The organism is Mesorhizobium sp. CNPSo 4670 (genome assembly GCF_057784235.1).
Window position 1 is genome coordinate 385,284 of the sequence record NZ_JBWJFQ010000003.1, and the last position, 56,387, is coordinate 441,670.

Annotated in this window: 52 protein-coding genes and 1 pseudogene (1 of these 53 only partly in view); 23 read left to right on the forward strand and 30 right to left on the reverse strand. The window is 62.1% G+C overall.

The features are described from left to right. From nirB to AC0ZT5_RS08265, 6 genes are all read right to left on the reverse strand, one after another. Positions 1-2,390 carry the 5' portion of a nitrite reductase large subunit NirB gene (gene nirB, locus AC0ZT5_RS08240; RefSeq protein ID WP_488496017.1) on the reverse strand. 61 nt of this gene lie to the left of the window's left edge, so only the first 2,390 of its 2,451 coding nucleotides appear in the window; the start codon lies at positions 2,388-2,390; its stop codon lies beyond the left edge, outside the window. A gap of 4 nt (positions 2,391-2,394) precedes the next feature. After that, entirely contained in the window at positions 2,395-3,192 is a 798-nt protein-coding gene (locus AC0ZT5_RS08245; protein WP_184874447.1) for an ABC transporter ATP-binding protein, read from the reverse strand. A 10-nt stretch (positions 3,193-3,202) separates the two neighbouring features. Beyond that, a complete protein-coding gene (ntrB, locus tag AC0ZT5_RS08250; protein ID WP_488496018.1) occupies positions 3,203-4,093 on the reverse strand; it encodes a nitrate ABC transporter permease in 891 nt (296 codons plus the stop codon). An 86-nt stretch (positions 4,094-4,179) separates the two neighbouring features. Beyond that, positions 4,180-5,508, reverse strand: a complete 1,329-nt coding sequence (locus AC0ZT5_RS08255) for a CmpA/NrtA family ABC transporter substrate-binding protein (RefSeq protein WP_488496019.1) — start codon at positions 5,506-5,508, stop codon at positions 4,180-4,182. Between the two features lie 346 nt (positions 5,509-5,854). Continuing rightward, positions 5,855-7,093 (reverse strand): CmpA/NrtA family ABC transporter substrate-binding protein, encoded by a 1,239-nt coding sequence (locus AC0ZT5_RS08260; RefSeq protein WP_488496110.1) that lies wholly within the window; start codon positions 7,091-7,093, stop codon positions 5,855-5,857. A 2-nt stretch (positions 7,094-7,095) separates the two neighbouring features. Next, positions 7,096-7,698, reverse strand: coding sequence for an ANTAR domain-containing response regulator (locus AC0ZT5_RS08265; RefSeq protein WP_477282790.1), 603 nt, complete (start codon positions 7,696-7,698; stop codon positions 7,096-7,098). Positions 7,699-8,023: 325 nt separating this feature from the next. On the opposite strand from AC0ZT5_RS08265, the gene AC0ZT5_RS08270 reads away from it, so the two are divergent. From AC0ZT5_RS08270 to AC0ZT5_RS08315, 10 genes are all read left to right on the forward strand, one after another. Then, positions 8,024-9,187, forward strand: coding sequence for an alpha-D-ribose 1-methylphosphonate 5-triphosphate diphosphatase (locus AC0ZT5_RS08270; protein ID WP_488496020.1), 1,164 nt, complete (start codon positions 8,024-8,026; stop codon positions 9,185-9,187). A 231-nt stretch (positions 9,188-9,418) separates the two neighbouring features. Continuing rightward, on the forward strand, positions 9,419-10,468 hold the full coding sequence (locus tag AC0ZT5_RS08275) for a PilN domain-containing protein (RefSeq protein WP_488496021.1): 1,050 nt from the start codon (positions 9,419-9,421) through the stop codon (positions 10,466-10,468). Between the two features lie 2 nt (positions 10,469-10,470). Next, complete coding sequence (gene gspM / locus AC0ZT5_RS08280) at positions 10,471-11,070, forward strand: type II secretion system protein GspM (protein WP_488496022.1); 600 nt, start codon at positions 10,471-10,473, stop codon at positions 11,068-11,070. Continuing rightward, positions 11,067-11,660 carry a hypothetical protein gene (locus AC0ZT5_RS08285; protein WP_488496023.1) on the forward strand — a complete coding sequence of 198 codons (594 nt, stop codon included), beginning with the start codon at positions 11,067-11,069 and terminating at the stop codon, positions 11,658-11,660. The genes gspM and AC0ZT5_RS08285 overlap by 4 nt, the downstream gene beginning before the upstream one ends. After that, entirely contained in the window at positions 11,657-12,574 is a 918-nt protein-coding gene (locus tag AC0ZT5_RS08290; protein ID WP_488496024.1) for a hypothetical protein, read from the forward strand. The genes AC0ZT5_RS08285 and AC0ZT5_RS08290 overlap by 4 nt, the downstream gene beginning before the upstream one ends. Beyond that, entirely contained in the window at positions 12,571-14,238 is a 1,668-nt protein-coding gene (locus AC0ZT5_RS08295; protein ID WP_488496025.1) for a GspE/PulE family protein, read from the forward strand. The genes AC0ZT5_RS08290 and AC0ZT5_RS08295 overlap by 4 nt, the downstream gene beginning before the upstream one ends. Next, complete coding sequence (locus AC0ZT5_RS08300; protein ID WP_488496026.1) at positions 14,238-15,455, forward strand: type II secretion system F family protein; 1,218 nt, start codon at positions 14,238-14,240, stop codon at positions 15,453-15,455. The genes AC0ZT5_RS08295 and AC0ZT5_RS08300 overlap by 1 nt, the downstream gene beginning before the upstream one ends. Beyond that, the gene (locus AC0ZT5_RS08305) at positions 15,452-15,925 is read left to right on the forward strand and encodes a GspH/FimT family pseudopilin (RefSeq protein ID WP_488496027.1); all 474 of its coding nucleotides are present in this window, start codon (positions 15,452-15,454) and stop codon (positions 15,923-15,925) included. The genes AC0ZT5_RS08300 and AC0ZT5_RS08305 overlap by 4 nt, the downstream gene beginning before the upstream one ends. Beyond that, entirely contained in the window at positions 15,922-16,281 is a 360-nt protein-coding gene (locus tag AC0ZT5_RS08310) for a PulJ/GspJ family protein (RefSeq protein WP_488496028.1), read from the forward strand. The genes AC0ZT5_RS08305 and AC0ZT5_RS08310 overlap by 4 nt, the downstream gene beginning before the upstream one ends. Then, positions 16,278-17,003, forward strand: coding sequence for a PulJ/GspJ family protein (locus AC0ZT5_RS08315; protein ID WP_488496029.1), 726 nt, complete (start codon positions 16,278-16,280; stop codon positions 17,001-17,003). Before AC0ZT5_RS08310 ends, AC0ZT5_RS08315 begins: the two co-directional genes overlap by 4 nt. Before the next feature lie 13 nt (positions 17,004-17,016). Here the strand turns inward: AC0ZT5_RS08315 and gspG are convergent, their stop codons facing one another. From gspG to AC0ZT5_RS08345, 6 genes are all read right to left on the reverse strand, one after another. Beyond that, positions 17,017-17,529, reverse strand: coding sequence for a type II secretion system major pseudopilin GspG (gene gspG / locus AC0ZT5_RS08320; protein ID WP_488496030.1), 513 nt, complete (start codon positions 17,527-17,529; stop codon positions 17,017-17,019). Further along, a complete protein-coding gene (locus AC0ZT5_RS08325) occupies positions 17,529-18,023 on the reverse strand; it encodes a prepilin peptidase (protein ID WP_488496031.1) in 495 nt (164 codons plus the stop codon). The genes gspG and AC0ZT5_RS08325 overlap by 1 nt, the downstream gene beginning before the upstream one ends. Before the next feature lie 2 nt (positions 18,024-18,025). After that, on the reverse strand, positions 18,026-20,149 hold the full coding sequence (gspD, locus tag AC0ZT5_RS08330) for a type II secretion system secretin GspD (protein WP_488496032.1): 2,124 nt from the start codon (positions 20,147-20,149) through the stop codon (positions 18,026-18,028). A gap of 383 nt (positions 20,150-20,532) precedes the next feature. Beyond that, positions 20,533-20,964 (reverse strand): hypothetical protein, encoded by a 432-nt coding sequence (locus tag AC0ZT5_RS08335; RefSeq protein WP_095091068.1) that lies wholly within the window; start codon positions 20,962-20,964, stop codon positions 20,533-20,535. 235 nt (positions 20,965-21,199) lie between these two features. Beyond that, on the reverse strand, positions 21,200-21,427 hold the full coding sequence (locus tag AC0ZT5_RS08340; protein WP_488496033.1) for a hypothetical protein: 228 nt from the start codon (positions 21,425-21,427) through the stop codon (positions 21,200-21,202). 181 nt (positions 21,428-21,608) lie between these two features. Beyond that, entirely contained in the window at positions 21,609-23,645 is a 2,037-nt protein-coding gene (locus AC0ZT5_RS08345; RefSeq protein WP_488496034.1) for an oxidoreductase, read from the reverse strand. Between the two features lie 148 nt (positions 23,646-23,793). Between AC0ZT5_RS08345 and AC0ZT5_RS08350 the strand changes: the two genes are divergently transcribed. The 4 genes from AC0ZT5_RS08350 to AC0ZT5_RS08365 all read left to right on the forward strand — a co-directional run bounded on the left by AC0ZT5_RS08350 (position 23,794) and on the right by AC0ZT5_RS08365 (position 28,004). Next, entirely contained in the window at positions 23,794-24,423 is a 630-nt protein-coding gene (locus AC0ZT5_RS08350) for a TetR/AcrR family transcriptional regulator (protein WP_488496035.1), read from the forward strand. Positions 24,424-24,438: 15 nt separating this feature from the next. Then, positions 24,439-25,233, forward strand: coding sequence for a pyrroline-5-carboxylate reductase family protein (locus AC0ZT5_RS08355; protein ID WP_488496036.1), 795 nt, complete (start codon positions 24,439-24,441; stop codon positions 25,231-25,233). Positions 25,234-25,281: 48 nt separating this feature from the next. Next, complete coding sequence (locus tag AC0ZT5_RS08360; RefSeq protein ID WP_488496037.1) at positions 25,282-27,267, forward strand: oxidoreductase; 1,986 nt, start codon at positions 25,282-25,284, stop codon at positions 27,265-27,267. 254 nt (positions 27,268-27,521) lie between these two features. Continuing rightward, the gene (locus AC0ZT5_RS08365; RefSeq protein WP_488496038.1) at positions 27,522-28,004 is read left to right on the forward strand and encodes a pyridoxamine 5'-phosphate oxidase family protein; all 483 of its coding nucleotides are present in this window, start codon (positions 27,522-27,524) and stop codon (positions 28,002-28,004) included. 204 nt (positions 28,005-28,208) lie between these two features. On the opposite strand, the gene AC0ZT5_RS08370 is transcribed toward AC0ZT5_RS08365, so the two are convergent. Together AC0ZT5_RS08370 and AC0ZT5_RS08375 are read right to left on the reverse strand one after the other, a co-directional pair. Beyond that, complete coding sequence (locus tag AC0ZT5_RS08370) at positions 28,209-29,609, reverse strand: phospholipase D-like domain-containing protein (RefSeq protein ID WP_488496039.1); 1,401 nt, start codon at positions 29,607-29,609, stop codon at positions 28,209-28,211. Positions 29,610-29,711: 102 nt separating this feature from the next. After that, positions 29,712-29,933 (reverse strand): hypothetical protein, encoded by a 222-nt coding sequence (locus AC0ZT5_RS08375; protein ID WP_488496040.1) that lies wholly within the window; start codon positions 29,931-29,933, stop codon positions 29,712-29,714. 401 nt (positions 29,934-30,334) lie between these two features. Here AC0ZT5_RS08375 and AC0ZT5_RS08380 point away from each other — a divergent pair, with 401 nt between their 5' ends. Then, positions 30,335-30,598, forward strand: coding sequence for a YMGG-like glycine zipper-containing protein (locus tag AC0ZT5_RS08380; protein ID WP_488496041.1), 264 nt, complete (start codon positions 30,335-30,337; stop codon positions 30,596-30,598). A gap of 111 nt (positions 30,599-30,709) precedes the next feature. Here AC0ZT5_RS08380 and AC0ZT5_RS08385 read toward each other — a convergent pair whose 3' ends face one another. Then, positions 30,710-30,880 carry a hypothetical protein gene (locus AC0ZT5_RS08385; RefSeq protein ID WP_477282740.1) on the reverse strand — a complete coding sequence of 57 codons (171 nt, stop codon included), beginning with the start codon at positions 30,878-30,880 and terminating at the stop codon, positions 30,710-30,712. A 184-nt stretch (positions 30,881-31,064) separates the two neighbouring features. Here AC0ZT5_RS08385 and AC0ZT5_RS08390 point away from each other — a divergent pair, with 184 nt between their 5' ends. Both AC0ZT5_RS08390 and AC0ZT5_RS08395 read left to right on the forward strand, forming a co-directional pair. Next, on the forward strand, positions 31,065-31,268 hold the full coding sequence (locus AC0ZT5_RS08390) for a CsbD family protein (protein ID WP_488496042.1): 204 nt from the start codon (positions 31,065-31,067) through the stop codon (positions 31,266-31,268). A gap of 393 nt (positions 31,269-31,661) precedes the next feature. After that, positions 31,662-32,732, forward strand: coding sequence for a YihY/virulence factor BrkB family protein (locus AC0ZT5_RS08395; protein ID WP_488496043.1), 1,071 nt, complete (start codon positions 31,662-31,664; stop codon positions 32,730-32,732). Between the two features lie 72 nt (positions 32,733-32,804). On the opposite strand, the gene AC0ZT5_RS08400 is transcribed toward AC0ZT5_RS08395, so the two are convergent. From AC0ZT5_RS08400 to AC0ZT5_RS08410, 3 genes are all read right to left on the reverse strand, one after another. After that, complete coding sequence (locus AC0ZT5_RS08400) at positions 32,805-33,389, reverse strand: alpha-ketoglutarate-dependent dioxygenase AlkB (protein ID WP_488496044.1); 585 nt, start codon at positions 33,387-33,389, stop codon at positions 32,805-32,807. Next, positions 33,386-33,523, reverse strand: coding sequence for a hypothetical protein (locus AC0ZT5_RS08405; protein WP_488496045.1), 138 nt, complete (start codon positions 33,521-33,523; stop codon positions 33,386-33,388). The genes AC0ZT5_RS08400 and AC0ZT5_RS08405 overlap by 4 nt, the downstream gene beginning before the upstream one ends. Positions 33,524-33,752: 229 nt before the next feature. After that, positions 33,753-35,798 (reverse strand): sensor histidine kinase, encoded by a 2,046-nt coding sequence (locus AC0ZT5_RS08410; RefSeq protein WP_488496046.1) that lies wholly within the window; start codon positions 35,796-35,798, stop codon positions 33,753-33,755. 345 nt (positions 35,799-36,143) lie between these two features. Between AC0ZT5_RS08410 and tauA the strand changes: the two genes are divergently transcribed. The 5 genes and pseudogenes from tauA to AC0ZT5_RS08435 all read left to right on the forward strand — a co-directional run bounded on the left by tauA (position 36,144) and on the right by AC0ZT5_RS08435 (position 41,424). Then, a complete protein-coding gene (gene tauA, locus AC0ZT5_RS08415) occupies positions 36,144-37,151 on the forward strand; it encodes a taurine ABC transporter substrate-binding protein (protein WP_488496047.1) in 1,008 nt (335 codons plus the stop codon). A 67-nt stretch (positions 37,152-37,218) separates the two neighbouring features. Then, positions 37,219-38,013, forward strand: coding sequence for a taurine ABC transporter ATP-binding protein (locus AC0ZT5_RS08420; RefSeq protein ID WP_488496048.1), 795 nt, complete (start codon positions 37,219-37,221; stop codon positions 38,011-38,013). After that, positions 38,010-38,857: pseudogene (locus tag AC0ZT5_RS08425) on the forward strand (ABC transporter permease subunit). The gene AC0ZT5_RS08420 and the pseudogene AC0ZT5_RS08425 overlap by 4 nt, the downstream one beginning before the upstream one ends. Before the next feature lie 44 nt (positions 38,858-38,901). Then, the gene (gene ssuD / locus AC0ZT5_RS08430; protein ID WP_488496049.1) at positions 38,902-40,053 is read left to right on the forward strand and encodes an FMNH2-dependent alkanesulfonate monooxygenase; all 1,152 of its coding nucleotides are present in this window, start codon (positions 38,902-38,904) and stop codon (positions 40,051-40,053) included. A gap of 348 nt (positions 40,054-40,401) precedes the next feature. Beyond that, entirely contained in the window at positions 40,402-41,424 is a 1,023-nt protein-coding gene (locus AC0ZT5_RS08435) for an aminopeptidase (protein WP_488496111.1), read from the forward strand. Positions 41,425-41,639: 215 nt separating this feature from the next. Here AC0ZT5_RS08435 and AC0ZT5_RS08440 read toward each other — a convergent pair whose 3' ends face one another. The 10 genes from AC0ZT5_RS08440 to AC0ZT5_RS08485 all read right to left on the reverse strand — a co-directional run bounded on the left by AC0ZT5_RS08440 (position 41,640) and on the right by AC0ZT5_RS08485 (position 52,634). Then, on the reverse strand, positions 41,640-43,079 hold the full coding sequence (locus AC0ZT5_RS08440; RefSeq protein WP_488496050.1) for an NAD(P)-dependent oxidoreductase: 1,440 nt from the start codon (positions 43,077-43,079) through the stop codon (positions 41,640-41,642). A 58-nt stretch (positions 43,080-43,137) separates the two neighbouring features. Beyond that, on the reverse strand, positions 43,138-44,403 hold the full coding sequence (locus AC0ZT5_RS08445; protein WP_488496051.1) for an NAD(P)/FAD-dependent oxidoreductase: 1,266 nt from the start codon (positions 44,401-44,403) through the stop codon (positions 43,138-43,140). A gap of 22 nt (positions 44,404-44,425) precedes the next feature. Then, a complete protein-coding gene (locus AC0ZT5_RS08450; protein WP_475452239.1) occupies positions 44,426-45,208 on the reverse strand; it encodes an HpcH/HpaI aldolase family protein in 783 nt (260 codons plus the stop codon). A gap of 17 nt (positions 45,209-45,225) precedes the next feature. Continuing rightward, a complete protein-coding gene (locus AC0ZT5_RS08455) occupies positions 45,226-46,920 on the reverse strand; it encodes a GMC family oxidoreductase (protein WP_488496052.1) in 1,695 nt (564 codons plus the stop codon). Between the two features lie 14 nt (positions 46,921-46,934). Beyond that, on the reverse strand, positions 46,935-48,413 hold the full coding sequence (locus AC0ZT5_RS08460) for an aldehyde dehydrogenase family protein (protein WP_488496053.1): 1,479 nt from the start codon (positions 48,411-48,413) through the stop codon (positions 46,935-46,937). 85 nt (positions 48,414-48,498) lie between these two features. Then, positions 48,499-49,359 (reverse strand): amino acid ABC transporter ATP-binding protein, encoded by an 861-nt coding sequence (locus AC0ZT5_RS08465; protein ID WP_488496054.1) that lies wholly within the window; start codon positions 49,357-49,359, stop codon positions 48,499-48,501. Further along, entirely contained in the window at positions 49,356-50,012 is a 657-nt protein-coding gene (locus tag AC0ZT5_RS08470) for an amino acid ABC transporter permease (RefSeq protein WP_488496055.1), read from the reverse strand. Before AC0ZT5_RS08470 ends, AC0ZT5_RS08465 begins: the two co-directional genes overlap by 4 nt. Positions 50,013-50,086: 74 nt before the next feature. Further along, positions 50,087-50,929, reverse strand: coding sequence for a transporter substrate-binding domain-containing protein (locus AC0ZT5_RS08475; RefSeq protein WP_488496056.1), 843 nt, complete (start codon positions 50,927-50,929; stop codon positions 50,087-50,089). Positions 50,930-50,957: 28 nt separating this feature from the next. Continuing rightward, complete coding sequence (locus tag AC0ZT5_RS08480) at positions 50,958-51,950, reverse strand: proline racemase family protein (RefSeq protein ID WP_488496057.1); 993 nt, start codon at positions 51,948-51,950, stop codon at positions 50,958-50,960. Between the two features lie 3 nt (positions 51,951-51,953). Continuing rightward, the gene (locus AC0ZT5_RS08485; protein ID WP_488496058.1) at positions 51,954-52,634 is read right to left on the reverse strand and encodes a GntR family transcriptional regulator; all 681 of its coding nucleotides are present in this window, start codon (positions 52,632-52,634) and stop codon (positions 51,954-51,956) included. Between the two features lie 113 nt (positions 52,635-52,747). On the opposite strand from AC0ZT5_RS08485, the gene AC0ZT5_RS08490 reads away from it, so the two are divergent. Then, complete coding sequence (locus AC0ZT5_RS08490; RefSeq protein ID WP_488496059.1) at positions 52,748-54,178, forward strand: NAD-dependent succinate-semialdehyde dehydrogenase; 1,431 nt, start codon at positions 52,748-52,750, stop codon at positions 54,176-54,178. A 271-nt stretch (positions 54,179-54,449) separates the two neighbouring features. On the opposite strand, the gene AC0ZT5_RS08495 is transcribed toward AC0ZT5_RS08490, so the two are convergent. Continuing rightward, complete coding sequence (locus tag AC0ZT5_RS08495) at positions 54,450-56,009, reverse strand: response regulator (RefSeq protein WP_488496060.1); 1,560 nt, start codon at positions 56,007-56,009, stop codon at positions 54,450-54,452. Continuing rightward, positions 56,006-56,371 (reverse strand): Hpt domain-containing protein, encoded by a 366-nt coding sequence (locus tag AC0ZT5_RS08500; protein ID WP_488496061.1) that lies wholly within the window; start codon positions 56,369-56,371, stop codon positions 56,006-56,008. Before AC0ZT5_RS08500 ends, AC0ZT5_RS08495 begins: the two co-directional genes overlap by 4 nt. Between the last annotated feature and the right edge of the window lie 16 nt (positions 56,372-56,387).

A 56,387-nucleotide genomic window follows, 5' to 3' on the forward strand; every position in this document is an offset into this window, starting at 1 on the left:
CCGGACACGCGTTCCGACCACGGGTCGACCTGGGCGAATTTCTGGCTGAAGACGAAGCGGTCGAAATAGGCTTTGCGCTTGCTCGCATCGTCCATGATCTGGCGCTTGATTTCGGGGATTCCGATGCGCTTGGCCCATTTGTAGATGCGCTCGAGATAGCGGCCCTGTTCGCGGTACATCTGCGTCAGCGCCACGATATGCTCCAGCGCCTCGTCCTCGGTCCTGACCAGGCCGAGCACTTCGGTGCCCTTGATGTCGAGGCCGGCCGCACCGGCGAAATGGATCTCGTAGCCACTGTCGACGCAGATGACGCCGACATCCTTGCAGGTCGCCTCGGCGCAGTTCCTCGGGCAACCCGACACCGCCATCTTGACCTTGGCCGGGGTCCACGACCCCCACATGAATTTCTCGATGCGGATGCCCAAGCCCGTCGAATCCTGCGTGCCGAAGCGGCACCAGTCCGAGCCGACGCAGGTCTTCACGGTACGCAGGCCCTTGGCATAGGCGTGGCCGGAGACAAAGCCGGCCTGGCCGAGATCCGCCCACACCGCCGGCAGGTCTTCCTTGCGGATGCCGAGCATGTCGATGCGCTGCCCGCCGGTGACCTTGACCATCGGGATCTCGAACTTGTCGACGACATCGGCGATGGCGCGCAGTTCGGCGGCATTGGTGACGCCGCCCCACATGCGCGGCACCACCGAATAGGTGCCGTCCTTCTGGATGTTGGCGTGGACGCGCTCGTTGATGAAGCGCGACTGGTAGTCGTCGGCGTAGTCGTCCGGCCAGTCGCAGACGAGATAGTAGTTCAGCGCCGGCCGGCATTTGGCGCAGCCGCAGGAGGTCGTCCATTCCAGCTCCTGCATGACGGCCGGAATGGTCTTCAGGCGCTTGGCCATGATCAGCCGGCGCACTTCGTCATGGCCAAGTGTCGTGCAGCCGCACATCGGCTGTACCGCGGCCGGGTTGTATTTGTCGCCGATGGTCAGCACCATCAGCTTTTCGACCAGCCCGGTGCAGGACCCGCAAGAGGCCGACGCCTTGGTGTGAGCACGCACATCGTCGAGCGAGGTCAGGCCCTTGGTCGTGATCGCGCCCGTGATCTTGCCCTTACAAACGCCGTTGCAGCCGCAGATTTCCGCATCATCCGGCAAGGCTGCAACGGCCGCCATAGGGTCCAGCGGGGCACCCCCCTGGTAGGACTGGCCGAATATGAGCGTTTCGCGCATTGGCGAAATGTCGGTCTGCTTCTTCTTGAGGTCGTTGAACCAGGCGCCGTCCGCCGTCTCGCCGTAGAGCACCGTGCCGATGATGCGATCGTCCTTCAGCACCAGGCGCTTGTAGACCCCGGCGGCCGCGTCGCGCAGCACGATCTCCTGGCGGTCTTCGCCCTCGGCGAAGTCGCCCAGCGAGAACAGGTCGATGCCGGTGACCTTGAGCTTGGTCGGCGTGTCCATGTGGACGAAGGCCGCCGCCTCGTTGCCGGCCAGTTGTTGGGCGGCGACGCGTGCCATCTCGTAGAGCGGCGCGACCAGCCCGTAGACCTGGCCGTTGACCTCGGCGCATTCGCCAAGCGCGTAGATGTCGGGATCGTTGCTGCGCATGCCGGCGTCGACGACGATGCCGCGATTGACGGCAATGCCGGCTTCCTTGGCAAGCGCCGAATTCGGCCTGATGCCGACCGCCATGACCACCAGCGTCGCCGGAATGACGGTGCCGTCGGCGAGTTCCACCTGTCCGACCTTGCCATCGCCCGTGATCGCCTTTGTGTTGGCCTTGGTGATGACCTTGATGCCGCGTTGCTCGACGGCGCGCTGCAGGAGATAGCCGGCGGCCGGATCGAGCTGGCGCTCCATCAATGTCGGCATGACATGAAGCACGGTGACGTCCATGCCTTGCGCGTTCAGCCCGGCCGCTGCCTCCAGCCCGAGCAGGCCGCCGCCGATGACTACCGCCTTAGCCCGCGACTGCGCGGCGAGCATCATCGCCTGCACGTCGTCGAGGTCGCGATAGGTCAGCACGCCCGGCAGATCATGTCCGGGCACCGGGATGATGAACGGCACCGAGCCGGTGGCGATAACGAGCTTGTCATAGGGTTCGGTGACGCCGTGATCGGAGGTGACGGTCTTCGCCGCCCGGTCGATGGCGATGATCTTGTGGCCCTTGTAGAGGGTGATGTTGTTGGCGATGTACCAGCCGTCGCCGTGGATGATGATTTCCTCGTAGGCCTTCTCGCCCGACAGCACCGGCGACAGCATGATGCGGTCGTAATTGACCCGCGGCTCGGCGTTGAAGATGGTGACAGTGTAGCGGCCCGGCGCCTGTTCCAGCAGGTGCTCCAGCATGCGTCCGGGGGCCATGCCGTTGCCGATGATGACGAGTTTCTCGCTCATGATGCTACTCCGCGGCTTCGACGAAGCGGTGGCGTTCGTAGAGGAACTTCAGCACCGCCTCGCGGCAGCGCAGGAAGGTCCGGTCGGAGGCGAGCTCGATGCGCCGGCGTGGGCGCGCCAGCGGCACCGCAAGCACCTCGCCGATGGTCGCCGCCGGGCCGTTGGTCATCATGACGATGCGGTCGGAGAGCAGCACCGCCTCGTCGACATCGTGGGTGATCATGATCGTCGTCGAGCCGAGCCGCGAATGGATGTCCATCACTGCGTCCTGCAGATGGGCGCGCGTCAGCGCATCGAGCGCGCCGAAGGGTTCGTCGAGGAGCAGGATCTTCGGTTCCATGGCCAGCGCCCGGGCGATGCCGACGCGCTGCTTCATGCCGCCCGAGATTTCCGCCGGGCGCTTGTCCCTGGCATGCGCCATCTGCACGAGGTCGAGATTGCGCATGATCCAGTCATGCCGCTCGGCCTTGCTCTTGCTGCGGCCGAAGACTTTCGACACCGCGAGATTGATATTTTCGTAGACGGTCAGCCACGGCAGCAGGCTGTGGTTCTGGAACACCACGGCGCGTTCGGGTCCGGGGCTGTCGACCTCCTTGTCCTCGAGCAGCACGGCGCCTGCGGACACTGTGGTCAGCCCGGCGATCAAATTGAGCAAGGTCGACTTGCCGCAGCCGGAATGGCCGATGATCGAGACGAATTCGCCTTTGTCGATGGTCAGGCGGATGTCCTTCAACACCTCGCTGACCTGATTGCCGCGGGCAAAGGATTTGTCGATATGGTCGAGCTTCAGATAGGCCGTCATGGCGCTTCCCTCACTTTGACGTTGTGCCGCGGGTGACGAAGGCGCCGACCACCGCGACCAGGCGGTCGAGGCAGAAGCCGGTGACGCCGATATAGGCGAGCGCAACGATGATGTCGGGCAGCCGCGACGAGTTCCACGCATCCCAGATGAAGAAGCCGATCCCGACGCCGCCGGTCAGCATTTCGGCGGCGACGATGGCGAGCCAGGACAGGCCGATGCCGATCCTCAGGCCGGTGAAGATGTAGGGCGCGGCGGCCGGCACCATGATCTTCACGAAAAACTCGACCTGGTTGAGCCGCAGGATGCGCGCGACGTTGCGGTAGTCCTCGGGGATGTTGCGCACGCCGACGGCGGTGTTGATGATGATCGGCCAGATCGAGGTGATGAAGATGACGAACAGCGCCGACGGGCTGGAATCGCGGAACGCGGCCAGCGACAGCGGCAGCCAGGCCAGCGGCGGCACGGTGCGCAGGATCTGGAACACCGGATCAAGGCCGCGCATCGCCCAGATCGACTGACCGACCAGCGCGCCGAGTGCAACGCCGACGATCGCCGCCAGGCCAAAGCCGATGGCGACCCGCTGCAGCGAGATCAGCACCCGCCAGGCAAGCCCGATATCCTGCGGGCCATTGTTGAAGAACGGATGCGCGATCAGGTCGTAAGCTTCGTTCCACACCTGGCTCGGCGGCGGCAGGCTGGCGGTCGGCGACGAGCAGGCGATCTGCCAGACGACCAGCATGAGGGCGATGACGATGGCCGGCGGCACCAGCGCACTGGCCAGTTTGCCGGCGATCACCATCGGATCGAAACGGCGCCGCGCCTTGGCGGTGAAAGCGATGACCTCCGCTGGCCTGGCGGGGAACGCTTTCACCGTTGTGTCCTCGATTGTCTGGATCGACATGTCTGGGAAAAACTCCTTGGTCGGAATCTCCGCAACGGCGCAAGGCGCCGTTGCGACAAAGGGCGCAATGCGCCGTTTGCGCTGGCTCAAGCGGAGGCCTTGATCTTCAGGCTGTCGAGATAGGCGGACGGGTTGGCCGGGTCGAAGATCTTGCCGTCGAAGAAGGTCTCGACGCCGCGCGACGAAGACGCCGGAATGTCGGCTGCCGCCACGCCAAGGTCCTTGGCCGCCTCGCGCCACAGGTCCTCGCGGTTGACCTGATCGACCAGCGCCTTGATGTCGGTTGTCGGCGCGAACTTGCCCCAGCGGATGTTCTCGGCGAGGAACCACGAGTCATGGCTTTTGAACGGATAGGACACGCCGCCCTTCCAGAACTTCATGTAGAGATCGGTGCCGGTGGCGACGCGGCCATTGCCGTAGTTGATGTCACCCTTGAGGCGGCCGATGATGTCGGCGACAGGCACGTTCATCCATTGCCGCTTGCCGATGATGGCGGCCATCTCGTCCTTGTTCTCCTTGGCCTCGCACCATTGCTGGGCTTCCATGACGGCCATTAGGATCGCCTTGGTGGCGTTCGGGTATTTGTCGATGAATTCGGCGCGCAGGCCGAGCGCCTTTTCCGGATGTCCCTTCCACAATTCGCCCGTCGTGGCGGCGGTGAAGCCGACGCCCTGGTGGACGAGCTGCTCGTTCCACGGCTCGCCGACGCAGAACACGTCCATGTTGCCAACCTTCATGTTGGCCACCATCTGCGGCGGCGGCACGACGATGGTCGAGACGTCCTTGTCGGGATCGATGCCGCCGGCGGCTAGCCAGTAGCGCAGCCACAAATCATGGGTGCCGCCCGGGAAGGTCATGGCGGCCTTGATGTCCTTGCCGGCGGCCTTCTTGGCGGCGAAGGCCTCCTTCAGCTTCGAGGCGTCGAGGCCGACACCGGTGCCGGCGTATTCCTGGGCGACCGAAATGCCCTGGCAGTCGTAGTTGAGCCGCGCCACGATCGCCATCGGCATCGGCTGGTTGTTCTGCGTCACCTTGCCGGTGTGCATCAGGTAGGGCAGCGGCGTCAGAATATGGGCGCCGTCGATGCCGTTGGCCGCGCCGCCGAGCATCAGATTGTCGCGCGTCGCGCCCCAGGACGCCTGCTTGAGCACCTCGACATCGGGCATGCCGAACTTTTCGAACAGCCCCTTCTCCTTGGCGATCATCAGCGGTGCCGCATCGGTCAGCGCGATGAAGCCGAGCTTGGCGCCGGTGACTTCCGGGGCGGTCGTGGCCGCATAGGCGCCGGAGGGGAAGAGCTTGCGGGCGGCCATGAACAGCCCCGCCGTCATCGCACTGCTGACCAGAAAATCGCGCCGCGTCACATCCCTGGGAGATGTTCCCGTCCCGATCCATGTCTTCACTGTCTTCTTCATCGTCATCTCCGGTTGAACGCGGTCCGCGCCGTCGATTGTTGGCCTAAAACAAAAAAGCCGCCGGCCAGGTCTTCGCGTCCGGAAATCCGGATCGCGTCTTGACCTGAGCGGCAGCTTTGCCTGTGGGCGCCCGCCATTGGACGCCTGTTCCGTGACCCGCGAAGGGCCTGGCTATTTCAAAGCATGAACCATGCCAGTTTGGAGTGAAAGGAAAAACATCAATGAAATCAGTGAAACGCGCCCGCCCCCGACGCGCCAGGCGATACGGCAAGCAGGCCAAAGATTGTTCATTAGAGCAATCGCACGCACAAATTTTGTGCAACGCACAAGAATGGCGCGAAAATGATCAGGCTTCCCTACGGGTCGATTTCTGGGCGGCAATGTAGCCTTCGATCTCGTCGGGATCGAAGATCTGGCCGTCGAAGAAGCCATCGGGGCCGAGCACCAGGCCGGCCCCTGTCGCGCCGACCGCGGTGGCCACGCGCAGCGCCCCCTCGACCTTCGAATTGGCGCCGGGCAGTGCAACGCCAAGCGGTTTCAGCGCCGAACGGTAGAGGTCGGGACGGTAGCAGTCGCGGGCGATAGTGAGATTGTCGGGCGTATGTTCGACATGCCCCCAGCGCACCATCTGCGTGTAGAACCACAGCGCATGGCTCTTCCACGGAAAATTCGCCGCCTTGTCGAAGGGCAGGAAGAAGTCGTCGATATCCAGCGCCGCGCCGCCACCCAATTGGAGATGGCCGGTCAGGACCGGCATCTGGACCGACGGCGGCAGGCCGAGGAAGCCGGGCTGCGCCATAACCGCGGCCAATTCGCCATGGTTGGCCGGATCCTGGCACCAGTGCGCCGAGTGATGCAACGCGCGCAGCAGCGCCGCCAACGCGTCGGGGGACTGCTCGGCCCAGACCTTGCGCACGCCGATCACCTTCTCCGGGCTGTTGCGCCATATCTGCGCCTTGACGGTGACGATGTGGCCGGTGCCGGCGGCAACCGCGGCGCTGTTCCAGGGTTCGCCGACGCAGTAGCCGTCGATCCGCCCAGTGGCCAGCGCGTCGGCCATGAAAGGTGGCGGCACGATGACGATCTCGATCTCGCGCGTCGGATCGATGCCGCAGGCGGCGAGCCAATAGCGCAGTTCGTAATTGTGCCCGGAATGCGGATGCACGACGGCGAAGCGCAGCGGGTCGCGCGCCGCAGCGGCGCGCTCGCGGATGAGCGCGCCAAGTGCGGCACCGGCGCGCGCCGGGTCGAGATCGGGCGCAGCACCATGCGCTGCCATGCCGGCCCAGACGGCATTGGAAATGGTGACGCAATTGCCGCCGAGACCGAGCGAGAACGGCACGATGGTCTCTGAAGCGAGCGGCGTCAGCCCGAGATTGCAGGCGAGCGGCATCGGCCCAAGCATATGCGCGAGATGGAAGTGGCCGATGGCGATGCGGTCGCGGATGTTGGCCCAGGACGTCTCGCGGTGCAGCGTGAGGTCGATGCCTTCGCGCGCGGCAAAGCCAAGCTCGCCGGCCGCGACCAGCACGGCGCTGTCGAACAGCGGCATGAAGCCGGCAGTGATCTGATGCTCGGCGCCCATGCTCATTCGTCCTCCGCCGGTCCCAGCAGCCCGGCGGCGGTCACCAGGCTCTGGGCGATGTCGCTGATCTTGCGGTTCTGGTTCATCGCCGTCTTGCGCAGCAGCGTATAGGCGGCCTCCTCGCTCAGGCCGCGCGACTTCATCAGGATGCCCTTGGCGCGATCGATAACCTTGCGGCTCTCGAGTTCGCTGCGCGCTTCTTCCAGTTCGCGCGCCATGCGCGAAAAGGCGTTGAAGCGGCTGACCGCCATGTCGAGGATCGGCTTGACGCGCTCCTGCCGCAGACCGTCGACGACATAGGCCGAAACGCCGGCATCGACCGCCGCCTCGATCGAGGCCTGATCGGAGCGGTCGACGAACATGGCGATCGGCCGCTTCACCGCGCGCGACAGCTGGAACATGTTTTCCAGCATGTCGCGGTTCGGGTTTTCGAGGTCGATGACGATGACGTCGGGCTCGATCTCGGCGATCCGTCGTGCAATGCCGGTCACGTCATGGATGACGGTGACCCGCTCATGGCCGGCCTCGCGCAACCCCGCCTCGATTATCGCGGCGCGGATGCGGTTTTCGTCGATCACCAGGACGGCGAGTGCGGTTCGGACCATGCCCCGCATTGTGACCAAGCGAGGGAATTGTGCAATGCGGGATAACCGGCGATCGCGACATTCGCTGCGCATGGCACGCTGAAATGGCTGCACCGCCGCACCAGCATGGTCCTGGCCTCCTATGATCTCGGTGTCATCAGAACGATAGCCGACCGGGTTATGCCTGCGCAGGGGCCTGTGGTGGAACAGGGGCCGACCAGGTCTTCCAGGATCCGCAGCACCCCTGTGCCCAGCAACGCGCCGACCTGGAGCTTGATCCCGCAAAACGAATCCGTTTCGGGGAAGATCATGCTCAAACCCAGAGATAGAGCCAAAGAGAGACGAGATGTGGCTGAGTGAATTCGAAATTGTCCTGCGCGACCGCGTTATCCCCAATGGCGCCATCCGGATCGAAAACGGCCGCATCGAAGAGGTCCGCGACGGGCCTGTCGAGAACGCCGACATCGTGGGTGGAGGCCGCCTGCTGCTGCCCGGTTTCATCGACATGCATGGCGACATGGTGGAGAGGGAAGTGGAGCCACGCCTCGGCGTGCACGTACCAATGACGATCGGCATTGCCGAGCTCGACAAGAAGCTGGCCTCCTGCGGCGTGACCACGGCCTATGCTGCGCTCTCCTTCATCGGCGCCAGCGTCACCAGCGGCGTGCTGCGCTCGGAAGAGCATACGTCTGATATCATCGAGACCATTGCCGGACTGAGGGACCACCTGTTGGTCGATCATCGCATCCATGCCCGCTTCGAGGTGACTTTCGCCGCGGCCATCGGCGTGCTGCAAAGGCTGATGGACGCCGGCAAGCTGCACCTGATCTCGCTGATGGACCACACGCCCGGACAGGGGCAGTACCGCGACGTCGAACTCTACATCGCCCGCATCGCCAAGGAGCGCGGCATGTCCGTTGCCGAGGCATCCGAGATCGTCGGCCAGCGCATCGCCGGTCGAAACGGACATGGCGACGTCCTCAGCACGCTGCAGGACCTGTCGGCATTTGCCCGTGCCCGCGGCATCGTGCTCGCCTCGCATGACGACGACACGCTGGAGAAGGTGGAATTCGTCCATGGCCTGGGCGCCGCGCTCAGCGAATTCCCGGTGACCCTGGAGGCGGCACAAGAAGCCCGCAGGCTCGGAATGCACACCGTCATGGGCGCGCCCAATGCACTGCGCGGCAATTCCTATTCCGGCAATCTTTCCGCCCGGCAGGCCTATGAGGCCGGACTGCTCGACATGCTGGCCAGCGACTACCACCCAGCCTCGATCCTGCCCGCTGTGCTCAGCCTGGCGGCGCTGGATGACGGTGACCTTGTGGCGGCCGTGGCGCTGACCAGCACCAACCCGGCCAAGGCATTGGGGCTTGACGACCGTGGCGCCATCGAGACGGGACTTCTGGCCGATCTCGTCGTGGCCGATCGCCAGCCGGTCGCACGCGTCCGGGCCACCTTCCGCACCGGCCACATGATCTACAGCGACGGCACGCTGATGCCGCGCTGGTGACAGTGCACTTTTTGCTGTTTTCGCCTTGCTGCCGTTGTGTGCAGACTAATCGCCTACCCGCATTGTCGTCTCTGCCTGCCACAGCGTTGCGCCTAGGCACCGCTATCCAACAAAATCTGTGGCCAACCACCCTTCCGCGCCTTCGCGAATATCCGCATCACACCGGCATTTGTAGTAGTCTCAGCCTGAAAATCCTGGCTGAGAATCAGCCGGGGTGGCGGGCGGCTGGTCGTGGCGACACTCAACGCGCAGGTTCTGGATTTTTTCGACTGGTGGCTCGATGAGCTGCGAGAGGTCTGGTCGCGGGTCGCGCCCGGGCAAAAGCAATCTTCTACCAGCGACTGGATCATCAGCCTGGCGGATGACGGCATCCGCGCCCGCGAGGCCAATGCGCCGGAGTTCCAGTCGATCCCGTTGGCGCTCACGGCGTCCTCGGACGAGATTCTGGCACTGCTCCAGGGCGGGCTCCGGCGCAAGCGGCCGACCTTCGACATCCGGATCCGGCCCGGGCTGTTCCTGACCCGGCAACTGGCGGCGCGGCGGCTGCCGCTTCGGCAGGCACGCGACATGGCCGAACTCGACCTTCTGGCCTCGACGCCGATCGATCCGGCACAGGTGCATGTCGTCTTCGCCAGACAGGTCGAGCAGGACTGCTTCTACCATGTCGTCAAGGCGAAGACGCTTGCTGCGGTCCTTGGCACGGTCCGCCGGGCCGGCGGGTCGATCCGGTGCCTGTCGATGTTGCAGCCGGAGGGCACGCTGCGGGCCGATCCGCTCAGCCTCGCCGCCATCTGGCCGCCGACCGCGCGCGACCGTCGCGCCAGGACCGTCTGGGTGACGGCCTGTTCGATGCTGGCCGCGGCAGCGCTGTTCACATTCGCTCATGCGCATTGGCGCACCTGGCAGGCCGGCGCAGAACTGGATGCGCAGATCGCCGATGCACAGGTGCTGGCCAAGGCGGCACGCACCGCGCTGCAGAAGCGCCAGACCGGCATCGAGCAAATCGAAAAGATCCGCACGGAAAAGAAGACGACCGCGTCGCTGGTGCGCGTCTGGGCCGAACTAACACATCTGCTTCCTGACTCGGCCTGGCTGACCGATCTATCGGCCAAGGGCGACGACCTGACCATCACCGGGTTTTCCGCTTCCGCCGCCGAGCTGATCAAGCCGATCGACGATTCGCCGCTGTTTTCGGCGCCCGAATTCGCCTCGCCGGTGGTCAGGGTTCCCGGCCAGGACGGCGAACACTTCACCATTTCGGCCAAGATCGGAGCGCTCTGACCATGCTCTCCGCGATCCTCAACACCAGCCCGCTGGTCCGCCGCCTGATTGCGCTCGCCCTCGCTGCTGTGACGGCCTGTGTCCTGGTCTGGGCGGTGTTCGCGGGGCTCGACAGCGTCGCCTCGGCGCAAGCCGGGATCGAGGAAAAGCGCGAGCTTCTCGGCCAGTTGCAGAGCGTGGCGGCGCTGGCAAAGCGCCTCGACAGCGCAGCCAGCCCCGTGGCCGCGGCAAATCCCGAGTTTCTCACCGGCGAGAGCGAGGCGATCATTCGCGGCGGGCTGCAGACCCGGTTGAACGCGATTGCCACCGCCAACGGGGTCAACGTGCTGTCGGCCGGCAATGCGCCGGTGCTCAGCGAAGCGGGCGTCGATTTCATCGGGCTGCGGGCCAACCTTTCGGGACCGCTGGAGGGCATTCACAACGCCGTTCTCGCCATCGAAACGTCGCTTCCGGTGCTGTTCATTCGCGAGGCCACTTTGCGCACGACCGACGTCGGGCCGATCGCCGGGCGCACCGGCGACCCGGAGATCTTTGCCGAAATCCTGTTTTACGGCCCGCTGCAAACGCCGGTGGCGCCGGCGCCCGCCGGGGTCAAGCCATGACCCGGAAATTCGCCGGGCTGGCGATTGCGGCCATGATCGCGGGCCTCGTCCTGGTCAATGTCGTCCTCTACGACACGCCGGTCGACATCTCGCCGGTCGCCTCCGGCAAGGGGCATGACGGCGGCCTGGCCTCGGCGGCGGGCGCGCTGCAGTTTCCCGAGGCCAGCAATTTCAGCGAGACGTTCGAGCGGCCGCTGTTCACGCCGATGCGCCGGAAATTCGTCGCCCCGCCGGCCGGGCCGCCGCCGGTTGCGGTCGTCGCGGCCGCCGTCGAACAGACGCCGGCACCGCCCGAGGCCCCGCCCGCCGCTGCGCCCTCGCTTTTGGGCATCAGCATTCACGGCGGGGCGGCGAAGGCATTGCTGCGCGTCGCCGGCAGCGAAACCGCGATCTGGTACGGCAGCGGCGAGAGCGTCGACGGCTGGACGGTGTCGGCTATCGACAAGGATCAGGCCGTGCTGGAGCGCAACGGCAAGGTGGCGCGGGTCCCGCTCTATCCGCCATGGAAGAACGCTCCGGCGCCACCCCCAAATGCCCCGCCAGCGGCCCCGGATGTCCCGCTGCCAGCCCCGAACGAACCGCAACTATGAGCGACCGCCACGAAAGCCCGAACGCAGGGGGCGAAAGCGCGAGCAGCGGCTTTTCGCTGGTCGCCGTGCTGGTGTTCATGCTGATCGTCTCGGCCATCGTCGTCCCTTTCGCAGTCACCGCAAAAACGCGGCTGATGATCGCCAACAACGAGCTCGAGCAGGAACGCCTGTCGCTGCTTGCCGAAGGCCTGGGCAACGTGGTTGCGAGCGAATTGACCGGCGGCTCGGGGGCGAAAACATTCCCGCTGGATTCCACACCCGCAGCGTGCCGGGAGGGAGACTTCAGCTTCGATGTCCGCGTCCAGGATCATGACGGGCTGATCGATCTCAATGCCGCGGACGACCAATTGCTGGCGCTTGGTTTCGCATCGCTCGGCTTCCAGCGGGAGAGAGCCCAAGCCTTGGCCAAGGCCACGATCCGGTTTCGTGACAATGCCACGCTGTTCGCTGGCCAGCCCCAGTCCAGAAACCCTGTCGGGCCGCCCCAAGACAAGCAGGCGCCGTTCGAATCGGTGTCCGAACTGCAGGAGTTTCCAGCGCTTGCGTCGATGCCCTTGCAGACCCTCCATGCTGTTTTCACGGTCAACTCGAAACGCGGCACGATCAGCACCGATCGCGCGCCGAACCGTCTTCGTGCCGCTCTTGCCGGCGGCAGCAGCGCATCGGTCACCGAAGCGCCCGCCGACGCATCGGCCTACACGGTCGACGTGGTCGTGAGACGGGACGGATCCGGGATCACGGCCGAAGCCGGGTTCATCATCGAGAGGTCTCCGCTCAGCCCGACGGCATTTCTGCGCGTTGCCCAAAGCCCGCTCAGCGCGGCCACTGCACTGCCGCCAGCCATCGGCACAGCCGGCTGCGAGGTGCTTTTCGGCGCCGAGGCAGCGCGCATCCTGCGCGGGTGGAGCTCATGAACGCTTCTTCGCAGACGCTTGGCCAGACCCAGGGCCAGACCCAGGGGATCGAGGCGTTCCTCGCCTTTCTCGAGGGCGAGAAGGTGCTGACCGCGCACGCTGCCCAGCGCGCATTGGGGGCATCGCGAACATCTGGACACCCGTTCGATACGGTGATGACCGAACTCGGCCTGATCGGCGAGCAGGATCTTGCCAACAGCCTCAGCCGCTACCTGAACGCACCGACGCCGGTCGAGATTCCCGAACAGGTCAGCCCCGAAATGCTGGCAGGCGTGCCGCTGGCCTATCTGCGTGAAAACGCGATCCTGCCGCTGCAGATGGATGCCGAGCGGCTGGTCGTCGCCGTGGCCGATCCGTTCTCGTCGGCAACCATCGACGCCCTCGCCTTTCACTATGAGCGGACGCTGGCGCTGCGCATATTGCCAAGGCGCATGATTGCCGAATGTATTGACCGCATCGAGCAATCGGCCATGGCGGCCGTTGCAAATGGCGGCAACGGTGGCGAAACCCTGGATTTCGGCCCCGACGACCTCGAACGGTTGAAGGATTTTGCCCGCGAGGCGCCGATCGTTCGCTTCGTCGCCGAGACCATCCACAAGGCGGTCGACGCGAGAGCCACCGACATCCACATCGAGCCGCTCGAGGATCACGTCCGCATCCGCTTCAGGCATGACGGCATGCTGTCCACCGTCGACACCGCATCGATAGCGATGCTGTCCGGCATCTCCACCCGCATCAAGATCCTGTCGCGGCTCAACATTGCCGAACGGCGCCTGCCGCAGGACGGACGCATGCGCATCGCCGTGCGCGGCCGCGACGTCGACCTGCGCGTCTCGGTCATTCCGTCCATTCATGGCGAAGCCATCGTGCTTCGAATTCTCGACCGCGCAGGCGTCGAACTGAAGTTGGAAAAACTGGGTTTCGACGGCGCCGCGCAAACGAAGATCCGCTCCATGTCGCAAGCCGCCAACGGCATCGTGCTGATCACCGGGCCGACCGGCAGCGGCAAGACGACGACGCTCTATTCCATCCTCGCCGAGCGTTCGCGCCCGGATGTCAAGATTTTCACCGTCGAGGACCCGGTCGAATACCGGATGGCCGGCATCACCCAGTTGCAGGTCAATCCGGCGATCGATCTGGACTTTGCCGCCGCCCTGCGTTCGATCCTGCGGCAGGACCCCGATATCATCCTGCTCGGCGAAATTCGCGATCGCGAGACGGCGCAAGTCGCTGTCCAGGCGGCCCTGACCGGCCACCTGGTGTTCTCGACACTCCACACCAATAGTGCCGCGGGCGCACTCACGCGCCTTCGCGATATGGGCATCGACGGCTATCTGCTCGGCGCGACGATCAGAGGCGTCATCGCACAGAGGCTGTTGCGGCGTATCTGCCCGACCTGCCACGGCGCCGACCAAACCGGTCCGGCCTGCCGCACCTGCAATGGCTCCGGCTACAGCGGGCGCACGGTGACCTACGAAATGCTGCAGGTGTCGCCGCGCATCGCCGAACTTATCGACCAGGGTGCCGGCGAAATGGAGATCGGGAAAATTGCGGCCGAAGACGATCTCGTGCCGATGTCGGTCCACGCAACCGCACTTGCCCGGTCGCAGGTCACCACGATGGACGAAGTCCGGCGCGTCATCGATCTCGCAGGAGGTGGTTGATGCCGGCCTTTGCCTATCGCGCCTATCTCGTCGACGGCAGCACCGAGACCGGCGTTCTCGATGCGTCGACCAAGCAGGATGCCGCCCGCAAACTGGCGCAGCAGGGCCGCCGTTCGTACCATCTGGCTCCGGTGAACGGCGAAAGGCAGCAGCTTCGCCTGCCGGGGCGCAGCGCGCTGACGTTTACCCGCAGGGTCGATCTCAGCCGGCTGTTCTCCGAGCTTTCAGTGCTTCTGAACGCCGGCTTCACGGTCGACCGTGCCCTGAACGCGGTTATCTCGGGCGAGGCCAACCGCCAGCGGCGGCAACAGCTGCAATCGGTGTTCGATCTGACGACAGGCGGCCGGCCGATCGCCGAAGCATTTGCCGGGCTGCCGGGCATCACCTCCGACGTTGCCGCCTTGCTCGCCAGCGGCGAGCGCAGCGGCAAGATGGCCTACATATGCCAGCGGCTGGCCGATACGTTCGAGGCAACGGCCAAGCGCCGCGCGGCAATCGTCGAGGCGCTTGCGTATCCGGCTTTCCTGCTCATGGTCATGAGCGGCGCGCTGGTCATTCTGGCAACGGTTCTGGTGCCGGCGCTGGAACCGATCTTCGAAGGCTCATCCGCCCCCAAGCCGTTCACCATGACCGTGCTTTCAGCGCTCGGCACGGTGTTCAGGGACTATCCCTTCGTCTTCCCGTTGGCGACGGTGCTGGGCCTGCTTTCCTATCTTTTCCTGTCCCGGTCGACCGGTGCCAGGAAACAGTTTTCCCACTGGCTGTTGAAGATCCCGTTGATCGGCCCGCTGGTCAGGGATGCCGTGGTCGCGCGATACTTGGAAACGCTTGCTCTGCTGCTCGGCAATGGCGTGGCGATGACCGAGGCGCTTGGCCTGGCCGCCAACGTTTCCAGGCAGAGTTCACTGGCGGCAAGCTTTGCCTCGATCGAAGAAACCGTCGCCAATGGCGCCCGCCTGCATGGCGCGATCGTCAAGGCCGGGATTTTCGACAACGCGACGATGTCGCTGGTCTCGCTCGGCGAAGAGGCGAATGCGCTTCCGGTGGTTCTGGACCGCGCCGCGAAAATGCTTCAGCTGACGCTGGCACGACGGATCGACACCGTGCTGAAGCTGTTGACGCCGGCGCTGACGATTTCGCTCGGCTTTCTCGTCGGCAGCCTGGTCATTTCGGTGATGACCACGATCCTCAGCATCAACGATCTGGCGCTGCAATGACAGCCGCGCCGGAAGCCGGAGTATCGGCGGACGCAACGGCCGGATTTACCTTGGTCGAAATGCTGGTCGTGCTGGCGATCATGGCCCTCGTCGCGGTCATTGCGGCGCCGGGGCTCGTCAGCAATTACCGCACCAAGAACCTGGAGTCGATGGCCGGCGAAATCACCATGCGCCTGCGCCTGTCACGCACATCGGCAATCGCCACCGCCAGGCCGAAGCAGGTCGTTGTCGATCTCGGCACCCGTATCATCCGTTTTAGCGAACGAGATAGTGTCGCCCTGCCGGACGATGTCAAAATGACCGTGGTCACCGGCCAGGAGACCGTCATCGCCGACCGGCAAACGGTCCTCACCTTCCTTCCCGATGGCAGCGCTTCCGGCATGGACATCTCGCTGCAGCAAAAAGGCCGGACCGCGCGCATCGCGGTCAACTGGCTGACCGGGCTTCCGACCTGGCGCGCGCTGCCATGACCGGGTCATCGTCGCAGCCCTCCCCCGAAGACGGATTCTCTATCCTCGAGATGATCGTCGCCATGACCATCCTGGCGCTTGTACTTGGCATTGCCAGCCAGTCGATCGTGCTGGCGAGCCGCAGCATCGCCGTGGCCAAGCGCCAGGCCGAAGCGGCCAGGACCGTGCGTGTGATGCTGGCCGACTACGAAGCCCAAATCCGAACCACGGCGCAATCCGGCTGGACCCTGAAGACCCGCGCGATAGATGTGTCGAAGGCAAAGGTAACCGCTGTTGTCATCGAGAACAGCGGTGGTGCGTTTCCAGGCGGGCCGTTCCTGACCTTCGTGCCTGTGCGGGACCCGGCTATCCCATGAGCGGCCGGTTCTTCCGCGCTCTTTCCAAGGTCCGAGCCGGCAGGCTGCGGGAACGTTTTCCAGGCACCCGTCGGCCTGGCCGCAAATCGCCGCCGGGACCAACGGCGTCGGTTGAGGGGTTTGCGCTCATCGACGTGCTGGTCGGGCTGGCCCTGATCGGCGTGATTACGTCGCTGATGATGGTCTTCCTCAGCCAGGCCCGAACGATGATGCGCATCGAAAAGGCAACCGAATTCCAGATGGAGGTCGATGCCGCATCGCGGTTTCTGGAAACGGCGATCAGCCATGCCGAGCCGTTGCCCTTGTCCAAGTCGTCGCCGGACATGGTGCTTTATCTCAACGGCAACGGTGCCCGGATCGAATTCAGCGCCGTTCAGGCGATCGGTTTCAAATCCTCCGCGCTGCGCGAAATTGCTGTTTCGCTTGGCCAGGCCGGAGGCGCGCTGGCCATCGTCCAGAAAACACGGCGCGGGAGCGAACCCGGGACGTCTACACCGGGCGAACCGGTGCGGTTGATCGGCGGCGTGAGCGCCATGAAGTTCGAATATCTCGACGGTGCGGCGGCGGCCTCGTCGTGGTCGCCGAGCTGGACCGTACCACGGCGCCTGCCCGCCGCCGTGCGCTTCACCATCTCGGTTCTGCGGGATGGTGCGGCCTATTCTGCGAGAGGTTTTGCACGCCTCGACCTGGCAAATGCCCAGGTGATGCCGCGCACGAAGTGACTCCCAGGCCCTATCAGTTGCTCACGTCCTGGTCTTCGCCGGTTCCGTCCGGCTTGCCGTCCTTGCCCAGGCTGCGGATGACCACGCCGCTCGCATCGGTCTTCACTTCGTAGGAATAAGGCCTCCCCCACGGATCCTTCAGGCCGGTTGTTCCCTTGAGATAGGGTCCGTTCCAGCGCGCTTCGCCGGCAGGCGCGGCGACCAGGGCCGAGAGCCCCTCCTCCGCGGTCGGGTATTTCGCGTTGTCGACATAGTAGAGCTCGAGCGCGCTTTCGATGTTGCGAATTTGCGCCTTGGCGGCGTTGGTCCTGGCCGAGCCGAGATAGCGCAGGACCTGCGGCGCGGCCAGTGTCGCGATCAGCGCGATGATGGCGAGCACGACCAGGAGCTCGACCAGGGTGAAGCCGCCTTCGCGATCGTTTCTTTCACCGACAGATTTTCTGGCGCCGACAGATTTTCTGGCGCCGACAGATTTTTTGGCGCCGCCGGATTTTTCGGAAAGTCGAGTGAAGCGCTGAGTGATCATCAGAGCAGTCCCATGTTCAAACCTGCAAATTGCTCCAGCGCCCAGCTGCAGCCGAGGCCGATGGCGATAAACGGACCGAAGGCAACACGAGCCCGCGCCGCTGCAGGCCCTGTCGCAAGCACGTGCCCGCCGACGAACAGCAGAGCGCTGGCGCTGGCGATGAACAGCAGCACCGGCAACAGCAGCGGGCTGATCCAGCATGCGGCGGCGGCCAGCATCTTGACGTCGCCGAGGCCGAGACCGATCCTGCCGGTCATCAGGAAATGACCGCGCCGTATCAGCCACGCAGCGGCAAAAGTCATGGCTGCAAACAGGAGCCGCAGCGGCAGGCCGTCCGCCTCCGCCGCAATCTGATAGCCAAGGCCGAGGGCGGCCAGAGCCAGGTTGAGCCCGTCCGGGATGATCTGCCTGCGGAAATCGGCGATCGAAATCGCGGCCAGAACCGCCGCCAGGGCGACCGTAGCAGCCAGCACGAGAGATGGGTGCGTGGCCATCGTCAATACGCCAGCCTCTTCAGATCCTGTTGCAGCTTGGTGCCACCGCGCCGCTTCTGGATCGGCGTCTGCAGGCTGATCTTGCCGCGGAATTCGTCCGTCACTTCGCGGGCTTCGTTGATGTCGCGGACGACATGCGGCCTGATAAAGATGATCAGTTCGGTGCGTCCGATACTATCCGTCTTTTGCTTGAACGCGTTGCCGATAATCGGGATGTCGCCGAGGATAGGCACTTGCGTGCGGTCGACATTGTTGCGCGACTGAATGAGGCCGCCCAGCGCCAGGCTCTCGCCATCATTGACCAGAACGCGGGTCTGGATCTTGCGCTGCTGGATGGTCGGTGAATCGATGCCGGAGCTTGTCGTCTTCGTTACATTGCTGACCTCCTGCTCGATGTCGAGCATGACCCTGCCGGCATTGTTGATGCGAGGCGTCACCGTCAGGATGACGCCGGTGTCCTTCATCTCGACCGAGACGACCGGCGCGCTGCCGAACGTCTGGTCCACCACCTGTCTTGTGGCGATCGGTACCTGGTCGCCGACCTGCAAGATCGCTTTCTGGTTGTTCAGGGCCATGATGGTTGGGGCCGAGATGACATTGACGTCGGTGATGCTGGACAGGGCGTTCAGCGTCACCTGGATGTTGTCGGTTGCGTAACTCCAGTTGAAGCCTGGCAGTGCTGCCGCGGCGGCTCCCTTCGCCACGTCGGACAGCGAGATCTTCATGCCGCCATTCTCGAAGAACCAGCGCAGGCCGTATTTCAGCTCGTCGTTGAGCGTGACTTCGGCGATGACGGCTTCCAGCATGACTTGCGTCGGCAGAACGTCGACCTTGGCCAGGATCTGCTCGATGCGTTCGTAATCGCGCGCCGTGGTCTGGATCAGCAGCGCATTGTTTTCGATATCGGCGACGACCGTGGCGTGGGCGGGCGGCTGTCCGTCCTGCGGGGGCAGCGAAGGCGAAGGTCCGGTCAATGGCACCGGCGTGACGCCATCCGATTGCATGGCGATCGGGGTCTGGTCGGGCGACACGTTCGAGCCGCCAGAGTCTCCTTCGGTCTTGACGGTGGTGCCAAGAACGGAGCTCAGCACAGCGGCCAGTTCCTTGGCCGGGCGGTTCTGGATCTGGTAGACGAACAGCTGGCTTTCATTGGTCTCGGCCAGTCTGTCGAGCTTGTTGATCCAGGTCGCTGCACGGGCGAGATAGGCCGGGCGCGAGGTGATCACCAGCACCGAATTCAGCCTGTCGTTGGGGATGAACTGGATAAGCTTGGCGCCCGGCCCATCCTTGGTGCCGAAGATCGAATCGAGTTCGGCGGCAACCGCTTCCGGTTTGGAGGTTTTCAGTGGATGCAGCGCCACCGACATGCCGCGCATCCAGTCGACGTCGAACACCGAAACCGCTTCGCGAATGGCATTGAGGTCGCTGTCGTTGCCGGCGACGGTGATCAGGTTCCGGGTGGAATCGACCCGTAGCACCGAGCCCTGGCGGGTGATCGGTTCGAGAATGGTTTTCATCTCATCGGCCGCGATGAATTGCAGCTGCAGCACCTGCACCTTGACGCCGGGGCCGGACGGTGACGTCGACGGCACGCTGACCGGCGGCGTGCTGGACATGATTTCGGAAAGCGGCACAACCTGGTACGTGCCGGCGCGGTTGGTGATGCCGGCGCCATTCACCGCCAGCGCCGATTGCAGGATGTCGACCAGCGCATCCTTCGACACCGGCTGCGATGTCTGCAGCGTCACCGTGCCTTGCACGCGCGGGTCGACGATGTAGTTGAGGTGAAGCGCATCGCCAAGCACCGCCTTGGCCGCCTCGGCAATCGGCGCGTTGACCAGATTGAGCTCGAACTGGCCCGAGCCATCGGTCGTCACCTTGGTGACGGGGCCGCCCGAGGAGACGAACTGACCCGAGCCTTGGTATTGCGCGCCGTTGAAGCGCTGCGCCTGGCCGGCTGCCGACGTGACGGCGCCAGGCCCGGTATATCCCGCCCGCAAGGGCGAGTTCTTGGCATGCAGGCTGTCGATGGTCTCGGTGAAGAAGTCCTTGCCCGGCGCGGAGGTGCAGCCGGCAATCGCCAGCAGCGTGCACAACACGACGCGACTACTCGGCTTGCTCGACATCCACCCGATTCCCCTAGATTCCCAGTCTAGGGCTTCTTGCAAGCGGATGTTTGGAATGATGGGCGTATTTGGGGTCTATCCACAGGGTAGGCGGTGCAGAGCAATGCGTGCGGCGGAAGCCCGGTAGCGGAACTTGACTGCTCCTGGCGGGTTTGTCCAATTGACCATCAGGTGCCCAAAATGCCGTCGACCGTGATCCGAAACACCTAATAAGATCCGGCAACCAGAACGCTCTCCGTCTGGTTTGTCCCAAGCGGCGACAGCAATGACTACAAAGACGTCGCCCCGGCAACCAACGCCGTCTTCAGCCTGACCCAAACCGGTCAGATGGGATCGTATGGCGGGCCCGGACGGGTGACGATCCTCACCTCAAACCGGCCAACTCAGTACATGATCCTTTGCCTCAGCCATGCAAAGAATCCGTTTCCTCCAAGCGTTGTGCGAACCCGCGCGGCAGCCCAATGTGCTTTCATGGTTGCGCCGACATGACAATCGCAGACGATTTCGTGCAGTTGCCAGTCGCTCAGTTTGAAGAACCGCCTGGCCTCGCCATAGGTGTCGTCCTTCAGGCCGCATGCGCGCAACACCGGGTCGTCGAAGGCAACGGCAAGTGCTGATCCGTCCCCCCGCACGCTGGCACGTTCCTCCAGGTGCAGATATTCGGTACCTGTAAACGCGGCAAGGCATCGCTCGGGATGTTGCTCCAGAAGTTCCGCCCAGCGTTCGATGCGCTGGTTGCGTGTCATTTCCGAATATGCGGCCGAAGTTTCAATCTTGGCGACCGCATGCAGTTGATCGAGTGTCTGATGTTTCATGGCAGTCTCCTATCGAGAGGGAGAAGCGCCCACGCCCTTCAAGGGAATTATCGCGCGGCGGTGCTTCGACAAGAGCTGGAAACCGCGGGGAAGGAATCTATCTTTGGCACCGGCCGGGCCGGGCCGGTCGAGACCATGAGAGTCTACTCGGTGCTCCACCTTCCGGTTGGCCATGAGCCAATTGCCGATTCCGCACCGACCGGCACCGGCGGCTGGCGGAGCCCGTGGCAATCGATCAATCGCGAGCGTCGAAAAGGACGGCCAGTCCCAGTTCCCTAGCCAAGTCGACGATCTCCTCCGTCAACTCGTCATCTGTATCCTGCAGATAAGGCGCGTCCCTGCGAGTTGCCTTGATTGCCGCTTTGACCGAGACGATATCGCCGTATCGCGAACTTGCCAGCTCTACCGCCAGAAAGTCCCTCGCAGTGCCGGCAGGTCCTGTTGTCCGTCTGGCGATGCTCATGTGGCTCCTTCCCCATGATCACCTCCGGCTCATTTTGATCTCGTCCAAGATGCAGATCAATCGATGGTACGATTTCGTACGAACCGCCGGTTGACGACAGTTGCGGCGTCGCTGGGGTGGCCGGGTGATGCCGGGCCAATCCTTGTGGTGAATGAGCGGACGAGTTTGTCCGCCCCGCCAATCAGATATCCTTCGCCAGGCGAAGTGCGTCGTATATTGCAGCGTGGGTGTTGCGCGCTGAAACGGCGTCGCCGATGCGGAACAGTTGGAACTGGCCCTGCGCATTGCGTACCACCGACTGCGGTTGTCCGGTGATGAGTTCATCGTGCGAAATCTCGCCGTGGTTGGTCGATTTCGGTTTCAGTTCGAAATAGATGTCGTCGAGCGGGATGGTGCCGTGATTGACGACAACCTGGTCCACCACGCGCTGTTTGGACACGCCGCCATAGTCGCTGCCGACATGGGCAATGAGCTGGTTGCCGTTCTTTTCGACAGACTCCAGTCGATAGGTGACCGTGAAGAGCACATCGAGTTTTTGCAGGGACCTCATATACGGCACGAGGTTCATTGCCATGACCTCGGGTGAGAAGGACCGGTCCGGCGTCATGATTTCAACCTTCGCTCCAGCGCTCGCAAGAAATTCCGCGGCCTGGAGTGCCGCATGGTCACCCGCGTCGTCGTAGATGAGAACATTGGTTCCCGGCTTCACGTCTCCGGAGATAATGTCCCATGAAGACACCACAAACTCGTTGCCCTTCGAAAGGACGTCGGTGTGCGCCACCCCGCCCGTGGCGATGATGACGACGTCCGGGTTTTCAGCCTCGATGGTTTCGGCTTCAGCCCAGGTATTGAACTGAATGCTCACTCCGTGTTTTTCGCACTGCGCCATGCGCCAATCGATGATGCTCATCATCTCCTTGCGGCGTGGGCTCCGTGCTGTCAGGCGGATTTGCCCTCCCGGTCCGCTGGCGGCTTCGAAGACCACGACCTCGTGTCCCCGCTCACCCGCCACGCGGGCGGCTTCGAGGCCAGCCGGACCTGCACCAACGACGACAATCTTCTTGCGGGTCTCGGCCTTGGCGACAATGTGCGGCATGGTCAGCTCGCGACCAGTGGCGGGGTTGTGAATGCAGTATGCCGCCCCGCCCTGATAGATGCGGTCAAGGCAATAGTTGGCGCCGACGCAGGGCCTGATTTCGTCTTCACGCTTTTCGATGATCTTCCGCACGATATGTGGGTCGGTCATGTGAGCCCGCGTCATGCCGATCATGTCGACCTTACCCGACGCAATCGCGTGGCGCGCAGTCGCCACATCCGGAATTTTCGCCGCATGGAAGGTCGGGAAGTTGGTCGCGGCACGAATCTCGCCCGCAAAATCAAGGTGCGGCGCGTTCGCCATTCCCTGGATCGGAATGACGTCCGTCAGACCCGCGTCGGTGTCGATGTGGCCGCGGATCACGTTGAGGTAATCGATAAGTCCGCTTTCCTTGAGGCGTTTGGAGATTTCAAGGCCTTCCGACTTGCCAGTGCCGCCGGGGAGACATTCATCCGCAGTATATCGCACGCCCAGGATGAAGTCCTCGCCCACCCGTGACCGGATCGCCTTCAAGACATCCATGCAGAAGCGCATGCGGTTATCGAGCGAACCGCCATAAGGACCGTCAAGTTCGTTCGTGAGAGGAGACGTGAATTGTTCGAGCAGGTGGCCGTAAGCCTCGAGCTCGACGCCATCCATCCCGCCTGCCTTCATCCGCTCTGCGGCGTCCGCGAAGTCCTTGGTGATGCGCTCGATATCCCAGTCTTCGATTTTCTTGGGAAACGCTCGGTGTGAGGCTTCACGATGATGGGACGGAGCCACAACGGGCAGCCAATCGCCTTTGTCCCAACGGGTACGCCGTCCAAGATGGGTCAGCTGGATCATGATGGCGGCGCCCTCTTCGTGCACCGCATCGGTCATTTGCTTGATCCACGGTACGATCTCGTCCTTGTAGGCGAGCAGGTTATTGAACACCGGGGGGCTGTCCTTCGAGACCGCCGCCGACCCGGCCGTCATCGTCATCGCTACACCGCCTTTCGCCCGCTCCAGCGTGTAGGCAAGATAGCGCTCCTTCGGCATGCCATCCTCCGGATAGGCCGGCTCGTGGGACGTCACGATGATGCGGTTGCGAAGGGTCAAATGCTTGAGTTTGTACGGCTGCAAAAGGGGATCGTTCGACATCTGACGGACTCCGGGCTGGCGTGGCAGGCGCAAACGCTATTTGAAAATGTACAGATGTGTCAAGTTTGAGTTCTAATATGTCGATCAAATCGACACAGGTGTACATTTTCCTGGTTTTCACTTTTTCATTTTGTTAGGTTGGTCGCCCATGGAGCAGATTTCGAACGACAGCGGATGGCGCGGATCGCCGGAGGGGTGGCTTGAAGCCGCCTACGACTTGCTTCTCGAATCCGGCGTCGACACGGTAAGAATTTCGCCCTTGGCCAAGAAGTTGGGCCTGTCCCGCACCAGCTTTTATTGGTTCTTCAAGGATCGAGAAGAGTTGCTGGCTGCCCTCGTGGCCCGCTGGCGGGACAAGAACACAGGCAACCTCGTCAAGCAGGCTGAGGCCTATGCCGAGACTGTGGCCGAAGCGATGCTGAACGTTTTCGACTGCTGGCTCGACAAGACCTTGTTCGACGCCCAGTTCGAATTCGCGGTCAGAAGCTGGGCGCTTCAATCTCCCGAGATCCTGGCAGAGGTACAGACAGCCGACCAGACGCGTCTCGACGCAATGAGCCAAATGTTCGTCCGCTTCGGTTACGAGGAAAGCTCAGCCGACGTTCGAGCGCGCACCATCTACCTCGTGCAGATCGGCTACATCTCAATGCAGACCAAGGAAGATCTCGCGGTCCGCATGAAGCGCATTCCCGGTTATGTCGAGATTTTTACGGGCGAGGCCCCGCAGAAGCGCGAGTTGGACCGGTTCTTCGCCAGACATGGCCATGCGCCGGCTTGAGGAAGAGTTTCGACGATGGGCAAACCCTTGAGCATTGGAATAATCGGTGGAGGTGGCTGGCTTGGACGCGCCATCGCCGAGGCCATCGTCGATGCACAAATAGTCGCCACTGAGCACCTCACGCTTTCTTACAGAAGCGGGCAACCCGGCTTCCTGCCAAACGCTGCATGGACCAGGGACAATCAGGAACTGGCGAATCGATCCGATGTCATCATCGTATCGGTCCGCCCCCAGGACTGGCCTGCCATCGACATCTCTGCCGATGGCAAGCTCGCCATGTCGGTCATGGCTGGGGTGCCTCTCGACCAACTGGCCAAACGTCTCAAGACCGACCGCGTTCTGCGCACGCTTCCGAATGCTGCGGCAGAGGTGCGCAATTCCTATACGCCCTGGATAGGCTCTCGGGGTGTTACTGCGGATGACCGCAATGTCGCTCGTCGGATTCTGGAGGCCTGTGGCGCCGCCGATGAAGTCAAAAGCGAAGCAGATATCGACTATCTGACGGGCCTCACCGGATCCGGCCCGGCCTTTCCTGCCCTCCTGGCCGCAGCGATGATGGACGATGCCATCCGTAGAGGAATAAGCCCGGACATTGCCCGAAGGAGCGTCAGCGCGGTGCTGATTGGAACAGGAAAACTCCTCGAGGCTCGCGCAGACAGTCCCAAAGATATCGTCCAGACCTTCCTCGACTACCGCGGCACCACCGCAGCAGGAATCGAGGCCATGCGCGCGGCTGGGTTTGATGCTGCAGTGGCAGACGGCCTTGCTGCAGCGCTTCAGAAATCCGTGAGCATGGGACAAGCCTCCTGATTGCCACACGAGGCGGGTTGCCGTCCGCCGACCCGAAGGTGAGATACAATGTCAAAACTCTTTCCGCATCTGTTTTCACCCGCAAAGCTGGGCAGTCGCACCCTGCGGAACCGGATCGTGTTCGGGGCTCACACCGCCAACATGGCCGAAAATGGCGTGCCGACCGAACGACACGTTGCCTACTATGCTGAACGAGCGATCGGCGGGGCCGGCATGATTGTTGTCGAACCCATACCCGTCCATCAGGCCGCCGTGCTGACACGCGGCAATTTCCGGCCTGGCGACGATAGCGTCATTCCTCATTTCCAACAGGTAACGCGGGCGATCAAGGACCACGGGGCGATCGCCATCCAGCAGCTCTACCACGTCGGTGCGCATGGCGATTCGGACAACTCATTTCACGCACATTGGTCGCCCTCGGGCCTTCCGAGCTACCACGACAGCGACGGTTCCCACGCTATGTCGCAGGATGAGATCTGGGAGACCATCGACGGCTTTGTTCAAGCCGCGCGCCGCTGCAAGGAAGCCGGTTTCGATGGTGTCGAAGTCTGGGCTGCCTACGTCGGACTGATCGACCAATTCTGGACGCCCTGGACAAACCAACGCGAAGACCAATGGGGAGGCTCGCTCGAAAACCGCACGCGGATCTCTCGCGAGATCCTGACCCGCATCCGGGAAACATGCGGCCGAGATTTTATCGTTGGGCTCTCGGTCAGCGATGAGCCAGACTACACTGTCGCGCTCAGTCGCCAGGAACTGGCGGAGATCATTCGGCTGCATGATGAGCAGGGGCTGATCGACTACGTGACGTGCGGAACCGGCAGCTACCTCGATTTCTACAAGATAATGCCGACCTTTCTCTACCCGGAGAAGCTTGGCGCCGATCTTGCGGCGACCCTCAAGGGTGTTGTCAAGACGGCCCTCGTGGTGGCCGAGAGCCATATCAGGACGCCTGAAAACGCCGAAACCGTGCTCGGCGAGAAGGCTGCGGACCTGATCTCGATCGTGCGGGGTCAGATCGCCGACCCGCATCTGGCCCGCAAGGCCGCGGCAGACCGGCCGGACGATGTGCGCGGCTGCATATCCTGCAACCAGATGTGCTGGGGCCGCCGTTCACGCGACTACTGGATCAGCTGCCTTATCAATCCTTCGGCAGGACGCGAGTTTGAATGGGGTGGTGACCGGTTCACGGCCGCCACCATCAAAAAACGGGTGCTTGTCGTCGGCGGCGGGCCCGCTGGCCTCGAGACGGCACGCGTTGCCGCCGAACGGGGTCACGACGTCGTGCTGGCCGAAGCCTCCAGCAGACTGGGCGGGAACTTTCTGCTCGCCGGGCTGCAGCCGCGCCGGGGGCAAATCCTCGACCTTCTCGGGTGGTATGAGCGCCAGCTCAACAAGCTGAACGTCGACGTGAGACTGAACACCTATGTCGAGGCATCGGAAATCCCCTCATTCCAAGCCGATACCGTCATCCTGGCCACAGGATCGGTGTCTCCCGAAACCGGATTTCAGAAGGCGCTGCCGGCAATGCCGACCCTGCCAGGCATCGAAAAGGGAAATGTCTTCTCGATCGAATCCGTGATGGCCCGCCATGCGCGACCAGGCAAGCGCGTGCTTTTGCTCGACGAGGGCGGAGGCTGGCGCGGCGGTGGCACAGCCTGGAAACTTGCCGAGGATGGCCATGAAGTGACCATTCTCACGCCCGATCCGCTGATCGGCAAGGAACTGCAGCGGACGGCTGCCGATTTCCCGCTGCGACGGACATTGCGCCAGCTTGGCGTCAAATGGTTCGTGGACGTCAGCGTTCTGGAATGGCACGGGGACGGCGTGACCGTCGTCGACCACAACACCCGTGAAGAAAGCTTCGTTCCGGGCGATTGCCTGGTTCTCGCAACCACCAACGTGGCGGCGGATTGGCTGGCGAAAGAGTTGAAAGGCACATCGCAACCTTTCGTGGAGGTCGGCGATGCCGCCGCTCCGCGCCAGGCGCCTTACGCATTCCACGAAGGAAGGAAGGTCGCCTTGCGGCTATGATAGGCACGCTAGTCGCCAGGATGGCCGCGCAAAGCAGGCACCCTGCCCGCACCCTCCCAAGCGGCATCCGGACGAAGGGACGTCGACCCGAAAAGCGAGATGGCATCATTCCATCTCCCTGGTAAGAATCTCACGCAAGACCTAACAGTTTTACGACTTCCACAAGGAACGTTTTTCACCAATCGCCGGCCCCGTCGGAACCGACATGCCCAAGAGTCGTTTGTCCCCTTTCGCCAATTCGAAAGGAAACGCCTATGCCAACCCCCGCCGAACTGAAATCCAAGTTCTGGGCATCCTTGAAGTCCGATATGACGATGATGATCGGACTCGATAACTCCAAGGTCATTCCTCGTCCGATGACTGCACAAATGGAGACTGACGGAAATGGTCCAGTCTGGTTCTTTTCGGCGAAAGACACCGAACTCGTTCAGGGTCTGACGGATGGCAGCAAAGCGACCGCGACCTTCATGTCCAAAGGCCACGATCTGTTCGCCACAGTGCAGGGGAATCTTTGGCTCGACAACGACCGTGCAACGATCGATCGGCTTTGGAATCGCTTTGTGGCCGCATGGTTTGAGGGCGGGAAAGATGATCCGAGGCTAGCGTTGCTACGGTTCGATCCGCGGGAGGCAGAGATTTGGCTGGATGGATCGAGCGTAATGGCAGGGATCAAGATGTTGCTCGGGTTCGATCCCAAAGACGAATACAAAGACAACGTCGCCAAAGTCGAGCTTTGACTCTGACGCGCCGACCGCGCTGTGGGCTCTGGTCTGGTTCGATCATTGTGTACTCCGCGTAGGCAACCCGGCTGCTGCCCTCGGCACGAAGACGCGTTAACGCAGGGATATACGCACTTAGGCTCGACCTTACGCTGCACATGCCTCGAGCACCGTGGGCAAGGTGACCGGTAGCAGGGTGACACTCGATGGTCGCTTTGCTGCCTAAAGTTGGGACTCGATCGGGAGATGGCGGACCAGGATCGCCAGGATGCGGCGGAAAATCCCCGCTTCAGGCTCGCGAGTATAATTTTGGGGCCTGCCTTGGTCGTATCCATGCCAGTGGAGCACATTGTTTTTCAGTTCGAGCCGATAGCTTGCTTCCGGTGATATCTCTGCTTGGAACCTGCGCCGCAGTTCAGCGACCAATTCCTCATCCTCAAACAGCACTCCCATTTCCGAGTTCAACGACACAGACCGCGGGTCAAAATTGAAGGAGCCGACGAAGCCCGTCTTGTCATCGACGCTGAAAGCTTTCGTATGCAGACTGGCGCCCTTGGACCCAAATACCGAGATCGCAGCCTGCCGGCTGAAGGGCTGAAGTTCGAAAAGCCTGACGCCGTTCCTGAGCAATCGCTTGCGATAATTTGCATAGGCGCCGTGGACCGCGGCGACATCCGTGGCTGCCAAGGAATTGGTCAGAACCGCAACTTCAACGCCGTTGCCGACGAGGTCCGACAAGATTGCGGAACCCCTTTTGCCAGGAATGAAATAGGGAGACACAATTTCCAGACAATTGCGCGCCGACTGAATGATCGGAAGCAATTCCTTCAACAGCCAACTGCGACGTCTCCAGCCGCGCACTTTCTCCGGAGGGTCGGAAATCACTCGAACACGTTCCACCCAGTGCACATCGTTGCCGGCCGCAATGAACTCAGCGATGGTCCCATGGTCGCCGATCCCGTTCAAAAGTTTTGACTCGGTTTCAGCATCGCTTCCTCCAAACAATTCGGCATGCGTGGTCGCAGCGGCTGGACCGAGCGCGCCAATTGGTTTTGCGTCCTGGCACGCCCAGAAAGCCTCGAAAATTTCGGCGGTTTGCTGCACGGTGGGGCCGAGGAGGAGAACGTCGAGGTCGCGGAAATTTGTTTCGGCTGCATCAAAGTAGGCATCGCCGACATTGCGCCCCCCGACAATGGCGATGTCGTCGTCGGCTATCCACGCCTTGTTGTGCATCCTGCGGGTCAATGCAAAAAGTCGCAGGAGAACTTCCATGCCGCGTACAATGCCGCGCGCTCTGACGCCGCTCGGATTGAACAGCTTCAACTCGATGTTTGGATGGCTGCTCAGCCCCAGATATGCAGAATCACTTTTGCGCGGGCTGACGTCATCAAGCAGCATTCGCACGCGCACGCCCCGCTGAGCGGCCCGGAAAACTTCCTGCAGAAGCAAGCGGCCAGTGTGGTCGTCATGCCAGAGGTAGTACATGAGATCGAGCGTGCGAACAGCGCTTCTTGCCGCCAAGACACGCGCGGCGAAGGCATCATAGTTGTCGGAGATGAGCAGCAAGCCGCTCTTGCCGGCTTTGATATTGTCGTCCCGTGTTCGGGCGATGCAGACGTCCATGAATTGGCGACCTTTTGACGGCGGTCGAAGCCGCTATTGCCGGAAATAGCCAGCGCTTCAGAGTTCAAACTGATGCGCTACCGCGTTGCCAAACCCATTGACTCATTCCGGCTCGCTCTTGATTGCAGTAACGAGAGCCTGGACCTGCTGGCCATGTTGCGTGGCAATCTTCAACAGAGTCGTGGCCGTTTCCAGGGGTGTCCAGCCCTGCGCCTCTGAGGCAGTTACCAAAGCAGCAAATGCGGTCTCCAGTGCGACTTCGCAATTGATCTCCCGATCTGGGTTACCCTCTGGCAATATTGGCGGTTCAACAGTCTGGGTCATGTCGGCTTTGCACTACCTCCTGAGGCCGAAAAAGCTCAGGACTGCAAGCACGATGACGACAAGCCCGACGAGATAGATAATGCTGTGCACGGTTCGATCTCCTCCAAATGATTTGGCAGACCAAGCTCTCTTGCCCGGTCTTTGAGGATTTGGTGGCAACCCTCGCATCGAGTGAACACTTGGAACTGTCTAATGTTCCAATGCCCATGCCGCCTTTTCCAGATGCGAAGGTTTTCCTCGCCGGACAGATGCGCCAAGCAGCCCCTGCTTGAGCCAGTACGTGGCCTCCCTCGCTGAAGAGGGCTCGCGCAATCAAAAGCTAATTTAGCAAATCGATGGATCGAAAAAACAAATCGCGCATTTATCACCGGGCTCAATGTCGGGCCGCTGGAGGACAACTCATGAAAGAGACATTGCTCATATTGAGCCTTATGATTCCGCTCGCAGCATGCTCGCGCACCGAGCAGGGTGCTGCAGTCGGCGGTCTGGGCGGAGCGGCAATTGGTGCCGCCGTAGCGGGTGATCCCGTGAAAGGCGCGATCGTTGGCGGTGCCGCTGGAGCCATCGCGGGCGCGGTGATCGGGCATGCCAGTGAAGCCGGTCAGTGCCGCTACAGAGATCGCAATGGGCGTGTCTACATCGCACGGTGTCCCGACGGATATTGATACTATCGAGCCGTCCGTGTGATCCCGTCAGCGGGATCACACGGCCCAAAGCTCGGCCGTTTGTCTTGGCTGCCGACAGGCTCCACATGATCCCAGTCAGAAAGTTGCGGTCTAAGGCTTCCTGTTTTTCAGCATCCGCGCTTCCCGCAAGAGCGATGCCCAATTGAGCCCGAGGAAGTCGATCAGCTCACGGGCCTGTGCTTCGGTGATGCCGGTCTCGCTAGCCAGACGACGAGCCATGCCGTCCGTCGCAGCCGGTGGCCTTCCTTGCTCGTCAACCATCTGTCGGATGTCCCTTCCTGTGACCCAACGGCCCGCGAGGTGGATGGTTCCTGCCGCCTGCCCAGCCCAACAGGCTCCGGCCATCTACACAGCGTTTTGAGAAAGTCCGAACAGCGAGGACATCGTGGAACCTCCCTCTTCGGACGACGTTTGGCCTTGTGTGAAACGAAGGAGACCCTGTGTCATGGACTGGAACCGCGTCGAAGGAAACTGGAAGCAGGTTAAGGGTAAGATCAAGGAACAATGGGGCAAACTCAGTGACGATGATCTTGATCGAATCGCCGGTAAACGCGATCAGCTCGAAGGCAAGATCCAGGAGCGTTACGGCATCGAGAAGGATCGAGCCCGTCGCGATATCGATGACTGGTATGGCCGGCAGGGGTGGTAGGTTCGAATTCTCCGACCCGCGGAAGCGCGACTGATCATAACGCCCGTCGCTCCATTCACGGCAGCGACGGGTCGTCCTTAGGGGATAGCTTGTCGGCTAATAGAGCGCGCAGAAAGGACGTAGCTGCGCTGCGCCGATCCGAAAGCAAAGGGGAACCGACCTGCAAGTCTGTTGTTGTCCTTCACACAACGGAGATAGCACCATGGCAAGAGACGCGTGCACAACGCCGACAAAAAGAAGGCCGTCGAAAGGGCAAAGAATTTCAAGGCCGAGGGATAGCGGTGCAGGCGGCGCTGGACGGCAAAGCAAAGCCAGATCAGGCGAGAGGTACTTTGCCGCGCTGGCGGCGCCCAACGACATCTGTTGAACGGGGGATTGATTAAGGCGCGCACAGTGGCTTCGAAGGCGAAAGGGAAACAGCAGCCGACCGGAACGAAGCCCTCACTCATCGATGGGGAAGCGGCCAGTCGTGCTGCATCAACCACAGAAGGCAGCAAAGCCACCCTGCGGTCGGAGCCTGGAGGCCGTGGACGCGATGCTGCCTGGCCATCACAGATCCCGGCGCTGGGCTGGAAGGATATCTTCTGGCGGCTGTGGGAAGAATTCAACAAGGACCGGGTCCTGCTGGTCGCGGCAGGCGCGACCTTCTATCTATTGCTCGCTCTGTTTCCGGCGCTGGCGGCCTTCATTTCGATCTATGGTTTCGTCGCGGATCCTGTCACGGTCGCGGATCATGTCGCCTATCTGGGCGGTTTGCTGCCGTCGGGCGGGCTCGATCTTATTCGCGACCAGTTGCAGGCCCTGGCCAAGCAGAAACCGGGTGCTCTCGGAACCGGCTTCTTCATCGGCCTTGGCATCGCGCTATGGAGCGCCAACAGCGGCATGAAGGCGCTCTTCGACGCCATGAACATTGCTTATGAAGAGCGCGAGAAACGCAGCTTCATCACCCTCAACCTGATGTCGATCCTGTTTACGGTCGGAGCCTTGCTGATTGGCATCGTGCTGTTGCTGACCGTGGGCGTCGTTCCGGCATTGTTGCGCTATTTCTACCTTGATGCCTGGACCGAAACGCTTGTTGCGGCGTCCCGATGGCCGATCCTGGTTTGCACCACGCTGACCGGCATTTCCCTGCTCTATCGCTTCGGGCCGAGTCGGGAGCATGCCAAGTGGCGATGGCTGAGTTGGGGAGCCTTGATCGCGACCACTGTCTGGATCGGGGCATCGTGGCTCTTCTCGTTCTATCTGCAGCATTTCGCCAACTACAACGCCACGTACGGATCGCTTGGCGCGGTGGTCGGCTTGATGATGTGGACTTGGATTTCAGTCATCATCCTTATTGCCGGCGCCGCCATCAACGCGGAGATGGAACATCAGACGGCCGTCGACTCGACCACGGGCCCTGCCCTGCCCATGGGCAAGCGCGGTGCGGTCGTCGCCGACACATTGGGCAAGACTGCGGATTGATATTTCGGCTCGCCGGATCCCCTCTGCAGTGCTTGCCGGTCCGAACGCGCCGCCCACGCATTTGATTTTGGCCTACAGCCGCAATGTTCGCAGCGTGACTGAATAGCGATGCTTGGCCAAAGGCGGAATGCTGTGTTCCCATTCGCTGCGCGCCGGGCCTGACATGAGATAGGCTGACCGCGGTTCAACCGTGATGGTCTGACGATCCCATCTGTCGCCGTTCTTGCGACGCAGCCTGAAATCACACGGTGCCAGAAGCGACACGCCGGCAATCACCTCATAGTGCGGTTTGTCGCGATGCCACCCAATGCCGGCGCCTGGCCGATATTCGTTGATCAGCACCTGAGCCAAGTTCTGTTCAGGGACGCACGCAAACGCAGCGACCTTCTGCCGAAGCGGCAGAAGAAATTCCGGTATGGGCGCCGCCTCGACCACCTGGCGCCGCTGATAGTCATATCGCGCTCCGAAGCTGACGACATTGCGATTGGCGAGGTGGCCGTGGAAATCGAACGGTTCGAACGCCAACTCCTGGAGCGCTGAAACGAGAAATGCCTCATCGTCAGGCGAGATCAGCTCCGGCCGGTAATGGAAGCCGTTCGGCAATGCGTTGGCCGAACCGAACAGGTCATTCTGAAAATTGGAGGCTTTCGAGATCATGCTGCACAGATGGTTTTGAAACGAATGTTGGACAAGGATCTCAGACCATGCCCTGCACTTGGCGTTTCCAACAATTTTTCAAGCGACGCGGTGCAACTGAGCGGCACCGGGGCGATCAATGTTTGATTGGCCATGCAGGAAATCCTTGAGGTGAACACCTGCGCTGCTTGCTCAATGTCCCGAAAGGATTTGTGTTCCGTCGTCCGTTTGGATCCTGCTTGTGCCGCCCTGCGTACGGGGTGGATCAATCACGGAGATCGCAGGGTTATGGCGCGATGGGACCGAGAACGAAGCGAATGACTTCCAAGGGTCCGCCATGCGCCATTGGCGCACCCGAAAATAGTTCGGACTGAACAGCGAGGTCTAAGTTTCGCTGCCTGGAAAATGTGCTTCAGCCTCATTCGGCTCAGACAGGTTCACCTGAAATAGGCAGACCAGTCCTGACTTTTCGAAAGTCAGCACCACGCGTCCAGCGGAATCGGAGTCGAATATGCGCTCCAGGAGCTGGGTGCCAAACCCCTTGCGCTCGACCGGACCAACGGTTGGGCCGCCAGTCTCTCGCCATTCGAGTTCAAGTTGGCGTTGCTGTTTTTGACCAACAAGCTCCCAGGATAGCGAAACCTTGCCGTTCGCATTCGACAGCGCCCCATATTTGATCGCATTTGTCGTAAGTTCATGAAGTGCTAGAGCACATGAAAGGGCGACGTTGGGCGGAAGCCAAACCTTCCCTCCGCTGATTTGAAATCGTTCGATCTGAGCATGTGGCTTGATCGAGGCTGTGACCAGATCATGGAGATCGGCGCCGCTCCAGTTCTTTTGCGTCAGGATATCGTGCGCCTTCGCCAGCGAGATGAGCCGGTCGGACAGGATCCGTCCTGCCTCCGGCAAAGTGGTTGCGTTGCGGATCGTCTGGCTGGCGATAGCCTGGACCACCGAAAGCGTGTTCTTGACGCGATGGTTGAGTTCGTTGACCAGCAATTTGCGATGCTCTTCGCCGCGTCTGCGGTCGGTTATATCAAGGCTGATCTGCACGGCACCAATTATGCTGCCGCCTGGGCTGCGGATCGGACGCGCGCTCGAGAGCAGAAAGCGCTCCACGCCCGACGGAAGCGTATAAGCGAATTCTTCGTTGTCGGTCAGTTCTCCGCGCATTGCTCGACTTAGAGGCCGGTCCTCCCGGCTCACGGTATGGCCGTCCTTGGTCGCCACGGTGTTGATCACGAGGTCGGGCGCGCCAAACGATTTGCGGGCGTCGGTCGGCAGACCCATGAGTTCCGCCGCGAAGCGATTGCGAATGACCTGAAGGGCTTGGGGATCATAGGTGAACCAGACCGCTGCCGGCACCGTCTCCAGTACTGTCTCCAGTTCATACCGTCGCTCGGCGATGGCGCGCTCGGCGTCTACCAGCGCCTGCGCAATGGCACCGAACTCGGCAACCGTGGTGGACATGGGCTCAACTGTGCGGCCTTGCCCAAGCGCGTCAGCGCGGGCGGCAAGGTCGGTGGTCGCCCCAGTGAAGCGCTTTCCAACAGCGTATCCGAGGGCGATCGACACAAGAAGCGCCAGGAGGCCGATCCCGCAAATTGCCGCGAGCGAACGCCACAGCGGCGCCTGCACCTCGGAAAGCGGCACGTTGGCGGTATAGAACCAATCCGAATATGAGGATCGATAGTAGCCCGCCAGCAGCGTGGTGCCCTCGAAATTGCGGGACGTGAAGCTGCCGGAGCGACCAACGATTTTTTCCAGATATTCCGGCAATCCGGGTCTGCCGGTCATCTGCTCGTGCGAGCTGGAACGTGCCACGTACCTTCCGTGGCGATCTCCAACACCAACCGTCCACCCCTCGGGCACAGCAGGCATCATGACATCGCGGACGCGCGCGGTCGGGATGGAAATCGAAAGGATCAGATCTTCGCCCGTCGGAGCCGGCACCCGTATGGCAACGGCTACACGGTGGTTTTTGGAATCCTTGCTGGCAAAGACGTCGCTGACGAAAATGCTGGACGCTCTGAGTTTCTCCAAATCCTCCGTCGGCATCGGATCCACCGGCGGCAGAACCACACCGTACCCGATCTCTGTGTTCAACAACTGATTGCGAGCTAAATCGCGCAGGACAATGATCCGGTCCGTCCCTTCGACCAGGCTGAGCGCCTCGCCGCGAAAGGCCGACAGATCGCCATTGGCCAGAGCAGGCGACTTCGACAGACCGTTGAGAGTCGTTTGCAGGTTGGCCAGTTCGCCCTCGACGACGAGCGAAACCTGCCGGGCGGTTTGGCGGGCGTCCTGTTCGAAGCGGGACCGCTCATGCACAGCATACTGGACCAGCAGATAGGCCGCGAAGAGCCAGACGGGTATCACCGCGGCCGCGATCAGACCAAGCAGGTGCGATCGAGCTGATCGACGAGGCAAAATGCTGTTTCCCCTGCCGCCTCAGAAACTTGCCCAACCATAATCGCAAGCCGGTGAACAGCAAGCGTTAGTTCAAGCTAGGGCGGTCGCGGCAGTCGAGAGAAATCCGACCCGCCGACAACGGGCTGATCCCCACAAACAATGCGTCGGACCGGCCCCTCGGGTCTGCGTGAGAATTATCCTTTGGGGCCGGTTCGCGTCGAAGCCGAATTTTTTTATCGAGGATCGGCCTTTCGGAATATCATTCCTGTCTAAGTCTATAACATTAGTAGACTTTAATCCTCGGCCCCTCGATCAGGGCTGGCAATCAAAGCTGTGCCCTCTGTTTCAAAGGATTAAGATACCATGCGAAAACTGATTTCCGCTGCCCTTGTCGGGCTTGCCCTGGCGGCCAGCTGCGCTGCAGCGCTTGGAGCCGACAAGAAAGTCGTCATCGCCTACCAGACGGGTGCCAATCCGTACAATCTCGGCATTGCCAATGGCGATCTAGCCAAGAAGACCGGCTGGAACATCGAATTCCGCCGTTTCAATTCGGGCGCCGACATCTTCGCCGCCATCGCATCCGGCGACGTCCAGATCGGCGATGTCGGATCGAGCCCGTTCGCCGCCGCCGTCAGCAGGGGCATCGACGTGAAGGCGTTCTACATCTCCTCGGTCTCTCGTGGCGGCGAAGCCCTGGTGGTGCGGCCCGAGATCAAGTCGCCGGCCGACTTGCGGGGCAAGAAGCTCGCCGCAGCACCCGTCTCGACTGACCATTACCAGCTTCTCGCCGTACTCAAGCAGGAAGGAATCTCGGAGAAGGAAACCCAGGTCATCGCCATTCCGCAGCCCGAAATCGTCGCCGCCTGGAAGCGCGGTGACATCGATGGCGCCTTCGTCTGGGATCCGGCACTCTCCGAACTCAAGAAGAACGGCAAGGTCCTGCTCACAGCCGGCCAGGTCGCCGATCGTGGCGCTCCGACCTTCAGCGCGCTTGTCGTGACCGGTGAATTCGCCAAGGCCAATCCCGACTTCCTCGGCCAATATGTCCGGCTGATCGATGGCTACACAACGTCATATCTGACCAACCCAGCTTCCTGGGGACCGGACTCCGAGAGCGCCAAGGCGATCGCCAAATTGCAGGGCGGCACGGCGGCCGAGAATTCGGAACAGCTGAAGACGACGGTTGTTCCACCGCTCGACGAGCAGGTTTCCGATAAATGGCTGGGCGGTGGTGACAAGAGCGCTGTTGCGAAAATCCTCAAGGACACTGCGGGCTTCCTGAAGGACCAGAAGAAGATCACCGCCATCAAGGACAGCTACGCCGCAGCCGCCGACTCGCAATATGTGCAGGCTGCCAAGGCCTCCAACTAGACATCCCTGAACGACATTCGGTTCTGGCTGGCGGCAATCTCGCCAGCCAGACTGCTTGGAGGCCACCATGCTTCGAATTCGCGACGCCAGCGTCACCTTTCCAGCTTCCGACGGCAAGGACGTTCACGCGCTCGATCACGTCTCGCTCGACATTGCACCTGATTCCATTGTCGTCGCCGTCGGTGCTTCCGGATGCGGCAAGTCGACATTGCTCAACGCGATCGCCGGCTTCCTGCCGCTCACCGAGGGCACGATCACTCTGGATGGAAAGGAGATTGTCGCGCCCGGCGGCGATCGTGGTGTCGTCTTCCAGAAGGATACCTTGTTGCCCTGGGCCAATGTGCTGGACAACGTTGCTCTCGGCCTGAAATACCAGGGCGTGCGGCGCAGCGAACGCCATGAGCGATCAAGGCGTCTGCTGGAACTGGTCGGGCTCGCCGATTTCGCCGAAAAGCCGCCCTATGAACTGTCCGGCGGCATGCGCCAGCGCGTCGGCATCGCGCGAGCCCTGGCCACCGATCCGAAGATCCTGCTGATGGATGAGCCGTTCGGCGCCCTCGACAGCCTGACGCGCGAGACAATGCAGCAGCTTCTGGCCTCGGTCTGGGCCAAGACCGGCAAGCAGATCCTGTTCATCACCCATTCCATCGAGGAAGCCCTCACGCTCGTCACGACCATCGTTGTGATGTCGCCCCGACCTGGCCGTATCGTTGCCCGGTTCGAGGCCGATTTCGTCCGCGAGTTTGCCAGGAGTGGCGACATCGGGCCAATCCAGTCCCACCCGCGTTTCATTGAACTGCGTCAGGAAATCCGCTCGCTGATCCACCAGCCGGAAGGCGCCCGCACAGGAACCTTGCAATGACGCTTGCCGCCAATTCCCCGACTTCGTTCCCACCTTCGACGACCCAGCACAGGCCGTCCCTCCGGCCACGCCGATCCGCGTCGACAAGCACGCTCGGCATCAGCCTGGTCACGCTGGCTGCGCTGATTGCGTTGTGGTTCATCGCCGCGCGCTTTGGCTGGGCGTCGCCGCTGTTCCTGCCGTCGCCGGCCGAGGTGCTGACCCAGTTCAGTGCCGTCTGGGCCGACGGGTATGCCAATGGCACGCTGCTCGACCACACACTCGCAAGCCTGGGCCGTATAGCGGCGGCGCTCGGCGTCGGCATTTTCCTTGGCATTCCGCTCGGCCTGCTGATGGGCCTCAATCGCTGGGTCAAAGGCATCTTCAGGTGCCGATCGATCTCTACTGGGGCTTGCCGCCGCTGGCCTACCTGCCGCTGCTGATCATCTGGCTGGGCATCGGCGAGACTTCCAAGATCGTGCTCCTGTCGCTGTCAACCTTTGCCCCAATCTGCTTTGCCGCACAGGCCGGTGTCCGGTCTGTGCCCGCAGAACGCATCAATGCCGCCCTGTCGCTAGGCGCCAGCCGACTGCAACTGTTCACCAGCATCATCCTGCCGTCCGCGTTGCCGGAAATCATGACCGGCCTGAAGATTGCCATCGGTGCCGGATTGTCGACGCTGGTCGCGGCCGAGCTCATCGCGGCCCAGTCGGGCCTTGGCTACATGATCATGTCGGCCGCCAATTTCCTCGCCACCGACGTCGTCTTCGTCGGCCTCATCGTCATCGCAATCCTTGCCTTTGGCTTCACCAGCGGCATGCGCTGGTTGGAGCACCGCCTCATCCCCTGGAAGGGCAAGCTCTGACGCTTACCTGCCCACCCATTCCACATCGCTGAAGGAACAATCCGATGCCCAGCAAGCCGCTCGACCTCTACTGGTACCTGCCGACGCATGGCGATGGACCGTATCTCGGCACCGACGAGCGGCACCGCCCGGCAACCTTCGGCTATCTCAAGGAGATCGCCCAGGCCGCCGACCGGCTGGGCTTCAAGGGCGTGCTGCTGCCCACCGGGACGCGGTGTGAGGACGCCTGGATCGTGGCGGCCGGGCTGATCCCGCTCACCGAACGGCTGAAGTTCCTCGTGGCGCTCCGGCCTGGCAGCGGAACACCGGCCCTATTTGCGCGTCATGCCGCCACCCTGGACCGCATCTCCGGCGGCCGCGTCCTGCTCAATGTCGTCACCGGTGCAGATCCAGCCGACCTCGCCGGCGACGGCAACAAGCTCAGCCATGACGAGCGCTATGCGCAAACCGACGAGTTCCTGACCATCTGGCGGCGGATCCTTTCGGGTGAGCCGGCGGATTTCGAGGGCAAGTACCTTTCTGCCCACGGCACCGACATTTCCTTCCCGCCGGTTCAGCAACCCCATCCGCCACTCTGGTTCGGAGGCTCTTCCGACGCGGGTATTGCGATCGCCGCCAAGCATGTGGACACCTATCTGAGCTGGGGCGAACCGGTGGACCAGCTCGCCGAAAAGATCGATCGCGTCGGGAAGGCGGCGGCTGCACAAGGTCGCACGATCCGTTTCGGCCTTCGCATTCATCTGATCGTACGCGAAACGGAGGATGAGGCCTGGGCTGCTGCCGACCGGCTGATCAGCCACGTCACCGACGACCTGATCGCCGAAGCCCAGAACGGATTTGTCCACATCTCGGAATCCGTCGGGCAGAAGCGCATGTCGGCGCTTCACCAGGGTAGGCGCGACAGACTGGTCGTTGGTCCGAACCTGTGGGCGGGACCGGGGCTGGTGCGTGGCGGCGCGGGAACGGCCCTGGTCGGCAATCCCGACAATGTCGCCGCGCGCATTCGCGAATATCAGGAGATCGGCATCGAAACGATCATCGCGTCGGGCTACCCGCATCTGGAAGAGGCGTTCAACGTCGCCGAACTGCTTTTCCCCAAACTCGGGTTGAGTGGCGAAGCCGCACCCGTGGAGCGAAGCTGGGACGTCGAGTTCGGACGCGCTGTGCCTTCCAAGGTCGCAGCATCCGCATCGTGACGTCCTGTCTGCTCCGCGCTCGGAACAGCCACACCTACTGGTGACATCGAAGGACTGAGATAGGGCCGGCAGCAGATCGGCAGCTTAGGGGAACGTGGCATCCCGGTGGACAGTCCGCGTCTTGCGGACTCCGTCCTGCGGTGGGACATTCGTCAATTCGTGGGCGAATGGCCTGCATTTGCCAAACCTGCCAAAGTCGAAATTTCGACCCGCCACCCCTTCCAGACCTTGACGAAAATTGGTGCGCCTGTTTGAGACCGGGGCAATGGGGACATTTGCTCCATGGGGAGAAGAGCAAGCGGTGGGCAAGCTGTGAAGCGCGTTTTTCGATTGTTTGCCGCGGTGATCATGGCGTCCGGGGTGACCGGCTGCACTAGCATTTCCTACTACGCGCAGTCGTTGGAGGGTCATGTGCAGATCATGGCGGCGCGCGAAAATGTTGGAAAACTGATCCATGATCCTTCGACGCCTGAGGCATTGCGCACCAAGTTGACGTCTGCAAGCAGCATACGACAGTTTGCGTCAGATGAACTGGCACTGCCCGAAAACAACAGCTACCGCAGCTATGTTGACATCGGCAGGGACGCTGTGACCTGGGCCGTTTTTGCCGCGCCGCAATTCTCCCTGACGCCACGAACATGGTGCTTTCCTGTGTTCGGCTGCGTTCCGTACCGGGGTTACTTTGCTCGGAAATCCGCGACTGACAGCGCTGTCGAGCTTCATCGACAGGGGCTGGACGTCTATGTCACAGGCGTCACCGCCTATTCCACACTGGGCTGGTCCAGTGACCCGCTGCTAAGCACCATGCTTCGTCAGGACGACACGTATCTCGCAAGCCTTGTCTTTCATGAGCTGGCGCATCAGCGCATCTATGTGAATGACGACTCCGCATTCAATGAGGCTTTCGCGGTTGCCGTCGAAACCACCGGCGTAAGGAAATGGTTGCGCGCAGCTGGCGATCGGGCCGGATTGCGCCGCTACGAAGCCGATCGCAAGCGCCGTGCCGATTTTCTTGGACTGGTGTCGAAAACTCGGGACGAATTAGGGCAGGTCTATGCAAGTCCCCGTACCCCGGAGCAGATGGCGGCTGCCAAGGCAGCGACGATCGACAAGCTGCGGACACGCTACAGGCAAATGCGCGACAGGCGCTGGGCCGGATACCGGGGGTACGACGCCTGGTTCGATGCCCCGATCAACAACGCAAAGCTCGCCGCGACCGCTGTCTATGGCGAACAGGTTCCGACGTTTCTTCGCTTGTTCGATCTGTGTTCCGGCGACTATCCAAGGTTCTACGCTTCTGTTCGGCGGATCGCCGATTTGAACAAACCTTCCCGCGCCGAAGCGCTTAAGGCTGCGGCCACGTGTGATTGACTTGAACAAGCAGGGGAGCACGGTCTCTGGAATGTTCCGATGTCAGATTGGGGACCAAAAGGAGACGGTCCGATTTGGGAAGCTACGTCGCGAAAGTTGCCGTGTTCACGCATCCTTCGTATGTTCTCGTATGGTCTGGCGACCCGAAGAAGAGACCCGACTAATGCAGACCAAAAAGCACTGCCCGCCGGCTCGCGCTCTCCGGGACCAATATTTTACTGATACGGCCCTTTGAGGTTCGATTTTTCAACTGCATGGCAAAGGCGATTTATCAGCCGGACAAGCTCTTCGCCTTGTTCAGCGACGATCTCGCCGCGCTCACGCAGACGCGCGTCTGCAAGAGCCTGCCACAATCGGGTTTGCCGCTCGCAGAGATCCGCGAGGTCGGAGCATTCCTGTCCATTCAATTGCAAAAGGTCGCGCGCTGTCACTGGTCCGATGCCCGAAGGCGTGGTTGCGCCCAGTGAAAGATACTCTGGCGGCACGGTGCCTTTGGCGTTCGTCACCGATTTTTGGCAGATGACGTCGAAGATCTGGTCGACGGCCTGCCTGGCGCCGGCGACGCGCGAAGGGTGATCCGTATCGGCCGCGGCATGCGGCAGGAGTTCAAGCTTGCCGCCATGCCTCTCGACAAGGTCGAGATAAGGTAGCATAGGCCCGGAGAGGCTGCCGGTCGACGCATCCCTGAACAGGTCGGCATCGATTGCCGCATGGCGCACAAGTCCTGATGACAGGGCGTCGTCAAGAGCTCGAACGTCGACAAGCTCACCGCGATCGTAGTTGACCAGCACCGCGCCCTTGTTCATGCGTGACAGGACATCCGCACCGATGAGCCCGGCATTGGCGCAGCGGCCGGTCTGCGCATCCTGCTTGCCCAGGCCGACATGGACGCTCAGCACATCGGCACCTTCAGCCGCGTCGGCGAGGTCCGCCGCGAAGGCAAAGCCCTCGGCTTCTACCCAGTCGCGGTGCCGTGGCCGGGCATGGATCACCACCCGCATGCCGAAGGCACGGGCGAGCTTGGCCACTTCCCTGCCGATATTGCCGTAGCCGATAACCGCGATCGTCTTGCCTTCGAGTTTTTCGGTCGGGAAATCACGCAGCTCCCTGCCGGTGTCGAAATCGCCACGTGCCACCCGGTCGTGAAGCAGGCCGACCGGGAGATCCGGCAGCACTTTCAGGATCGCCTTCATCACCATCTGCGCCGTCGCGCGGCTGTTGATGCCGGGCGTGTTCATCAGCACCGCGCTGCCGCCGTCGCCGCTGCCGCCGCCCCAGGAGCGCGAGCCCATATTGCCGGTGCCGGCGCCGATCCGCACGCCGGCGAGCGCAAAGACGGTCTCGGCAGGAAGGAAGGTCGCTGCCGCGATGACGGCGTCATAGCGGCCGTCGCCGGCCGCTTCGATCAGCTCCTCGCGGGTGCTGAGGTCCGGCTGGTAGAAGAAATGCACCCGGCCCCGCTCGAGCCCCGTTTTGTCGCCAAGCGCGGACAGGTGGAAGCGGCCGCCTTTAGCTTCGATATGCGCACGCGCTTCGCTCGGGTCAGGCTTGCCGTCCGGTCCGAAGCGCAGGCCGACCAGATCGCAGATCAGCACGGCGTAGACGCTTTCCGGATCGATCGGCTCCACGGCCAGCGTATTGGTGTTTGCGGTCACGTCGTTTCCCCATGCAAGAACGGAAAGGCCTGCCGGTACAGCAGCGCGCTCTGAGTAATCAGAACCTATCCGCCCGGAAGGGGGTCAGATCGATCGCTGGCGGCAAACCGGCGGCAAGTTGCGACACGATCTTGCCGGTGACAGCCCCTCCGATCAGGCCCTGATGGCCGTGGCCGAAGGCGTAGATGACGTTCTTCGCCCGCGATGACCGGTCGATGACCGGAATGCTGTCGGGGGTTCCCGGCCGATGTCCCATCCAGCGCGTGACCTCGCCGACCTCCAGCTTCCTGAACATCGGCTTCGCTTGGTTCAGGAGAACATCCGCCCGGATCATGTTGGCGGGCGCCTTCAGCCCGGCGAATTCGACATTGCCGGCGATCCGCAGACCGTCCTCCATCGGCGAGGCGACGAACTTGCGGTCAGCGGAGATCGTCTGGATGCGCAGGCCGGTATCGGCACCCCTGACCATGATGTGGTAGCCACGCTCGGTTTCCAACGGAATGCGGTCGCCGAGCTTGCGGGCAAGATCACCCGACCAGGCGCCGGCGCACAGCACCACGGTTTCGACCGGCATGCGCCCGCCGCCTTCCAGCCGCAGCGCCGAGGGACCATTGGCCCCCATATCGAAGCCGAGCACTTTTGCCCTGATGAAGCGGGCGCCCTGACGTGCCGCATGTTCGGCGAGCTTGGCGACAAGACGGCCGGGGTTGGGGCACTGCCCTTGTTCGGGCAGATAGACCGCACTCTTGAAGATCGGCGCCAAGGCCGGTTCGAGCTGGCGGATTTCGTCGGCATCGAGAATGTCGACCTTGACGCCGTGTTCGCGCCGCAGCCGGAGCCCATAGGCGCCCTTCGACGGACCATCGGCCGTTTCATGGACGAAGAGCTGGCCGCGCTTCTGCAGCAGATCCTCGCAGCCGGCGGCCTTGATCAGCGGCTCGTAGCATTCGAATGTGTAGCGGTGCAGCGAGCGCATCGCCGCCGATATTTGCTCGACACGCGGCTTGCGGCTGGCGGCTAGGAAGCGCAGCAGCCAGGGCAGTGCGTGCGGCAGATAGGCGAGCCGCACGATCAGCGGACCTTCCGGATCCATCAGCCATTTCGGCACGTTGCCAAGCACGCCGGGCATCGAGTTCGGGATGCAGGATCCCGGACAGATGCCGCCGGCATTGCCGAATGAGCATTGCTCTTCCGAACCCGGCAACGCCGGATCGACCACCTCGACGGCAAAACCCTGCTCAAGCAAATAGTTCGCGGTGCAGACGCCGATGATGCCGGCGCCGATGACCGTCACCTTGCCGCGCGGCGTGCCTGTAGATGTCATGGCGATCGATCCGTTGTGCCGATCAGGGCGCGATCGCGCTCGGCGTGCCGGCGCGGAAGGCCGGCAGCGACCGCGCCACCATCTGCTGCAGCATGCGGAAATCGGAGAGATAGGCCATGAAGCGATAGCCCATCTTGCGCATGTCGACGCCGTAGGCGACCGAACCGCAATGGATGCCCGGAATGACACCGGCCTCCTTGCACTTCGCGGCAATGTATTCGATTGCCTCGTAGACCGCCGGATAGCGCGGATCGAAGCCAGGTGCCTCGCCCATGGTCACAGCAAGGTCCGACGGACCGACGAAAATGGCGTCGAGGTTCGGCGTCTTCAGTATGTCCTCCAGGTTCTTCACCGCCTGCTCGCTCTCGATCATCGCCATGGTGATGATGGTATCGTTGGCGTGCTGGAAATAGTCCGCGCCGGCATAGAGCGAGGCGCGCAGCGGGCCGACGCTGCGGCCGCCCTTGGGGAAATAGCGGCAGGCCTTGACGAAGGCGTCCGCTTCCTCCGCAGTGTTGACCATCGGGCAGATCACGCCATAGGCGCCGGCATCGAGCACCTTGCCGATGATTGCCGGGTCGTTCCAGGGCACGCGCACCATCGGCGTGGTGTCCGTCGTCGAGATCGCCTGCAGCATCGGCACGGCGTCGACATAGTCAGTCGCGCCATGCTGGAGGTCGACCGTCAGCGCGTCCCAGCCTTGCTGGGCCATCAGTTCCGCCGAGATCGACGATGGAATGCCGAGCCAGCCCGTAACCACTTCGCCGCCGGCGGCCCAGATATCCTTCACCTTGTTCTTGCGCATAGAATTCAAGTCCTTTGCTATTGTCGGGAATTCAAAATCAGGTCCGCCGCTTTTTCAGCGATGGCGATGGTGGTGATGTTGGTGTTGGCGGCGACGATCGTCGGCATGATCGAGGCATCGACGACGCGCAGGCCCTGCACGCCGCGCACCCGGCATTCGGCATTGAGCACTGCCAGTGGATCGCCATCGGCACCCATCTTGCAGGTGCCCGAGACATGCCAGCCCGACCAGACGGATTGCTTGACCCAGTCGGCGATCAGCTCTTCATTGCCGAGCATCGCCTGGATGCGATCGGTGGTGCCGAACTTGCGCTTGAGCAAGGTCTCGCGGAAGAACGGCGCGTAGTCGAAGAGATAGGCCGCGGTCGCGGTCTTGATCCAGTTCGACGGCTTGCGGACGCTGAGTGCACGCGCCTCGTCGCTATAGCCAGCCAGGAACCAGGTGTTGACGTGCTGTTGGACGTCGGGCGACTGCATGATCTTGCAGATGCGCTTGAAGCCATCGACCAGGCGCATCAGGTCGCGACCGTCAGAGGCCATGTTCAGATCGACGATCGGCTCGTCGGTCTGGACTGCCGACTTCAAGGTGACGGTTCCGCGCGAATAGGATTTGTTGACGCAGACATTGAGCGCGCCCATTGCCTTGCCAAGCGGATGCCAGCCGGCGCGGTTGACCGGCATCAGCAGCATGTCGCCGGGGTGGCAATCGGCGTAGTTGGAAGAATATCTGACGCCCAGAAAGATGTGACGTCGCTGACCGGGCTTCAGCCGCGCCGATTTCTTGAAATGCGCGCCGACGGCCAGATGCGGATGGTCGGTCAGGTTCTCGCCGACACCGGGGCGATCGGCGACCACTTCGATGCCCAGCCGCTTCAGTTGCGCCGCCGGCCCGATACCGGCACGCAGCAGGATGGCCGGCGAATGCAGCGCGCCGGCCGAAACGATGGTCTCGCCGGCACTGTGGACCTTTGTCTGGCCAGCGATCGTAACCTCGACACCGGTGACGCGCGTCCCCTTGGTCACCAGTCTCTCGACGAAGGCATTGGCGAAGATGTGGAGGTTCTTGCGGGCACGCACCTCGGCGTCGAGATAGCCGATCGCGGTCGAGACGCGGCGGTCGTTCTCATTCGACAGCGGCAGCGGGAACGAGCCGTCCTCGAAACTGCCATTGTAGTCCGGCCGGTAGGGGTATTCGCTTTCCGTCACCTTGAGGACGGACCTGGTGAAACCGGCCCAGTCCCGCGGAAAGACGCGGCGGATCGGAATCCTGCCGGTCTTGTTGTGAAGCTCGCCATCGAAATCGAGATCGCGTTCGAGCTTCTTGAGATAGGGCAGCATGCCGTCCCAACCCCAGCCGGGCAGACCGAGACCTTCCCATTCGTCATAGTCGTGCGGCATGCCGCGCACGGCGAACTGGCCGTTGATGCTGGAGCCGCCACCCATCACCCTGGCCTGTTCGAGCTTGGCCGTCTTTACCACCTGCGCGTTCTGCTTCGGCGAGCGGTTGAAGACGCGCAGTTCCGTCCAATGGTATTTCGGGTCGAAATAGGAAAGGCCGGGATAGCTGTCAGCGATCACGTCCGGAACATCGTCCGGCGGCGTGTCGGGCCCGGCTTCGAAAAGCGCGACTTGCTTCGTGCCGTTCTCCGAGAGACGGCTGGCGAGCACGGCGCCCGCCGAGCCGCCGCCGACAATGATGTAATCGAATTGCATGTGCTTGCGCTCGCTCAGGCGTAATTGGCCCAGATGGCCTTCTGGCGCAGGAACGCCTCGATACCGGCACGGCCCATATCCTTGCCGAAGCCGGAGCCCTTGTAGCCGCCGGCCGGGTAGGTGAACTCCGGGCCGCGCCCGTGCTGGTTGATCCAGACCATGCCGGCCTCGATCGAATCCGCCGCCTTGAGCGCCTTCTTCAAATCCGTGGTGTGGACGCTGGCGGCAAGCCCGTAGACCGGATGCGCCGCCTGGGCGAGGCCTTCTTCCAGATCTGTGAAGCTGCGCACCGTCAGCACCGGACCAAAAAACTCGTCCCTGAAACCGATATTGTCGTCGTCGACGTTGCCCAGGATGGTCGGCGCGAAAAAACTGCCTTCGTTGCGACCTTCCAACACCGTGCCGCCAGTGACGACGGAGGCGCCCTCGCTGATACTGGCGCGCACCATCGTATCGATGCGCTCGAGCTGCTTGCGGCTGATGATCGGCGCGAAGGTGGTTGTCTCGTCCCAGGTCGGTCCTGCCTTGATCGCCTTGGTCCGGGCGATGACGCGCTCGATCAGCTGGTCGGCGATCTTATCCTCGACGATCAACCGCGAACCGGCCGTGCAGACCTGGCCGGCATTATCCATAAAGGCGGCCGCGACGCGCCCGGCTACCACGTCGATGTCACCGGCATCGGCCAGCACCAGCTGCGGGCTCTTGCCGCCGAGTTCGAGCGTGACGGGCTTGATGCCGGACTGGGCGGCCAGCGTCATGATTGCGGCACCGGTCTGCGTCGAGCCGGTGAAGGAGATTTTCAATATATCGGGATGGCGCACGATCGCCGCTCCCGTTGTGTGACCGTAACCGTTGACGACATTGAACAGGCCGGCCGGAATGCCGGCCTTGGTGGCAAGTTCCGCAAGCGCCAAGAGGCTATGCGGGGTCAGTTCCGACGTCTTCATCACTACCGCATTGCCGGCGGCCAGCGCCGGGGCGAATTTCCAGGCCGCGGTGATCATCGGGAAGTTCCAGGGAACGATGGCGCCGACAATGCCGTAGGGTTCATGCTTGACGATGCTCAGCGCATTCGCCTCGGTCGCGGTGACCGTGCCTTCGATCTTGTCGCAGAACTCGGCGTAGTAGCGCACGACGCCGGCAGTGCGCACCGCGTCACGGACGATCGTCATCGAGATCAGCCGGCTCGACCCCATCGCCTCCAACTGTCCGAGGTAGGTTGCGTTCTCTTCGATAAGCGCCGCGAACCGCATGAGCACGGCGGCGCGATCGCGCGGCGCGATCTTCGCCCAGCGGCTCTGCGCCATCGCCTTCTTCGCGGCATCGACGGCCTGTTGCACCGCCGCTTCCCCACCGTCGGTGATCAATCCCATGGGCTGGAGATCGGAGGGCCGGAGTACCTCAATTTCAGCGCCAGGCAAGTCAACATACTGCCCGCCGATATGATGGCCCTTGGGAATGGCGATTGTGGCCGGATCGAAACTCAGTGTCATTGATGTCTTCCTTTTGCGGCCATCTCGAAAGGGGGGCGCATTCGACGATGCCCGCTTGACTGTTTTCGCGTGAAGCGGCGTGCCGTCAACACGCCTTCTCGGCCTCACGCGCCTCGAGGAACGGGCGAAGCAGATCCGCCGATTCATGGAAGCGTCCGACGAATGTCTTCAGACGCGGATGTTCCGGATGCAGCAGCACCTTGGCCGGTGGCCCTTGCTCCGCCACCAGCCCCTGGTCGAGGAACACCACCCGATCGGCGACCTCGAAGGCAAAGCCCAGCTCGTGGGTGACGATCACCATGGTCATGCCGCTCCTGGCCAGTTCGACCATTGCCTTCATGACTTCGCCGACCAGTTCGGGATCGAGCGCTGAGGTCGGCTCGTCGAACAGCATCACCTTCGGCTGCATGGCCATGGCCCTTGCGATCGCGACGCGCTGCTGCTGGCCGCCGGAAAGCTGGCGCGGATATTTTTCCACGTGCTGCGCCAGCCCCATGACATCGAGGAGCTTCAGTGCCGTTTGACGCGCCTGCTCCTTCGGCTCCTTCTTGACGATGACCGGACCTTCCATGACGTTTTCGAGCGCCGTCATGTGCGGAAACAGATTGAACTGCTGGAAGACCATGCCGGTCTTGGAGCGGATGCGGTTGACCTCCTGGGCCGGTATCTGGGCGCCCTTGCCGTCGGCCTGCCTATCGAACAGCGTCTCGTCATCGATGACGATGCTGCCGCTGGTCGGCACGTTGAGCAGGTTGATGCAGCGCAGCAGCGAGGTCTTGCCCGAGCCGCTGGCGCCGATCAGCACCACCACCTCGCCTTCGACGACCGCGAGATCGATGCCGTTCAGCACACGCTTGTCGCCGAACTTCAGGCAGATGCCGTCCAGCCGAAGCACCGGCTTGTCGCTCTTCTCCGGCGCGGCCGTGATGGTTTGGGTGGTGCTCATTTTACGCTGGCCCCGCTCTTTTCGAGTTTCCGGGACAGCAGCGTCAGCGGCACCAGGATCATCAGGAAGATGACGCCGACGGCGGTGTAAACTTCCATCGGCCGATAGGTGAAACTCGAGATATAGCTCGCCTGATAGAGAAGGTCCGGAACCGTTATCATCGACAGCAGCGTCGTGTTCTTCATCTGGATGATCGACTGACCGGCGAGCGGCGGGATCATCTTGCGGAAGGCCTGCGGCAGGATGATCCGGCGCATGCGCTGGCCATAGGACATTCCGATGGCGGTCGCCGCATCCGTCTGGCCAGGATCGACCGACTGGACGCCGGCGCGCAGGATTTCAGCGTAGAAAGAGCCGACATAGCAACTGAGCCCGATGAAGCCGGCCCAGAATTTCGTGACATTGATGCCGGCGAAGATCGGGAATGCGTAATAGACCCACAGAAGCGTGACGAGCAGCGGAATGTTGCGGAAGAACTCGACATAGACCTGGCCGAGAACGACCAGCGGCTTGAACGTGCTCAGCTGGATAAGCCCGATGAACAGGCCGATCAGCATGCCGGCACCAATCGTGATGACGGTGAAGTAGAGCGTCATCAGCAGGCCCTGCCAGAGCAGCCCGATATTGTTGGTTATGACTGTATAGTCGAACATGGCGTCCTCACTGGTTCGATGCACGTCCAGTGGTGGCCTGACCGCCCCACCAGGCGGCGGTCAGGCTGTTGCGATCAGAAGGAGAAACCTGCCGGAAGGATCGACAGGTCGATGCCGCGGGCTTCCCACGAGCGGGCAAGCTTGCCCTGGGCGAGGCCGAGCGAACGCTCCTGCAGGATCCAGTTGGTCAGAAAGTTGATGAAGCCGGCATTGCCGGGCTTGCGGGCGACGGCCAGCGTTGCCGGATTGCGCAGGATCGGCTCAGGCAAAGAGACATTGCCGATCTTCTGGTTGGTGATCTGCAGCGCATCGAAGATGGAAAGCACGACGCCATCGGCGCGGCCAGCCTGGAGTTCCATCAGCGCCAGGCCACGATCCTCCACCGGCGTGATCTTGGCTTTCGGCAGCAGGGCTTCGGCGACGACCTGCATGGTGCTGCCCTTCTGCACGACGACGGTCTTGTCCGGCGAATTGAGCTCGACCCAGGTCTTGACCGGCTTGCCGGGAGGCGTCAGCACGGCCCAGGCGTCGGTGAACAGCGGCTCCCACAGATAGTCGACGACAAGGCCGCGCTTTGGGTTCGGATTGACGCCGATAGCGATGTCGATCTTGTTGGCCTGGAAGTCGGCTGCCAGATTGCCCCAGGTCGTCTCGACAGGCTCGAGCTTGACGCCGAGCTGGGTCGCGATCTCGCCCAGGAATTCGTAGTAGAATCCGCTCCACTGGCCTGTGGCCGGGTCCTTGATATAGCCGGGCTCCTCGCCGGTCATCACCGGAACCTTGAGCACGCCACTGGCGCGGATCTGGTCGATGACGGCGGACGGACTGTCGTCGGCGGAAGCGGCGATTGGCGCGGTGAGCAGGCCAAGACCAATGGTCAAAGCAGCCATGAACGTACGCATTACTGTGAATTTCATGTCATTCCCCTTTCTGAGTTATTTGTGGTTAGCGGGCTAGAAATCCCTTCGAGAGGGGGTCGCCCTTCTCGAAGTAGATGGTCTGGGTCGAGGTGATGAAGGCCGAGCCCTCGATCTCGATGATCATCGCCTCGCGGCCTTGCTCCTCGACGCGCCTTTGCAGGCGCGCCTCGAACGGAATGCCGAAGATATTCTTGGCGTGATAAGTCTGGTCGGGGCTGATCAGCCCCTTCCCGAGCAGATAGGTCAGGCGCGCCGACGTCCCGGTGCCGCAAGGCGAGCGGTCGAACTTGTTGGATTCCAGGACAAGAAAATGCGTCGCCGACGACTCGCTGTCGGCATCGTGAAACAGCACGCTCGGCGCGGCCGCGCCCGCCAGCAGCGGCAGGTCCTTCGTCGCCGCCTTGATCGCGTCCTTGATCCTGGCGCCGGCCTGCATCAAGACCGATGCATTGTCCGGGATCAGTTTGAAGCCGAGCAGCGCGGCGTCCACCAGCGCGTACCACATGCCGGCATAGACGATCGCGGGATCGACCTTGCCGATGCCTTCGACGGCAACGCTCAAGCGCTCCAGCCCGACATAGCTCGGTACATTAGCTATCCGCACGCGGTCCAGCGAGCCGTCGTCACTCCAGATCAGATGAACGGTCACGATGCCCGCTGGCGTTTCCAGCGTGAAGCTGTCGCCCGTTTCGGCAGAGATCTGGCCTGTGAAGGCCAGCGTCCTGGCAAGGCCGATCGTGCCGTGGCCGCACATATCGAGATAGACATAGGACGAGATGAAGAACGCGCCATAGTCGGCGACATCGGAGGCTACCGGCACGAGACCGACCATGGCCGCATGGCCGCGCGGTTCGTGCAGCAGCGCCGGGCGAAGATGGTCGAAGCGCTGGCGGAAATGATCCCGCTTCTCGCGTACGCTCGAACCTGAGAGTTTCGGAATGCCGCTCAGGATGACGCGCGTGGGATGGCCGGCGGTGTGGGAATCGATGACGCTGAACGCTGACGAGAAGCTGGACACGAGCTAGCCCTCTCCGAAGGCGTCGCGAATGCCGGCCCGCATGCTCTGCCAGATTTCCCGGATGAGGTTTTCGGTCATCGCCTTGGCGCTTTCGCCATCGCCGGCGGCGATCGCATCATAGATGCGGGCCGTGTCGTCGAGCGAAAGCTGGATGATCTTCGGATCCTGCTCGTAGGCGTGATAGCGATAGCGCAAGGCCTGCTTTTCCAGGCCGCCGAGCAGGCGCGTCAGCGTCTTGTTGCCGGCCAGCGTGTAGGTCAGGAAAGAGCCGCGCACGTCGACGATGAAGAACTGCCGGGCATCGTTTCTGGCCTGGGCCTGCTTGAGCTCCGACAAAAGGCTCTTGAATTCAGCCTTCTTCTCGATGTCGGCGGATTCGGCCGCCTGCTTGGCAACCAGCCCTTCGAGTTCGATGCGGCAGGTATAGACCTCGTCGAAATCGCGCTGCGACATCGGCGAGACCCAAATGCCGCGCCTGGCCTCACGCATCACCAGGCCGTCGCGCTCAAGCAGTCTCAGCGCCTCGCGCACCGGCGACCGGCTGACGCCGTAGCGCGCGGCGACCATTTCCTCGGTCAACCGTTCCCGCGACTTGAGGCGGCCGAAGATGATCTCTTCTTCGAGCATCTCGGCGAGATTCTCCGGGATGGCGACCGACAATTTCTGGATGCGCGCTAAAATCATGTCGACACCATACTGTATACAATGTACAGGTCAAGCCATCGCGGAAACTTTCTTGTCACATGCAATCTGCCAGCGGCCATTCCGCGAACCGCCGGATTTGAAAGGGCCAGGATATGTATCCAGAGACGATCGAGCTGCTGATTGACGGCGTGTGGTGTCAGGGATCGGAGGGCAAGTCCGAACCATTGATCAATCCCGCCACCGAAGAAGTGCTGGCAACCGTGCCGCACGCCACGGAGGCCGATCTCGACCGCGCTCTTGCCGCCTCGCTCAAAGGCTTCAAGCTGTGGAAGACGATGACCGCGATGCAGCGCTGGGCAATCATGGACAAGGCCGCCGACCTGATCGAGCAGCGCAAGGACACCATCGCCCGTATCCTGACGATGGAGAACGGCAAGGCACTGGCCGAGGCGACAGGCGAAGTGCAGTTCGCCGTCGATGCGACCCGCTGGTATGCGGAGGAAGGCAAGCGCGCCTATGGCCGCATCGTCCCTGCCCGGGTGCCCGGCGTGCGGCAGATGGTGTTGAAGGAACCTGTCGGACCGGTTGTCGCCTTCGCCGCCTGGAACTTTCCGGCCAGCAATGTCATCCGCAAGATCTCCGGCGCGCTCGGCGCTGGCTGCTCGATCATCCTGAAGCCGGCGGAGGAAACGCCGGGAACTGCCGTCGCCATCGCCCGCTGCTTTCAGGACGCCGGACTTCCGGCAGGCGTTTTGAATATCGTGTTTGGCGAACCCGCGCGGGTCTCGTCCTATCTGATCGCCTCGCCGATTCCGAAGAAGGTTTCGCTGACCGGTTCGACCGCGGTTGGAAAACTGCTCCAGAAGCAGGCGGCGGATACATTGAAGCGCTGCACTTTGGAGCTTGGCGGCCATGCACCCGTCATCGTCTATGAGGATGCCGATCTGGACAAGACGCTCGACACGCTCGTCGCCTTCAAGTTCCGCAATGCCGGCCAGGTGTGCACCTCGCCGACCCGCTTTTACGTGCATGAGGCCATCTATGACCGCTTCATCGAAGGCTTTGCATCCCGCGCCGAAAGGCTCAGGATTGGCGATGGTCTCGATACCGGCGTGCAGATGGGACCGATGATCGCACCACGGCGGCTGGATGCCATGGATGCTTTCGTCAGCGATGCGACGGCGAGAGGCGCGAGCGTCGTCACCGGCGGCAAACGGATCGGCAACAAGGGCTATTTCTATGCGCCGACATTGCTGAAGAACGTTCCGGACACGGCGCGCATCATGGCGGAGGAGCCGTTCGGGCCGATCGCGCCGACCACCACCTTCTCAACCTTCGACGACATGATCGAGCGGGCAAATTCGCTGCCTTACGGCCTGGCCTCCTTCGTCTTCACACGCAATCTCAGCCTCGCGCAGAAAACCGAGGCGGCGCTGGAGGCCGGCATGGTCGGCGTCAACCACATGATGGTGTCGACGCCGGAAACACCATTCGGCGGCGTCAACGAATCCGGCTACGGCTCGGAGAGCGGCATCGAAGGCCTCGATGCCTATCTGCGGACGAAGTTCGTAACCGAGATGTAGACTGCGGCAATCGATGGCAGCCCTCGGGAGCCCACTATAAATCAATAAAATCAATGCCATGGGCGAAGGTTCGCCAGCCATGACTTGGCCAACCCAACCAGGCTTCGAGATATCGCCGATGTAGCCGCAGGTCGTTAGGAACTCCCTGGTAGTGAATGACCGAAATGGGGCCGGGAGCGGACGGGCAGCTTCGAGGAACAGATATTCAAAAGCGGACCTTCAGCCGCCGGCGGGCATCGACGTGATCTGAGCCCCGGAGCGGGCATCCAGCTTATATCGGCAGGTCCTCGATCTCCCCATCCAGGAGAGGCGGTTCCTCCTCCGCTTCCTGCTTGGGCTCGACCATGATCAGACCGACAATGATCAACCCCAGTGCTGCCCAGGTCCATAAGGGGATGTATTCACCCAGCAAGACGATGCTCCAGCCGATGCCAGCAGTGGTCGTTGCGTAAGCAGTCTGGCTGGCAAAGACCGCTCCGGTGGTCGCTATGAGATAGATAAAGAGGATCATCGCCAGTGCCGAGGCGAGAGCAATCAGGACGACGATGATACCGAGTTCTCCAGCAAGAAATTGAACGGGAATGAGGTCGCCGAAGCCCACTACTAAGGGCATCAGCATGAAGCATGAGACAACGAGCGCGAGGCCGTAGATAGCCACACTGTCTATATCGGTGGGCCGCCTTTCGGATATGTAGAGGTCCTCCGCCGCATATGTCGCAGGGATCAGCAGCGCGAGTGCCATCCACAGCCAATGCTCCTCCCCTCCGGTCTCGCCGTAAACAACGATAATGCCGACGCCGGCCAGCCCTAGGACGAGGCCCAGAAAGCGCTTCAATCGAGGCGACTCGATGCGCATGACCGCAGCAAAAAGAAAGACCGCGAATCCTTCGAGGACAATCACAATCGACACGATGAAGGCGGGGAGCTTGCTCGCCATCCAGTAGACCAGCAATTGATTGATGACGGAGCTGAGAAAGGCCAACCCCGCGATATATGTCCACTCTTTCCGTGTCAGAGTGTTCAAGGGCGGCAGCGTTTTCCGGGTTGCAGTAATTCCTATGCAAAGTGCCGCCCCGATAGCGTCAACGAGCAGTGCCAGGCCGATGGGGTGTGCGGCGATGTTGGCGGCCATCTTGGACAGCGGCACAATCAGTCCCCAGAGAGCACCGCAGGCGAGCAGGAGCAGACCACCACGAAACGTGCGAATATTCTGGCGCAGCTGGCGCTCGCGCTCATACACTTTCTGCGCCATCGTCGTAAACACGTTGGCGAGCTTGCCCAGGCCATCGGGTCTTCTGGTGACGTCCTGAAGTCCGAGTTTGGACGGGTTGAACCTGCCAGCTTCGAGGGCAGTGGCGGCTCGCGTCAGCTTGGCAACTTGCCGAAGGTATTCCTTTTCTATGTCCCTGAGCCGTTTCTTTTCGACGCAGGTTGAAACGCGCGCCTCCAGCAGCGCAGGCTCGAAATTCTTGGGCAGGAAATCTTCTGCACCCAGCCCGATGGCCTTTATCACGCTGCTCATTTCTTCATCGAGAGCCGAGATGACGATGACCGGCAGATCGCGTGTGCGACGGGAAGACTTGAGTACCTTGAGCACATCGAACCCGTCCATTTCGGGCATGACGATATCGAGAAGGACAAGATCAAAGGAATTTTGCGCCACCTGCTCAAGCGCCAGTTCACCATTTTCAACAGCTGTGGCTTCATGGCCGAGAGTTTCAATGGCCTTCTGTAGCTTCAGGCGCACCGTCCTCGAATCATCAACAATGAGTACTCGAGCACCGGCGCCCTTCCGCGGCTCACGCAGTGCTTCAGCCAGAACAGTACTCATTTGGACCAGGTCCCTCGACGCAACTCAACAAGATGCAGGTTCAGCTGACTCTGGGCCGCTGTGCACTCGGCAACAATAGCGTCGACCTGCATCGCTGCCTGTTCGGGCATGCCATCCCGGCATTTCTTCTCAAGATCTTCGCAATAGATGGAGAGCTGGCCTGCACCAAAGTCGCGGGCGCTCGATTTCAGAGTGTGAGCCACCCGGCCGAGGCTTATCCGGTCACCCCGGTCCAACGCCTGTCGCAATTGATCGAGCAGCGTCGGGGATTCATCGAGGAAGCTCTCAATGAGCTCAGCGAGGGAGTCGGAGCTTTCACCAATCATTTCGAAGAGTTTGATTAGTGCCTCGCGTTCAATCACGATCGACTACCCCCTC

Bases quoted from the DNA above. Each gene is read 5' to 3' on its own strand.
- AC0ZT5_RS08245 (WP_184874447.1), bottom strand. From the start codon at position 3,192: ATGACGGCCTATCTGAAGCTCGACCATATCGACAAATCCTTTGCCCGC.
- ntrB (WP_488496018.1), bottom strand. From the start codon at position 4,093: ATGTCGATCCAGACAATCGAGGACACAACGGTGAAAGCGTTCCCCGCC.
- AC0ZT5_RS08255 (WP_488496019.1), bottom strand. From the start codon at position 5,508: ATGAAGAAGACAGTGAAGACATGGATCGGGACGGGAACATCTCCCAGG.
- AC0ZT5_RS08260 (WP_488496110.1), bottom strand. From the start codon at position 7,093: ATGGGCGCCGAGCATCAGATCACTGCCGGCTTCATGCCGCTGTTCGAC.
- AC0ZT5_RS08265 (WP_477282790.1), bottom strand. From the start codon at position 7,698: ATGGTCCGAACCGCACTCGCCGTCCTGGTGATCGACGAAAACCGCATC.
- AC0ZT5_RS08270 (WP_488496020.1), top strand. From the start codon at position 8,024: ATGTGGCTGAGTGAATTCGAAATTGTCCTGCGCGACCGCGTTATCCCC.
- gspM (WP_488496022.1), top strand. From the start codon at position 10,471: ATGCTCTCCGCGATCCTCAACACCAGCCCGCTGGTCCGCCGCCTGATT.
- AC0ZT5_RS08285 (WP_488496023.1), top strand. From the start codon at position 11,067: ATGACCCGGAAATTCGCCGGGCTGGCGATTGCGGCCATGATCGCGGGC.
- AC0ZT5_RS08290 (WP_488496024.1), top strand. From the start codon at position 11,657: ATGAGCGACCGCCACGAAAGCCCGAACGCAGGGGGCGAAAGCGCGAGC.
- AC0ZT5_RS08295 (WP_488496025.1), top strand. From the start codon at position 12,571: ATGAACGCTTCTTCGCAGACGCTTGGCCAGACCCAGGGCCAGACCCAG.
- AC0ZT5_RS08300 (WP_488496026.1), top strand. From the start codon at position 14,238: ATGCCGGCCTTTGCCTATCGCGCCTATCTCGTCGACGGCAGCACCGAG.
- AC0ZT5_RS08305 (WP_488496027.1), top strand. From the start codon at position 15,452: ATGACAGCCGCGCCGGAAGCCGGAGTATCGGCGGACGCAACGGCCGGA.
- AC0ZT5_RS08310 (WP_488496028.1), top strand. From the start codon at position 15,922: ATGACCGGGTCATCGTCGCAGCCCTCCCCCGAAGACGGATTCTCTATC.
- AC0ZT5_RS08315 (WP_488496029.1), top strand. From the start codon at position 16,278: ATGAGCGGCCGGTTCTTCCGCGCTCTTTCCAAGGTCCGAGCCGGCAGG.
- gspG (WP_488496030.1), bottom strand. From the start codon at position 17,529: ATGATCACTCAGCGCTTCACTCGACTTTCCGAAAAATCCGGCGGCGCC.
- AC0ZT5_RS08325 (WP_488496031.1), bottom strand. From the start codon at position 18,023: ATGGCCACGCACCCATCTCTCGTGCTGGCTGCTACGGTCGCCCTGGCG.
- gspD (WP_488496032.1), bottom strand. From the start codon at position 20,149: ATGTCGAGCAAGCCGAGTAGTCGCGTCGTGTTGTGCACGCTGCTGGCG.
- AC0ZT5_RS08335 (WP_095091068.1), bottom strand. From the start codon at position 20,964: ATGAAACATCAGACACTCGATCAACTGCATGCGGTCGCCAAGATTGAA.
- AC0ZT5_RS08340 (WP_488496033.1), bottom strand. From the start codon at position 21,427: ATGAGCATCGCCAGACGGACAACAGGACCTGCCGGCACTGCGAGGGAC.
- AC0ZT5_RS08345 (WP_488496034.1), bottom strand. From the start codon at position 23,645: ATGTCGAACGATCCCCTTTTGCAGCCGTACAAACTCAAGCATTTGACC.
- AC0ZT5_RS08350 (WP_488496035.1), top strand. From the start codon at position 23,794: ATGGAGCAGATTTCGAACGACAGCGGATGGCGCGGATCGCCGGAGGGG.
- AC0ZT5_RS08355 (WP_488496036.1), top strand. From the start codon at position 24,439: ATGGGCAAACCCTTGAGCATTGGAATAATCGGTGGAGGTGGCTGGCTT.
- AC0ZT5_RS08360 (WP_488496037.1), top strand. From the start codon at position 25,282: ATGTCAAAACTCTTTCCGCATCTGTTTTCACCCGCAAAGCTGGGCAGT.
- AC0ZT5_RS08365 (WP_488496038.1), top strand. From the start codon at position 27,522: ATGCCAACCCCCGCCGAACTGAAATCCAAGTTCTGGGCATCCTTGAAG.
- AC0ZT5_RS08370 (WP_488496039.1), bottom strand. From the start codon at position 29,609: ATGGACGTCTGCATCGCCCGAACACGGGACGACAATATCAAAGCCGGC.
- AC0ZT5_RS08375 (WP_488496040.1), bottom strand. From the start codon at position 29,933: ATGACCCAGACTGTTGAACCGCCAATATTGCCAGAGGGTAACCCAGAT.
- AC0ZT5_RS08380 (WP_488496041.1), top strand. From the start codon at position 30,335: ATGAAAGAGACATTGCTCATATTGAGCCTTATGATTCCGCTCGCAGCA.
- AC0ZT5_RS08385 (WP_477282740.1), bottom strand. From the start codon at position 30,880: ATGGTTGACGAGCAAGGAAGGCCACCGGCTGCGACGGACGGCATGGCT.
- AC0ZT5_RS08390 (WP_488496042.1), top strand. From the start codon at position 31,065: ATGGACTGGAACCGCGTCGAAGGAAACTGGAAGCAGGTTAAGGGTAAG.
- AC0ZT5_RS08400 (WP_488496044.1), bottom strand. From the start codon at position 33,389: ATGATCTCGAAAGCCTCCAATTTTCAGAATGACCTGTTCGGTTCGGCC.
- AC0ZT5_RS08405 (WP_488496045.1), bottom strand. From the start codon at position 33,523: ATGGCCAATCAAACATTGATCGCCCCGGTGCCGCTCAGTTGCACCGCG.
- tauA (WP_488496047.1), top strand. From the start codon at position 36,144: ATGCGAAAACTGATTTCCGCTGCCCTTGTCGGGCTTGCCCTGGCGGCC.
- AC0ZT5_RS08420 (WP_488496048.1), top strand. From the start codon at position 37,219: ATGCTTCGAATTCGCGACGCCAGCGTCACCTTTCCAGCTTCCGACGGC.
- ssuD (WP_488496049.1), top strand. From the start codon at position 38,902: ATGCCCAGCAAGCCGCTCGACCTCTACTGGTACCTGCCGACGCATGGC.
- AC0ZT5_RS08435 (WP_488496111.1), top strand. From the start codon at position 40,402: ATGGCGTCCGGGGTGACCGGCTGCACTAGCATTTCCTACTACGCGCAG.
- AC0ZT5_RS08445 (WP_488496051.1), bottom strand. From the start codon at position 44,403: ATGACATCTACAGGCACGCCGCGCGGCAAGGTGACGGTCATCGGCGCC.
- AC0ZT5_RS08450 (WP_475452239.1), bottom strand. From the start codon at position 45,208: ATGCGCAAGAACAAGGTGAAGGATATCTGGGCCGCCGGCGGCGAAGTG.
- AC0ZT5_RS08455 (WP_488496052.1), bottom strand. From the start codon at position 46,920: ATGCAATTCGATTACATCATTGTCGGCGGCGGCTCGGCGGGCGCCGTG.
- AC0ZT5_RS08460 (WP_488496053.1), bottom strand. From the start codon at position 48,413: ATGACACTGAGTTTCGATCCGGCCACAATCGCCATTCCCAAGGGCCAT.
- AC0ZT5_RS08465 (WP_488496054.1), bottom strand. From the start codon at position 49,359: ATGAGCACCACCCAAACCATCACGGCCGCGCCGGAGAAGAGCGACAAG.
- AC0ZT5_RS08470 (WP_488496055.1), bottom strand. From the start codon at position 50,012: ATGTTCGACTATACAGTCATAACCAACAATATCGGGCTGCTCTGGCAG.
- AC0ZT5_RS08475 (WP_488496056.1), bottom strand. From the start codon at position 50,929: ATGAAATTCACAGTAATGCGTACGTTCATGGCTGCTTTGACCATTGGT.
- AC0ZT5_RS08485 (WP_488496058.1), bottom strand. From the start codon at position 52,634: ATGATTTTAGCGCGCATCCAGAAATTGTCGGTCGCCATCCCGGAGAAT.
- AC0ZT5_RS08490 (WP_488496059.1), top strand. From the start codon at position 52,748: ATGTATCCAGAGACGATCGAGCTGCTGATTGACGGCGTGTGGTGTCAG.
- AC0ZT5_RS08495 (WP_488496060.1), bottom strand. From the start codon at position 56,009: ATGAGTACTGTTCTGGCTGAAGCACTGCGTGAGCCGCGGAAGGGCGCC.